The sequence below is a fragment of the Dehalococcoidales bacterium genome, assembly GCA_028717385.1.
Taxonomy (GTDB): Bacteria; Chloroflexota; Dehalococcoidia; order Dehalococcoidales; family CSSed11-197; genus CSSed11-197.
In genome coordinates, this window is sequence record JAQUNW010000005.1 from 1 (window position 1) to 57,092 (window position 57,092).

General features: G+C 45.4%; 54 protein-coding genes, 2 tRNA genes, 1 other RNA gene, 1 pseudogene and 1 other annotated feature. Of the genes and pseudogenes, 20 read left to right on the plus strand and 38 right to left on the minus strand.

Going from position 1 to position 57,092, the window contains the following annotated elements; all coding sequences use genetic code 11:
- Positions 1 to 1,005 precede the first annotated feature (1,005 nt).
- A complete protein-coding gene (locus PHX29_02365; GenBank protein ID MDD5604748.1) occupies positions 1,006 to 1,947 on the minus strand; it encodes an alpha/beta hydrolase family protein in 942 nt (313 codons plus the stop codon).
- Between the two features lie 383 nt (positions 1,948 to 2,330).
- On the opposite strand from PHX29_02365, the gene PHX29_02370 reads away from it, so the two are divergent.
- Positions 2,331 to 2,549 carry a TM2 domain-containing protein gene (locus tag PHX29_02370; protein ID MDD5604749.1) on the plus strand — a complete coding sequence of 73 codons (219 nt, stop codon included), beginning with the start codon at positions 2,331 to 2,333 and terminating at the stop codon, positions 2,547 to 2,549.
- A gap of 52 nt (positions 2,550 to 2,601) precedes the next feature.
- Here the strand turns inward: PHX29_02370 and PHX29_02375 are convergent, their stop codons facing one another.
- The 13 genes from PHX29_02375 to PHX29_02435 all read right to left on the minus strand — a co-directional run bounded on the left by PHX29_02375 (position 2,602) and on the right by PHX29_02435 (position 15,557).
- Positions 2,602 to 4,515, minus strand: a complete 1,914-nt coding sequence (locus tag PHX29_02375) for a radical SAM protein (protein MDD5604750.1) — start codon at positions 4,513 to 4,515, stop codon at positions 2,602 to 2,604.
- Between the two features lie 73 nt (positions 4,516 to 4,588).
- On the minus strand, positions 4,589 to 5,788 hold the full coding sequence (locus tag PHX29_02380) for a hypothetical protein (GenBank protein ID MDD5604751.1): 1,200 nt from the start codon (positions 5,786 to 5,788) through the stop codon (positions 4,589 to 4,591).
- 41 nt (positions 5,789 to 5,829) lie between these two features.
- The gene (locus PHX29_02385; GenBank protein MDD5604752.1) at positions 5,830 to 6,693 is read right to left on the minus strand and encodes an NAD(P)H-hydrate dehydratase; all 864 of its coding nucleotides are present in this window, start codon (positions 6,691 to 6,693) and stop codon (positions 5,830 to 5,832) included.
- Between the two features lie 155 nt (positions 6,694 to 6,848).
- Positions 6,849 to 7,232, minus strand: coding sequence for a DUF3343 domain-containing protein (locus tag PHX29_02390; GenBank protein ID MDD5604753.1), 384 nt, complete (start codon positions 7,230 to 7,232; stop codon positions 6,849 to 6,851).
- 29 nt (positions 7,233 to 7,261) lie between these two features.
- Positions 7,262 to 8,428, minus strand: coding sequence for a 4Fe-4S binding protein (locus PHX29_02395; GenBank protein MDD5604754.1), 1,167 nt, complete (start codon positions 8,426 to 8,428; stop codon positions 7,262 to 7,264).
- Positions 8,425 to 9,651 (minus strand): 2-hydroxyacyl-CoA dehydratase family protein, encoded by a 1,227-nt coding sequence (locus tag PHX29_02400; protein ID MDD5604755.1) that lies wholly within the window; start codon positions 9,649 to 9,651, stop codon positions 8,425 to 8,427. The genes PHX29_02395 and PHX29_02400 overlap by 4 nt, the downstream gene beginning before the upstream one ends.
- Positions 9,618 to 10,055, minus strand: a complete 438-nt coding sequence (locus tag PHX29_02405) for a YeeE/YedE thiosulfate transporter family protein (GenBank protein MDD5604756.1) — start codon at positions 10,053 to 10,055, stop codon at positions 9,618 to 9,620. Before PHX29_02405 ends, PHX29_02400 begins: the two co-directional genes overlap by 34 nt.
- Positions 10,052 to 10,546, minus strand: coding sequence for a YeeE/YedE thiosulfate transporter family protein (locus PHX29_02410; protein MDD5604757.1), 495 nt, complete (start codon positions 10,544 to 10,546; stop codon positions 10,052 to 10,054). Before PHX29_02410 ends, PHX29_02405 begins: the two co-directional genes overlap by 4 nt.
- A gap of 1 nt (position 10,547) precedes the next feature.
- Entirely contained in the window at positions 10,548 to 11,111 is a 564-nt protein-coding gene (locus PHX29_02415) for a hypothetical protein (protein ID MDD5604758.1), read from the minus strand.
- A 100-nt stretch (positions 11,112 to 11,211) separates the two neighbouring features.
- The gene (locus PHX29_02420; protein ID MDD5604759.1) at positions 11,212 to 12,165 is read right to left on the minus strand and encodes an FAD binding domain-containing protein; all 954 of its coding nucleotides are present in this window, start codon (positions 12,163 to 12,165) and stop codon (positions 11,212 to 11,214) included.
- Between the two features lie 12 nt (positions 12,166 to 12,177).
- A complete protein-coding gene (locus PHX29_02425; GenBank protein ID MDD5604760.1) occupies positions 12,178 to 14,451 on the minus strand; it encodes a molybdopterin-dependent oxidoreductase in 2,274 nt (757 codons plus the stop codon).
- Between the two features lie 2 nt (positions 14,452 to 14,453).
- Complete coding sequence (locus PHX29_02430; GenBank protein ID MDD5604761.1) at positions 14,454 to 15,281, minus strand: (2Fe-2S)-binding protein; 828 nt, start codon at positions 15,279 to 15,281, stop codon at positions 14,454 to 14,456.
- 93 nt (positions 15,282 to 15,374) lie between these two features.
- Entirely contained in the window at positions 15,375 to 15,557 is a 183-nt protein-coding gene (locus PHX29_02435; protein MDD5604762.1) for a hypothetical protein, read from the minus strand.
- 307 nt (positions 15,558 to 15,864) lie between these two features.
- Between PHX29_02435 and PHX29_02440 the strand changes: the two genes are divergently transcribed.
- Positions 15,865 to 16,509: a response regulator transcription factor gene (locus PHX29_02440; protein MDD5604763.1), complete on the plus strand. Its 645-nt coding sequence runs from the start codon at positions 15,865 to 15,867 to the stop codon at positions 16,507 to 16,509.
- Positions 16,510 to 16,581: 72 nt separating this feature from the next.
- Here the strand turns inward: PHX29_02440 and PHX29_02445 are convergent, their stop codons facing one another.
- The 3 genes from PHX29_02445 to PHX29_02455 form a co-directional block, all read right to left on the minus strand.
- Positions 16,582 to 17,685 (minus strand): DHHW family protein, encoded by a 1,104-nt coding sequence (locus tag PHX29_02445; GenBank protein MDD5604764.1) that lies wholly within the window; start codon positions 17,683 to 17,685, stop codon positions 16,582 to 16,584.
- Between the two features lie 8 nt (positions 17,686 to 17,693).
- Positions 17,694 to 19,043, minus strand: a complete 1,350-nt coding sequence (locus PHX29_02450) for a hypothetical protein (GenBank protein ID MDD5604765.1) — start codon at positions 19,041 to 19,043, stop codon at positions 17,694 to 17,696.
- A 97-nt stretch (positions 19,044 to 19,140) separates the two neighbouring features.
- Positions 19,141 to 19,647, minus strand: a complete 507-nt coding sequence (locus PHX29_02455) for a hypothetical protein (protein ID MDD5604766.1) — start codon at positions 19,645 to 19,647, stop codon at positions 19,141 to 19,143.
- A gap of 375 nt (positions 19,648 to 20,022) precedes the next feature.
- On the opposite strand from PHX29_02455, the gene PHX29_02460 reads away from it, so the two are divergent.
- The gene (locus tag PHX29_02460; GenBank protein ID MDD5604767.1) at positions 20,023 to 20,403 is read left to right on the plus strand and encodes a hypothetical protein; all 381 of its coding nucleotides are present in this window, start codon (positions 20,023 to 20,025) and stop codon (positions 20,401 to 20,403) included.
- Between the two features lie 110 nt (positions 20,404 to 20,513).
- The gene (locus PHX29_02465) at positions 20,514 to 21,386 is read left to right on the plus strand and encodes a DegV family protein (protein ID MDD5604768.1); all 873 of its coding nucleotides are present in this window, start codon (positions 20,514 to 20,516) and stop codon (positions 21,384 to 21,386) included.
- Positions 21,387 to 21,459: 73 nt separating this feature from the next.
- Here the strand turns inward: PHX29_02465 and PHX29_02470 are convergent, their stop codons facing one another.
- Genes PHX29_02470 through PHX29_02490 form a run of 5 tightly spaced genes read right to left on the minus strand, consistent with a single transcriptional unit; the run spans position 21,460 to position 24,981 of the window.
- A complete protein-coding gene (locus PHX29_02470) occupies positions 21,460 to 22,452 on the minus strand; it encodes an Mrp/NBP35 family ATP-binding protein (protein MDD5604769.1) in 993 nt (330 codons plus the stop codon).
- A 23-nt stretch (positions 22,453 to 22,475) separates the two neighbouring features.
- Positions 22,476 to 22,841, minus strand: a complete 366-nt coding sequence (locus PHX29_02475) for a NifB/NifX family molybdenum-iron cluster-binding protein (GenBank protein ID MDD5604770.1) — start codon at positions 22,839 to 22,841, stop codon at positions 22,476 to 22,478.
- A gap of 3 nt (positions 22,842 to 22,844) precedes the next feature.
- A complete protein-coding gene (locus PHX29_02480) occupies positions 22,845 to 23,714 on the minus strand; it encodes an ATP-binding protein (protein MDD5604771.1) in 870 nt (289 codons plus the stop codon).
- On the minus strand, positions 23,692 to 24,552 hold the full coding sequence (locus tag PHX29_02485; GenBank protein ID MDD5604772.1) for an ATP-binding protein: 861 nt from the start codon (positions 24,550 to 24,552) through the stop codon (positions 23,692 to 23,694). Before PHX29_02485 ends, PHX29_02480 begins: the two co-directional genes overlap by 23 nt.
- Positions 24,553 to 24,597: 45 nt before the next feature.
- A complete protein-coding gene (locus tag PHX29_02490) occupies positions 24,598 to 24,981 on the minus strand; it encodes a NifB/NifX family molybdenum-iron cluster-binding protein (GenBank protein MDD5604773.1) in 384 nt (127 codons plus the stop codon).
- A 159-nt stretch (positions 24,982 to 25,140) separates the two neighbouring features.
- On the opposite strand from PHX29_02490, the gene PHX29_02495 reads away from it, so the two are divergent.
- The 5 genes from PHX29_02495 to PHX29_02515 all read left to right on the plus strand — a co-directional run bounded on the left by PHX29_02495 (position 25,141) and on the right by PHX29_02515 (position 27,203).
- A complete protein-coding gene (locus PHX29_02495; GenBank protein ID MDD5604774.1) occupies positions 25,141 to 25,536 on the plus strand; it encodes a transcriptional repressor in 396 nt (131 codons plus the stop codon).
- Between the two features lie 191 nt (positions 25,537 to 25,727).
- A complete protein-coding gene (gene prxU / locus PHX29_02500) occupies positions 25,728 to 26,336 on the plus strand; it encodes a thioredoxin-dependent peroxiredoxin (protein ID MDD5604775.1) in 609 nt (202 codons plus the stop codon).
- Positions 26,337 to 26,465: 129 nt separating this feature from the next.
- The gene (locus PHX29_02505) at positions 26,466 to 26,903 is read left to right on the plus strand and encodes a hypothetical protein (GenBank protein MDD5604776.1); all 438 of its coding nucleotides are present in this window, start codon (positions 26,466 to 26,468) and stop codon (positions 26,901 to 26,903) included.
- 109 nt (positions 26,904 to 27,012) lie between these two features.
- Positions 27,013 to 27,088, plus strand: a tRNA-Gly gene (locus PHX29_02510).
- Between the two features lie 40 nt (positions 27,089 to 27,128).
- Positions 27,129 to 27,203, plus strand: a tRNA-Ile gene (locus tag PHX29_02515).
- Between the two features lie 81 nt (positions 27,204 to 27,284).
- On the opposite strand, the gene PHX29_02520 is transcribed toward PHX29_02515, so the two are convergent.
- From PHX29_02520 to PHX29_02530, 3 genes are all read right to left on the minus strand, one after another.
- Positions 27,285 to 28,058 carry an ATP-binding cassette domain-containing protein gene (locus tag PHX29_02520; protein MDD5604777.1) on the minus strand — a complete coding sequence of 258 codons (774 nt, stop codon included), beginning with the start codon at positions 28,056 to 28,058 and terminating at the stop codon, positions 27,285 to 27,287.
- Positions 28,051 to 28,935: an ABC transporter permease gene (locus PHX29_02525; protein ID MDD5604778.1), complete on the minus strand. Its 885-nt coding sequence runs from the start codon at positions 28,933 to 28,935 to the stop codon at positions 28,051 to 28,053. Before PHX29_02525 ends, PHX29_02520 begins: the two co-directional genes overlap by 8 nt.
- 142 nt (positions 28,936 to 29,077) lie before the next feature.
- Positions 29,078 to 30,052 (minus strand): ABC transporter substrate-binding protein, encoded by a 975-nt coding sequence (locus tag PHX29_02530; GenBank protein MDD5604779.1) that lies wholly within the window; start codon positions 30,050 to 30,052, stop codon positions 29,078 to 29,080.
- Between the two features lie 155 nt (positions 30,053 to 30,207).
- Positions 30,208 to 30,463, minus strand: a binding site (T-box leader).
- A gap of 146 nt (positions 30,464 to 30,609) precedes the next feature.
- Between PHX29_02530 and PHX29_02535 the strand changes: the two genes are divergently transcribed.
- Positions 30,610 to 31,230: a LysE family transporter gene (locus PHX29_02535; GenBank protein ID MDD5604780.1), complete on the plus strand. Its 621-nt coding sequence runs from the start codon at positions 30,610 to 30,612 to the stop codon at positions 31,228 to 31,230.
- On the opposite strand, the gene secF is transcribed toward PHX29_02535, so the two are convergent.
- From secF to trmD, 6 genes are all read right to left on the minus strand, one after another.
- The gene (secF, locus tag PHX29_02540) at positions 31,220 to 32,137 is read right to left on the minus strand and encodes a protein translocase subunit SecF (protein ID MDD5604781.1); all 918 of its coding nucleotides are present in this window, start codon (positions 32,135 to 32,137) and stop codon (positions 31,220 to 31,222) included. The two genes, PHX29_02535 and secF, sit on opposite strands and share 11 nt — an antisense overlap.
- Positions 32,137 to 33,468 carry a protein translocase subunit SecD gene (gene secD / locus PHX29_02545; GenBank protein MDD5604782.1) on the minus strand — a complete coding sequence of 444 codons (1,332 nt, stop codon included), beginning with the start codon at positions 33,466 to 33,468 and terminating at the stop codon, positions 32,137 to 32,139. Before secD ends, secF begins: the two co-directional genes overlap by 1 nt.
- 19 nt (positions 33,469 to 33,487) lie before the next feature.
- The gene (locus PHX29_02550) at positions 33,488 to 35,050 is read right to left on the minus strand and encodes an HD domain-containing protein (GenBank protein ID MDD5604783.1); all 1,563 of its coding nucleotides are present in this window, start codon (positions 35,048 to 35,050) and stop codon (positions 33,488 to 33,490) included.
- A 256-nt stretch (positions 35,051 to 35,306) separates the two neighbouring features.
- Positions 35,307 to 37,730 (minus strand): primosomal protein N', encoded by a 2,424-nt coding sequence (gene priA, locus PHX29_02555; GenBank protein ID MDD5604784.1) that lies wholly within the window; start codon positions 37,728 to 37,730, stop codon positions 35,307 to 35,309.
- Between the two features lie 24 nt (positions 37,731 to 37,754).
- Entirely contained in the window at positions 37,755 to 38,117 is a 363-nt protein-coding gene (rplS, locus tag PHX29_02560) for a 50S ribosomal protein L19 (protein MDD5604785.1), read from the minus strand.
- 306 nt (positions 38,118 to 38,423) lie between these two features.
- Positions 38,424 to 39,182, minus strand: coding sequence for a tRNA (guanosine(37)-N1)-methyltransferase TrmD (trmD, locus tag PHX29_02565; protein MDD5604786.1), 759 nt, complete (start codon positions 39,180 to 39,182; stop codon positions 38,424 to 38,426).
- Between the two features lie 176 nt (positions 39,183 to 39,358).
- On the opposite strand from trmD, the gene mraZ reads away from it, so the two are divergent.
- The 10 genes and pseudogenes from mraZ (at position 39,359) to pheT (ending at position 49,938) form a co-directional block, all read left to right on the plus strand.
- Positions 39,359 to 39,787, plus strand: a complete 429-nt coding sequence (gene mraZ / locus PHX29_02570; protein ID MDD5604787.1) for a division/cell wall cluster transcriptional repressor MraZ — start codon at positions 39,359 to 39,361, stop codon at positions 39,785 to 39,787.
- A pseudogene (rsmH, locus tag PHX29_02575) lies at positions 39,780 to 40,712 on the plus strand (16S rRNA (cytosine(1402)-N(4))-methyltransferase RsmH). Before mraZ ends, rsmH begins: the two are co-directional and overlap by 8 nt.
- A 226-nt stretch (positions 40,713 to 40,938) precedes the next feature.
- Positions 40,939 to 42,162 (plus strand): cell division protein FtsA, encoded by a 1,224-nt coding sequence (gene ftsA, locus PHX29_02580; GenBank protein MDD5604788.1) that lies wholly within the window; start codon positions 40,939 to 40,941, stop codon positions 42,160 to 42,162.
- Between the two features lie 39 nt (positions 42,163 to 42,201).
- Positions 42,202 to 43,347 (plus strand): cell division protein FtsZ, encoded by a 1,146-nt coding sequence (ftsZ, locus tag PHX29_02585; GenBank protein ID MDD5604789.1) that lies wholly within the window; start codon positions 42,202 to 42,204, stop codon positions 43,345 to 43,347.
- 350 nt (positions 43,348 to 43,697) lie between these two features.
- Positions 43,698 to 44,393: a C4-type zinc ribbon domain-containing protein gene (locus PHX29_02590; protein MDD5604790.1), complete on the plus strand. Its 696-nt coding sequence runs from the start codon at positions 43,698 to 43,700 to the stop codon at positions 44,391 to 44,393.
- Positions 44,383 to 44,805: a ribonuclease HI family protein gene (locus tag PHX29_02595; GenBank protein ID MDD5604791.1), complete on the plus strand. Its 423-nt coding sequence runs from the start codon at positions 44,383 to 44,385 to the stop codon at positions 44,803 to 44,805. Before PHX29_02590 ends, PHX29_02595 begins: the two co-directional genes overlap by 11 nt.
- Before the next feature lie 62 nt (positions 44,806 to 44,867).
- Positions 44,868 to 45,224, plus strand: an RNA gene (rnpB, locus tag PHX29_02600) — RNase P RNA component class A.
- 48 nt (positions 45,225 to 45,272) lie between these two features.
- Positions 45,273 to 46,412: a S41 family peptidase gene (locus tag PHX29_02605; GenBank protein ID MDD5604792.1), complete on the plus strand. Its 1,140-nt coding sequence runs from the start codon at positions 45,273 to 45,275 to the stop codon at positions 46,410 to 46,412.
- A 125-nt stretch (positions 46,413 to 46,537) separates the two neighbouring features.
- Positions 46,538 to 47,533: a phenylalanine--tRNA ligase subunit alpha gene (gene pheS / locus PHX29_02610; protein ID MDD5604793.1), complete on the plus strand. Its 996-nt coding sequence runs from the start codon at positions 46,538 to 46,540 to the stop codon at positions 47,531 to 47,533.
- A gap of 2 nt (positions 47,534 to 47,535) precedes the next feature.
- The gene (gene pheT, locus PHX29_02615) at positions 47,536 to 49,938 is read left to right on the plus strand and encodes a phenylalanine--tRNA ligase subunit beta (GenBank protein ID MDD5604794.1); all 2,403 of its coding nucleotides are present in this window, start codon (positions 47,536 to 47,538) and stop codon (positions 49,936 to 49,938) included.
- A 159-nt stretch (positions 49,939 to 50,097) separates the two neighbouring features.
- On the opposite strand, the gene PHX29_02620 is transcribed toward pheT, so the two are convergent.
- The 7 genes from PHX29_02620 to PHX29_02650 form a co-directional block, all read right to left on the minus strand.
- Positions 50,098 to 51,810 carry a proline--tRNA ligase gene (locus tag PHX29_02620; GenBank protein ID MDD5604795.1) on the minus strand — a complete coding sequence of 571 codons (1,713 nt, stop codon included), beginning with the start codon at positions 51,808 to 51,810 and terminating at the stop codon, positions 50,098 to 50,100.
- 99 nt (positions 51,811 to 51,909) lie between these two features.
- Positions 51,910 to 52,965, minus strand: coding sequence for a flavodoxin-dependent (E)-4-hydroxy-3-methylbut-2-enyl-diphosphate synthase (gene ispG, locus PHX29_02625; GenBank protein MDD5604796.1), 1,056 nt, complete (start codon positions 52,963 to 52,965; stop codon positions 51,910 to 51,912).
- Positions 52,962 to 54,026, minus strand: a complete 1,065-nt coding sequence (rseP, locus tag PHX29_02630; GenBank protein ID MDD5604797.1) for an RIP metalloprotease RseP — start codon at positions 54,024 to 54,026, stop codon at positions 52,962 to 52,964. Before rseP ends, ispG begins: the two co-directional genes overlap by 4 nt.
- Position 54,027: 1 nt before the next feature.
- Positions 54,028 to 55,152, minus strand: coding sequence for a 1-deoxy-D-xylulose-5-phosphate reductoisomerase (gene dxr / locus PHX29_02635; protein MDD5604798.1), 1,125 nt, complete (start codon positions 55,150 to 55,152; stop codon positions 54,028 to 54,030).
- Positions 55,140 to 55,955, minus strand: a complete 816-nt coding sequence (locus PHX29_02640) for a phosphatidate cytidylyltransferase (GenBank protein MDD5604799.1) — start codon at positions 55,953 to 55,955, stop codon at positions 55,140 to 55,142. Before PHX29_02640 ends, dxr begins: the two co-directional genes overlap by 13 nt.
- Positions 55,942 to 56,634 (minus strand): polyprenyl diphosphate synthase, encoded by a 693-nt coding sequence (uppS, locus tag PHX29_02645; GenBank protein MDD5604800.1) that lies wholly within the window; start codon positions 56,632 to 56,634, stop codon positions 55,942 to 55,944. The genes PHX29_02640 and uppS overlap by 14 nt, the downstream gene beginning before the upstream one ends.
- Before the next feature lie 266 nt (positions 56,635 to 56,900).
- On the minus strand, positions 56,901 to 57,092 hold a 192-nt coding region (locus PHX29_02650; protein ID MDD5604801.1), incomplete at its 5' end, for a ribosome recycling factor.

Sequence of the window (57,092 nt, forward strand, 5' to 3'; positions counted from 1 at the left end):
TTCACACGCAGGGGGTCACTGGTTCAAATCCAGTATCGCCCACCACTTTTCAAAGCTAAAATAACCCTTGTGATTCATTTTTGGATATACAAGTTGCCAGTTACCATGCTTAGGTTGTCTAAAGCACAGGGGTATTAAAAAGGTAATAACCAGAATCGTTTAATCCCAGATTCCCCCCGGGGGGGGTCAAAAGAAGGTTTATTTGACACTTCTTATAGGGATGCCATAATAGATTTCCCCTATAATCTGTGCAATTTCTTAACCTTTTTCGCCCGTACCTTGTGCCCCAGCTTTACTAGCTCGTACCACAGGACAGAAGCAACGGCAAATCCCAATACAATGAAGAACTGTGTAACCGAAAGGGCTTCTAGCTTTAAAAAGCCGGAGAATGGCGTATAAAGGATAGTTCCAAGCATGACCAGCGTGCCTGTGTTAACTGCCCACATTATCCGATCTTTAGCGAGAGAAAACATTGATTGGATAGCAAAATTCCGATTAGAACTGTTTACCTATACGAGGAAAAGGTTGGCCAATATGATAACAGGAAGTCCCATCGCACGGGCAACAGGAGCGTTATCTGGATTACCTGCCAGCGTTGCGTAATACAAACCGAATGATCCAGCAAATATAACTAAACCCTGCACTATACTTTTACCAAGCAGCTTGCTGTAAGCATTTGTTCCTTCGGATCTCGCGGGCGACGTTCCATGATGTCGTCTTCTGCGGGCTGGCTCCCAAGCTAAAACAAATTAATATCGTCATGTTGCCTTGGCTCCATGTAATAATACAATATATCACAACAGATATATCACTTCGTTAAGAAGGTTATTAACTAAGCCAGTCCTGATGGAAGAAGAAAAATGGTCAGAAAGGATATTTTAGGGATCGAAGGGACAACAAGGATATCACCATTAAACCAGAATTAAATGTTCATAATAATTTACAAGGGACTGTTTAAGAATATTAATGCGGTTTTATGCCGTTGTCTGAAGCATCAGTACTTTCTCAAAGCTCGAAACTCTCAACCGCAAACCGGCGGACTGTTTTTACAATAGCAGGGGCCCAGAGCCATAGTGAAGTATGCCCCAAAGGGATCCATTTGATGGGCGGTTTACCGCAAGCTTCCCAGAAATCAATTGCTGCTTGCCTTGGGATATATTTATCATACTTGGCATTTATCATCTGAACGCGTCGGTTTTTTATGTTGCTTGCATAGGTCATCGGGTCCAAAAGGTAACCGGGGAACGGTGCTTTTACATTCTGGAACCCATTTCGTGAAACCTCATCAAGGTAAAGATTGTATGCGTGTTGTTTTTCGTGGTATTTCTCCTCACTCAGCTTTGACGATTTTTGGTAGCGTCGGTTCTGGCTTAGCCATTCAATTTTGGGTGAGTTCCCTCCGGATACAATAAAGACCCCTGCCTTTATACGCTGATCTGCTCCCATAGCGATGGAAGAAACAAGGCCGCCAAAGCTGATTCCCAGTACGCCTGTATTTTCAGTATTATATTCGCCATTATCGTCCGCCCAATCGATTATTTGTCTTATATCGATTACTGATAAGCGGTAACTTTGGAACCATTCTTTGTCAGAAAACACAGGAAATTTTTGTTTCATCGGCAGGGGCATTCGCTTGGAATGTATGGTGAGGTATGGTATGCAGCAGGCTATGCCTTCTTTTACTAATTGGCGAGCAATCAGCTTGCAGGGGATGATACTCAAGTCACCCATTCCATGTACTAATATCATTAAGGGAAACTGGTGTTGTGCTTGGGGCAGATATAGCTCGCTTTTGACTACGCCGTTTTCAGCATACCCTGTATCGATAGCGCTTCGAAATTGTAATTTATAATGATGGAAATCCGGATACTTTTTGGTTAATGATATTTCCACATTATTATTGCCTTTATGGTATTCGTAGGGGTTTGCTAACACTGATTCATTCACAATACCTGATCCTGTTTTGTTATTTGTTTGAGTGTGTTTTGTGTTGTCCATATAAACCTTGTTTTGTAACCGTGACTGCAACAGAATACGCGGATTAAATATTATTCCTATTATAACAATTTCCTAGTGAATGTTATCCTTTATTCGTACAGTAACGTTGTCGAGCAGCGTTTGTTAGCTTGCAGTTGTAGCGAGGATTTGCGCTTGGTTTGAGCGTTTGCGATCCAAACTCTGATCTTTTTTCATTGACGTTAATGCAAAGCAAATGATATGTTAATTCAAAGACGATTCTCAGAAAATAACAATAAAAAAGTTTCCTCAAATGGATGCCCATTATCTGGCATTGCCTACCTTTAAATAATTATTTTATGAGGGAGAAAATAATGGAAGAAATATCAAGCAAATCAAGATTGGCAGTAGCCTTGTTCGCCTGGTTCCTGGGAGTTTTTGGCGTTCATCGCTTTTATCTGGGGAAAATAGGAACCGGGATTCTGATGTTGGTAACCTGTGGAGGGCTGGGTATCTGGGCATTTATTGATTTTATATTAGCTGTAGCTGGAGTCATGAAGGACAAAGAGGGCAAGCTGATTAAAAACTGGTAGAAAGCCCAATTTGGGTTCTTTGTTACTGGCGTGTTAAAAAGCCAGTGCTTTGTTAACCTTGGCCTGCTACCTCGATTACCCCCATTTGTAGCAGTTTGTTGAAATAAAATTCTGCTTGGCTGCCAGCTGGTATCCATGAAGCGAAGTCATGATAATAAAAAATGCCAGCCGTGCGCATGGTATCGATTATCCCTGCCCATTCAGCAGGTATGTTGAAGCGCATGCGTGTAACGGCATTGTAGCATTGTATGCCGCCTTCAATCTGAATAAGGTCCAGTCTTTTGATGGCTAGCTGAAATGCAGTATTGCTTGTATCCAGTTCTACATCACAAGGATGAATCGTTTCTCCTGGCAGTCGAGTATTAACCTCAGCGGCAAAAGCCTGATAAGCTCTGTGTACCGCTTCTCTTTGCTCAGCAGTCATTGCCGGATCGTGTACTCCCAGGTGGTTCAAGCTGAATTGAGCTTGGCCAGCAATTGGGGAAACAGTGGTTGCCTCCAGTCCATAGGCACTGGGGTCGCTCCCTACTTTTGAAGAACGTGTAGCTTCGAAAGGGAAACAGGAAACGAAGTTAAAACTGTCTTCGAGCTGGCTTACTACTTCGAGCGATTCCATTGCTTCTTGAAAATTGGTTGATGGTAAATCAGGTATCAGGTTGATTTTAAGATTCAATCCTGCCTCTTTCGCGTTAAGCATAAAATCTATATTTTGTTGGCGATTGGCGCATTTATTCATGAGTTTCAGAACCCGGTCATTCATACTTTCGATTCCGACAGCAAGGAATTCGCAACCTGCCTCTACCATTGTTTCCATGATATCAACAGTAAAATGCCGATCGGCTATAGCAAAACTGTGCCACTTTACCTGGAGACCACGCTCTAATATAAGTTGACTCATGCGGTTGGCGAAAGCCGGTGGGATAGCTTCGGTGATAACCGAAAAACGATTTACTCCATGCTGTTTGATCTGGTACTCCATTTCATTTACAAATGAACTGGGGTTGCGGGAGCGGTATTTGGAACTGCCCCGGTATATTCCGGTGTAATCACAGTAATGGCATTTCCCCCAATAACAACCACGAGCCTGGACAATGCCAATTTCAGGTTCGTGTAAACTGTTGAGAATACCTGGTTCATATTCTGCATATGGCAGTTTATTTAAATCCAGGCCTTCGGCTGGCAAGTTTAAAACCACATTATCTCCTGATTTTGATGCCACTCCGGAAACCTTGTCCGGTTGCCATGTTCCCGACTGCTTTTGAAAGGTCAGTTCAGCCAGGGGATATTCACCATCTGATATCACCAGGGCATCGATAGAAGGATGAGATGTGAGAATATGGGTGATATTGTCCTTATCCATAAAAGATATGGTCGGGCCGCCTAAAATTATCGAAACATCGGGCTTGTGCCGTTTAAGATAACGGCTGAGGATCAGCGCCGGCCCCAGCTGGGGTCCAGTTGGAACCGAAATTCCTGCAACAATCAGATCATCTGGCAGGGTATTCAAGAATATATTCCTTTCCAAAAATGCCTGATAGAACTGTGTAAAAGCAGAGCTAAAAAACTCCGGATTGGTCAGCTCTGCCAATGGTTTATCGATACGGTATGGTTTAGCTGCCATATTCAGGAGGTAACTCAATTGTGAAGCATCCTCTCTGAAAACGTGCTTGCCTTGCTGATCGGTAAAAAAATCGCGATAGCGTGAAATCAAGCGTGCGGCTACTGCTGGAACTGATTCCGGGGGTAATTCAAGATCATCGCCAAAGTTGCCTGAAATCATGTTATTCAAACGTTCTGGATCCAGCAGGTATACAGCAAAATCCTCGTTTAAATCTCCTTGCACGGAGGCAATCCCCAGGGATGACAGGTATCCGGATAACACTGCAGTTGAAGGGTAGTAAGAACCAAAATTGGTTTCAACCAGCGGCGGGAAAAGCAAGGCTACTGCAGGTTTAACGAATGGCATGCATTTTCCTGATCTATCCCTATCCGGCTTTATTTTGGTAAGGCTCTGGTGATCTTTGGAAAGGCTAGCCATGTTATTCTGTTTTTGCTTCCGGGGCTGGCACCAAAATGTCGATAATTGGCGTGAGTGCAGCTTTATCAAATCCCACTTCAACTATGCGTATATTACGAACTTCTTCCGGCTGGGCAAATGACGCAGGTTGATTTTCTGGTTCATTCTCTACCAATGGTGCGGTTTCGGCAGAGGCTTTCTGAGAAGAGAGAGCTTCTGCCACTTGTGTTGGTATGGGGTATTTGGTAACAATAAAACTTCCCATTATTGGTTTAAAGGAGTCGTAATTCCTTTGTACAATATCCATCTCACCTTTTTCATACCATTCGGGATCGTCCATGCACTCTATGATGATATCGGGGCGTAAAAAGCGGCTGAAGTCGGATATCAAACCAATGGTTTTTGGTTGATTGTCGATATACAATACCATGCTTGGCCACTCTAACCGGGGCCGGGATTCCAATCCCTTAGATCTGATGGTGATCCATTCTCTCCTGGTGGTGGCATTTTTAGCCGACCAAGCGCAGTCAGTAAGGTCCGCCCCAAAAGCAATATAGCGGTTGTGGGTGCTTTCCCTGACGATAATGTCAGACATCATAAAAGATGGATCATATCCTTCGTGCCCGAGCAGTAGCGTCTCCAATTTCTGCGGTTCAAGCACATTTTCATCGAAGAAGCCCTTTTTCTCATCCGGCTGAAGTTCGTGGCACATAAACCTCATTTCGTCATACGGTATAGCCAGCGCTTGATCTGGTTTTAACAGGCTGGCTATAGCCATGATTAGCCACTTTTCATAACCCATCTTTATAATTGGAAGCGCATAAGAAGCGACCAAGCGGGCTGCTTCATCTTCAAAATCATCCAGAGTCAGTTCTTTTTTGAGTAGCATGAACAGTGGATCGCGCAGGGGGCGAATAAGCCCGTTAAGCGGATCTGTTATCATCCAGTCTAATTTGGAAGGCATCTTGATCTCTGATATCTCCAGAGCTGGCATTAGTTGGGCAGCCTCGGTTTTGTATTTATCACTCACTTCAAGGGCTTGGATCAGGATTTGAGGTGTTTTCTCCCTGATAAAAGCTTTTCTTACCTGGTTGAAGACGGTGTAAAAACCTTCATTCAGTTCTTTAGGGATAAGTGTGATCCCTTTACGGATAGTAATTTCGGGATTTTGAGCGATGAAATTTTCGAGCGCTTGAAAGGCTGATCGCCATTCACCTTGCATGGTTTCCTCCTGATGATTAGTTTCATTGATTTCCGTGTGTATTAAAGCACCTTTTTTAAAGCATCGGCAATAGCTGGTATCAGCTGGGCAATTTTTGTCGCCGGGGTTGGCCGTACAATTTCGCCCATGTGACGGTTAGCCTGAGCTGCCTTTAAGCAGGCTTCAGCCGGATCCATTCCGGACGATATCAATGCTGATACAATACCCGTAATTGTATCTCCGGTGCCGCCAATGGGTTCAAGGGCAGGGATCAGCGGATCTTTAACTACTCCGTAGACTTCCCCTTTAACCATTATATGATCAATAGCGGCTTTCACCAATAGATAATCAGGGGCATTGCCACTGGCATACGCTTCTTTACCCAGCCGGGCAATTTCAGTATTGTCTACATTAAAGATAAAGTGCTGTACATAAGCTGGATGAGCAGCCTCAGCATCGGCTATAAAGCTCAACTCGCCAGGATCCGGAGTGAACAAGTTGAATTTTGGTGCGAGTCCTATCGCTTTAGCATTGAGCAAGGCGCCAGCATCGGCAATGAAGAATGGCTTGGGAGTTGTTTCTTCTACTGCTTGTACCAGTTTTAAAAACGGCTCTCGTGTAGGTAAAAGATAATGAAGAGTGAGTACAGTAGATCCAATAGATGAGATTTCCTGGGTTAAATATTCAAGTATCTTGATAGTTCCATCCCCCATGCCGGTATCACCATAGGTAACCAGATGAGGCGGTTCGATACCTAGTGTCTGGCAGGTGGTAGCGGCTGCTGACGCCATGGCGGCAGTTCCCAAGGTGACGTACTTGCCTTCGAGGGCATAGTCGCCGATATCTAATCGGCCTTTCTGATACCTGCATGCACCCTGTGTCAAGGGAATACCATCAATCGGTATAGTTCCTGCGATAACTAACATCAGATCTTGCTCCTTTCTTCCCTAAAGAGTTCGGCTGCCTTCTGATAGGCATGCTCCATGGTATAGGCGCAGATAGTCTTTCCCAGCTCCTTGGGGGAAGGCCCTTCCCCAATCACGGTGTCAATCAAGCTCAGACCGAGCAAGGGTACATCTGGTCAGCCGCCACCGGAGATGTTAACAATAACACCAGTACCTTTCCGGTAGGTCACTTTCATATTCCCGCACCTTACCATTGTATAACCTGCATAGTCGGTCACCTTGATCAGCTGGGTAAGGTACACCGGGACCAACTGGGTGCCCTTTGGCAGGAACAATATATCCATAAAGAGGATGTTATTATTCTCAAGGATACGCTCTACTGCATCCACATCGTCAGCATTGATTTCCAGAGCCATATCGCAACCAGTGCGATATTCCGGAGGCGGCGCAACTTCATTTGATGAGTAGCCGGCATGCTCTAAAAAATGCTTACCACGCATGGCATAGTAAATGTAGTCGAATACTACCAGAGCTTTTTCCTTTTCAACTTCTTTGGTCACTTTTTCCTCCTTGGGGGAGATACTGTTGCCTAACCCGGCCAGTAGAAATCACCTGCACGGGAAAAAATTGATACCAATAGCACTGTATACCAAACATATAGCGAAAGGGCGGTTGTAATTGCCAGAGCGATAAATGGTCCTCGTACCTTGAACTTTGTGTCTGTCCAATAAAAATCGATTGCCTCTTCTGAACATGCTTCAACGCAACGACCACATTTAATGCATGAGCCTCCCTGGGGGTGTCCCTTGTCTACATCTTCCGGATTAAGAGCGAACATGCGGCAAGAGTTAACACAATCCAGGCATTTAACACAGCGTTCCTGGTTAATTTTTAAGCGAAATGGGCTGATGCGGTCGAGGAGGTTGATAATCGTACCGGCAGGGCAAATGTAGCAAAACCATCGTCTTTTAGTTAAGATTGGTAATATAATTGCCATTATTCCAAGAATACCAATCACCAACCAGAAAGCTTTCAGCTTGAGCCATAAAACCGGGTAAAAAAGGTTTACCAGGGAAAAACCCAGAAATATTGAGAGCAACACCAGCGCCAAAACCAGGCTGTAACGTAATATATTTATCCATGGCTTTAAAGGTCCATAATAAAATTTATTATTAATGCCAATCTTCTGCCTGAGAAAATCCAACCGCACAAATTCCCGTCTGCCTGATGCAGCTGCTTCTGGCAGGCCGCCAAGCGGGCAAATCCATCCGCAATAAGCTCTGCCAAACAAGAGGAGAATGATTGCGTAGGGCACCATGAATAGGGCGAAAGTGGCCAAGTTTCCTGGTATTTGAGTTTGCCAGGCATTAACCGAAGGCAAGAATTCAGCGCCTCCCCAGAAGATGGCTGGCAAAACCAATGGGTGGGGGAATTGCAAGGTTCCGATACCGCCGGTACCCGGAAAATAGTACCCTGGATTAAAATGATCCACCCATTGCATGAACTGGGTTGGGCCCCAGAGCATGATCAGCCCCGCTAAACTCAGGGCAATAACCGTAGCAAGTGCAATGAAAAAAGACCGCCTGAGGCGTTCAATCTTGCCTGACTTCAGGATATAGAATATCATCAAGCCGCTGATTAATCCCAGCGCTACACCCAATATTGGGTAAGGTTTGGAGTACCACCAGCCGTTGAAGGCTGCGGTAACAAGCCCCATCAACAAAGCCAGCCGGAACGGGCTTAACTTCATTGTCATCCTATTCGTCCACCGATGATGTCGATAAAGTTATTTAATCTTTCTTGAATATCACTCGTGTTTGTGTAAACGAGAGAAGAGTCGATGAATACTGGAGGTATTGCCAACTCATGATAAAGAGCATCACCAAGAGCTTCGTAAGACTTCATCAACGGTTTGTATTCCTGTGGCCCATAAAAAACGAGACCATGTACATTGTATCTCCTTGCAGTAGTGATCATGCGGTATTTCTGGGCGGTATAATCTTCCATATACAGACAGGGAGCATTATACAAATAGCGCTCAACCAGGTAATCGAAAGGCGCTGGGAAACCAAAAACTGGCACTCTTTTTCTCAGGAGCATTGATCCCGAACAGCTATAATCGGTTACAATAACTGCATTTGAGCCTTTTACCAGTTCAAGCAGTTCGTTGCTAATAAACCCGGCAAGCATAAGACGCGGTTTGGCATCAACAGGCAATCCCATTAGATTAATCTGGGCAAGCTTGTCCTGATGCTCCAGAAGGTTTCTTTTAAAAACTGGCCTTTCCAGGGAATACCCGGCTTGCTGCAGCTTGAACACATCTTGCCATTCTACCGGTGATCTCCCGCGTATTGGGTATTCATATAATCCCCGGAGGAGTTCCTTTATCTTGTCACTTTGGGTGATAGCCTTGGAGAGGTTAATAATATTAATCGGTTGTCTGTTAAATTGACCAAGGTTTTTTGCGAGCATCTTCAGGTTGTGGCGGAATTTAGCTGTGGCTTTATAATCGCTTCGGTAGCGGTTAACACGTGGCAGTTCCAGAGTAAATATTGATTGATCAAAACACTCTTTAAAACAATGCGTGGCTGTGTAGCTATCGTTTTCTGGACAAGTAATAATAAGGCTGTCAAGCACGTTCAAATCGAGTCCTTCAGCAAGGTTAGTCTTATGTTGGACGCTGCAGGCCTGCCAGCATTTGCCAGGTTTTTCTCCAATAGAACTGCCGGTTGGAATCAATGGCAAACGTAATGGGAACATGCCTGAAGCCAGAATAAGCTCTTCAGGTACCAGCGGGCAGAAATACCCGGTGACTTTTAATCCTAACTGTCTGGCATGCTGTATATTGTTCAGGATGTTATCGAAATCTTTTGATTTGAAGCCTTGCCGCCTGTGTATTTTATTTGCATTCATGATTACTGCAGGATTGTCGTCGTTCTTTGCCACTACCCCGTAGTCCTCAATAGCAGGTCCAGCCATTTGATGGTAACGATATTAAAGTAAACTATCCCAAGGTAGAAACCCGCTAAATAAAGCAGGGCGGATTGTCTGCCTTCGGCCGCCATGACGTGTTGTCTGAAAGGGCAACCTTCAGCAAAAACTGAGAAAAAGCCCATTCCCAATGAGCCGATTATACCGGCGATCAGGATTCCGGGGGAAGTAAAATCAAAACCAAGGGGGAAATTGGTAATCTCTCCCCCTATAAAATAGAAGAAAGTATATCCAACTGCGCCGCCGGCAATTAAACCGATTAATCCCTTTAAGCGGTAAGAGTCTTTTAGCATAATGAAATCTCGGATTCCGCTAATCGTACAGAATTTTGAACGTTGCCCAAGATAACCAATAACTATACCAAGTACCAGAGTTGCAATAGAAGCGATCATTGAGGGACTCCTTTCTTGGCTTTAAAGCGAATATAGATAATTGCCAGCACTACCCCGATCGCAATAGAGGCAAGAGCTATCAGTGCGGTTCCTGAACCGTAGGATACAAGTAAGGCAGTTCTGATTGGGCAGGACCCCCATAACAAGCCCAAATTAGCAACCAGAAAGCCAAAAATAATGGCAAGAAACCTTTTTCTCACCGGGCCCGGCTGGAATGCGAATTCTTTCTTGCGTCTGGCTGCTATAAAGGAGCCAATAAAAACGCCTGCCACAGTGAGCACTGGATATACGATAAAAGCATCTCTTATTGGCCAGTTGGTGCCAATCACTCGGTTAGTAAGCCAAGCAAAAAGGTCGTTGGGATGGCCGATAAAACTGATACCATATGCCTCGGGTGGTTGTACCTTGAAATAGGCCTGTACCAGGGCAGCCCCGAGTCCCATGATAACGCCGATTATAAATACTCTGTAAGAGCTTATTTTCAACTTCATATTAAACTAACCTCAGCCAGGTAGGGAAAGGAACTTTTGCCTTTTCCCCATGGAATGGGCAAGGATAACTGGTGGCTAGTTTGGCATCGAGTTGATGAGAACGCCCACCAAAGAACTCCAGGGTTACCCCTTCGAAGTTTACCCGTTTTTCAAATGTGAGGGTTGTCTTTGCTGGTACTTCTACAAACCATGGATAAGATAATAGAGTCTTGCCAGTTACCTCTACCCAAACTTCCTCGTCATCAACTTCGATTTGCATCATATATGATTCGTCAGGGTCATGAAAGGTGACTAATACTACTCCCCAGGATTCTGTATCCGTCCAATTCTCCAGGGTTAGTTTGACATCATAGGTGTACCTTTCAAAATCCCAACCGCAATCCATGCCAAGTTCATAATGAGAGACCATGTCGGATTCGAGAGATACTACTTCTATCCCGAGCACTCCTGTAATCCGTCCAGCGCCGTCACATGCAGGGCAGGGGACCTCGACGAAGGTAACTGCGGTTAACAGAACTAACCCGATGATGAAGTAGGTGTAAGCGTTGAATAATTTGTTTTTCACGATACGCTACACTCCTTTCGGGGCAGAGGCGAGGATCAAATGATACTCGCCTCTGCCATTCCATCTAACCTGATTATATATTGTTGTTAGTGTTTCGTCTCTAGACTAGTGCAAGTAACGCTTTTTTCACCATTCCTTTGGTGATCTGGATCTTGTATTTGTTATGTGGTAGAGCGGTTGCGCCTTTGACTGCTTCATCGCCGGCCGCAATGGCATTGGCTTCATTGATAGCCTTGCCTTTGATGAAATTTTCGGCATTGGTAGCACGCCAAGGTATAGGTGAAACACCGCCTAACACGATTTTAGCATCGCTAACATTTCCACCAGAAATAGTAGCAATGACAGCTACGCTGACCTCTGGGAAGTCGATAGCTTTCCGCCATGCCCACTTCTTGTAGACTTGTTTGGTGCCTGCAGCTGGTGCGGGTACCTGTATTTCGGTAATAACTTCGTTGGTAGCCAGGGTATTAGCAAGTCCACCGTAAAGGTCAGCGATGGGAAATGAGCGTTGGTTGGTAACTATAGTTGCCCCTAAAGCTACCAATACCGGAGCGCAATCAGAAGGGCAGACTGCAAAACAGCCGCCTGCTCCCCACAAAGCGCTATGTTTTTTGTTGTTACCAGGAACCATATAGCACAGCAAGCCGCCTTTCCTGAGGCAATAAAACTCATTGTGCTCAGCTCTGTAGTACCAGCACCGTACTGCCTGACAAAGATTACCGGCAATGGTGCCCATATTTCTGAGCTGAGGAGTGCCTACTTTGTGTGCCGCTTCAGCCAACGCCGGATACTTTGAACTGACAATCGTCGACTCATATATTGCGGTGAGTCTGGTGAGGGCACCGATCTTGAGCGTTCCACTTTCTTCTTGTATGTACTCCAATCCCGGAATGGTCTTGATGTTTACCAGTTTGGTAGGAGGATTGGAATAGATCATGCCTTTCAGTGTGCATAAAATATCGGTTCCGCCGGCAATGATGGCTGAACCAGTGCCTAATGCCGAGACCGCTTCCTGGACTGACGTTGCATTGACATGCTGATTTATCTTATTCATTTCGTATTCTCCTTAAGCCTTTCCCAAGTGTTTCAGAATGCGGTCGGGACTCATCGGTCGAGTGAATTTAGAGAAATCGCCACCGATGGCATTGTGTATAGCCATCAACAAGGCTGCGAAGCCTGACCCATTGGCTGCCGGTTCACCCAGACCGCTCATACCGAAAGGACCGGTAGCATTGACGCTTTCGGTTAACCAGCCACCATGAACATCATCATTGATATCCATGGCAGTGTGAGCTTTCATATCTATATGGGTTTGGTCGAGCAGGGCACCTCTTTGAGGATCATGGTGAACATCCCAGAGAAGGCCTTTTCCACAGGCTGTCCATAGGCTCGAGCCGATCTGACCTCCGGCAGTAACCGGATCAATAACTCGGCCGCAATCAGTAGTATGGGCGTGCGCCAATATTTCTACATCCCCGGTATCGGGGTCAACCGCGACTTCAAAAGCACTGGCTACGCCCTGGCGATGGAAAGCAGGAGTACCGATCGGTTTGCCCTGGAATGGCCTTCTCAGTACTTCTGCGAAACTTTTTCCCACACCGATGATAGGTTTAGATATTCTGGCCATGACTTCAGCATGGGTGAGAGATTTGGACTGGTCGGTCTTAACAAAGATCTTGCCATCCCTGGCATGAAGGTCATCGACAGCAACGCCCAGTTGGTTGGCAGCATGAGCAAACAGCTGCTCGCGGATATCCAGAGCTGCCATCAGAGAGGCGGAGCCGTTACTGGAAGCACCCTGGCTACCAGCTTGCATGCCGCCATCTGGAGCCTGATCATTAGTACCGTAGGACGAACAGTAGACCGCTTCGAACGGAAGCCCAAGAGCTTCAGCAATGATATTAGCCTGAGTTACTGAGTTGGTACCGTTCTGGTTGTTACTCTGGCCGGTGACGAAGTTACAGGTGCCATCGGTGTTCATATAGATGACCACTCCACGTCCAGCGCCCGAATGGCCATGCCGATCGTTGAAGCAGGCAATGCCTACACCGTGGAGCCGTCCGTCTGGTAGAGTTCTGGTACCGGGAGCATGATATTTTTGTTCATAGTTTATCTTTTCGTTTACAGCTTCAAGGCACATGCGGGTAGAAGCGCAAGTCATTGGCCGGCCGTTATCTTGATTGAGCATATCGTCGGTGATGGTGACCTTGCGCAGGTATTCCAGAGGGGTCATACCAATAGCATCAGCCATAGCGTTAAGTGCTACGCATAGAGTGAAAGCTGCTTCGGGGTGCATCAGGCAGCGATGTCCGGCTCCAAAGCCGGTATTAGTGGCTACGCCGTAAGTTTCCTGGGTAACGTTAGGTAGGATATAGCTGCAGTCAATATTTTCCCAACCATTACCGGCAGCAGCGTTGAAGCCGCCGTGGCAGTACCATTTTTGCTGCATAGCGGTCATCGTCCCATCCCTTTTACCGCCGAGCTTAGTGATACCCTTCGGGGAATAGTGGTTGCGGCGTCGGATGGAGTGTAATCTTCTGGTACGCGAAATGGCTACTGGAACACCTGCTTTCTTGGAAAGCAGGGCACACAGAGAAGGTTCGCAGGTTTGCCCGCCACCGCCAAGGCCGCCGACACCGCTGGTTTGGCGGATATGGCAACGGCTCTGGTTAACTCCTAACTGAGAGGCGTATGTGCGGTTCTGGGCATGAGGATTCTGACCCTGGTCGTATCCGTATACATGCTCGCCTTCCCACCAGGCAACACCGGTAACCGGCTCAATAGTATTTTGAGTGTGAGGTCTGAGGAAGGGGGTTTCAACTTCAATGGTTACCTCGGCTTCTTCAAATCCTGCCTCTATATCACCACGAGAGTTACGTGCCGGGTTAGCCTGGACGTTGCTGTCAGGGAAAGTACCTGCCAGGGTAGAGCCGGGCTGCCAGGCTTCATCGGGATCGAGAACGAAAGGTAATTCCTCGTATTCAACTTCAATCAACTCAACTGCACGCTCGGCGATAAAGGGATCGGTAGCAGCGACTGCTGCAATTTCCCAGCCCCACACCAGCACTTCATCCGTCTTGTACTGGGGATTTTCCTGCATTGTGATTACAGCTTTAACACCTTCTAGTTCTTCAGCCTTGGAGGTATTGATGCTTTTAACTTTGCAGTGGGCATGGGGGCAGCCAAGGATGGCCGCAAAGAGTTTCTTGCCCGGGAAATAATCGTAAGGGAACATATACCTACCGGTTACAATTGAAGGTCCTTCATAAGCACGGTGAGGCTTGCCGACTACGGCTAAATCCGTACCAAATTCAAAATCTATGGGTAATGATATCGCCATTGCTAGCTACCTCCAGCGACAATAGTGTCAATAATGCGAGTATAATCGATGCAGAAGCATAAGTTCCCGGATAGGGCTTCCCTTGCTTGTGCACGAGTGGGTTTGGGGGTCTTTTTGTAAAGAGCAACTGTTGTCATGATATTGCCGGGGGTGCAGTAGCCGCACTGGAAGGTAGATCTTTCCAGGAACAGCTTCTGTACTGGGTGCATTTCCGCACCGTTGGCAAGACCTTCGATGGTTAATACTTCATGACCTTCAGCTTCACAGGCCAGTACCATACAGGCATATACCGGGGTACCGTCCATATGAACAGTACAGCTTCCGCATTCTCCGCGATCACAGCCTATCTTAGTGCCGGTAAGCCCCAGTTTTTCCCTAAGGACGAATCCCAGCGACCAGTTAGGATCAACCACTATGGGGTAATCCTTGCCGTTGACTTTGAGGGTTACCATACCTTCAATTGGTGCGATAGCCTCAAGGTGCTGGGCTTCGAGGTGGGCTTTAAGATCTGCCAGGGAAGAAAATTCCTGGTTATCGTAGGGGCAGAGATACTTGGTAACCGGATCGCCTGCTTCGTGAGCTGAGTCAACATGAGATTGCAGCGCAGCAAACGTGTCAAACTCTATGCTGTCGTAGGGACAGACGAATTTGGCGACTGTGGTAGTTACTTTTACTGTATTGGTTGCCGTCTCGGTAGTGGTATCACCTTTGCAGGCTGCAAGCAGGGCAGACGAACCGATGGCGGTACCGCCAACGACAATGCCGGTGTTCTTGATAAACTGTCTTCTGGATATCGAGCTATCTTTGGTTAACTCGTCTTTTTCGGGCATTAGATATTAATCCTCCTTTATTTGATTGTATGCCCATGAAATATGTTAAATGTTATGGTTGGCTCCACCTCCTTTTTTATCAGAATTCAGTCACTACGGGCGTATATTGTATTTTTCCCAACAGTCCACCAGCTGGCAAATAAAACCGTCATAGCACTGTCCCGGTGCCCGACTTTTATCAAGCCGTTCCTTTGTGGTGGTTTTAAGCCCGATCGTTGTTCTTTCTCCTATATGTTTGTTGGATGCCTTGTTTTTTTCAGTAACAATGTTCATCATCTGCTACCTCGATTATTGGAATGATGCATATGCCTCCGTTTACCAACTCAAACAATAAGCATCACCTCCCGAATAAAATATAAAAAGATTATGCAACCTATCGATTCAGTTGTTAATTTATGATTATGGCTGTATATTTATGACATAATAAGACTATCGTATTATTATTAATAAGAACAATAAGGCATTATACTTATTTATTTTCTAATACGGATTAATACTTTTTGCTCTTTACCTATTGAAATTGGATTCTATAAGTAGTACCATGGTGGTATATTTCGTGTTCTCGTATGTATCGGATGGAAATATGCGAGTATTGATAATAGACGGACACGATATCTTTCAGCAGGGGCTGGAAAAAATCCTGCAATGTGAGCCAGGCATTGAGGTGGTATCACACTGTGGTGCGTTGTGGGAAAAGGCAGTTATTGAAAACAAACCGGATATTGTAATCATTGATATCTGCCTGGAACAAATTAACCCCTTTGAACTTATAAGACAGGTTCTGCAAAGTGAACCCAATATCAAGTTCGTTGTTCTTACCTATTCCGAGTTGAGGAAAGATCTTATTTCATCGTTCGAAGCAGGGGTTAGCGCATATATCTCCAAGCATATCGATATAAAAAACCTTATACAGGTAATTAATCGCGTTTCCCGGGGGGAAGTAATCATTTACCATCCATCGAAAAAAGATTTCATCATCAAGATGCTTACTCGAGAAGAGCCTTTAAAAGGTGCACCCAGGGCAACAGCTTTAACCAGACAGGAACAAGTGGTTATGTCTCTGGTTGAAGAAGGTCGAACTAACCAGGAAATTGCTGATACTCTGGTGATTTCCCCGCATACTGTCAAAGTTCACATGAGAAACATCATGGAAAAGCTACAAGCGCCCACCAGGCAGAGAGCAGCCTATCTCGCTCGTGAACAAGGCTTGATAGATAGTTCCAATTAATTTTTACTACTGCTAGATTGCATTCAAACTGTTAACTGTGCGCTTAATTTCAGTGGAATAATTCTTAATAATTTACCTTAGCATCGCGCTGTTGTTTAATACCTGGGTACCATATAGGAATAAAACATCAGAACCGGGTTTAAACTCAATGAATTCCCCAACCAGATCTGTGGTGATATAACGCAGGTCGACCATGGTTATCTTTGAATAGCTCTCCAGCAGGAGGGGGGCGAGCGAACTGGCAAATGAATCGCGGAAAATTACCAGCTCCGCGGTGTTCTTAGCGTTTGGATTATCGATGGTGATTAATGCTTTTGCACCTGAGAGAAACAAATCATAGGGATCGATACCGTTGAACTCTTCCGGAACGTATACATTACTATAGGTGCTTGTTTCATAATCAAAAACAATGGCATGTTCAATTGTTGGGCTGGTCAGGTAAACCAGCGTATCCGCAGTTATATTAAGAGCAGCATGACCGTAATATGAACCATAAAAAGGGGAGAGCTCCAGCCGGGTATAATCTACTTCTGATGCAAGAACGCTACCCCCCATCGCTCTCAAGAGTTTATCTGCAACGTCGATAATCTTATTCTGACTCCAGTGGATATCGGTTTTGTAGTAGTCCTCAAGAGACAGTTCGGTAAAAACATCGATGTATTCAATATTAGAAACATTTTGTATCAATAGCTCGATCATTCTTTGGTAATCAATCGAAGGGTAATCATTTTGTGGGCTAGTAAAATAGTTTTTATCTGGAATCACCGAATAAAAGACGTTCATGCCCTTCAGGTATTTTTGATAAACCTGGTTGAATTTTGCTGCTGCGTTGATGATGGACTTCTCCTTTAAAGGATATTCAATCTTGATGATGTGGCCATCCTTGATATACATATTGTTATTGTCATTTTGATTCAGAAGAAATAACTTTACATAAGCTTTAAAGCTCCTGAATGTATCGCGAAGAATAAATTGGTCTAAAAAGTATTCTTCGAATTCTTCAAAAAAATCCCCGCTCCATAGTTTCTCCGGCGAAAATTGGGGTAGCTGGGTGAGCTTGCGACGTTCGGGATAGGAAAATTCATGGCTTGGAGTAGCGAGATTCGCCAGCATCAAGCCAGCGGAAAAAACTACAAAGCAGACTATTACCACTATATTTGCGTATTTTGTTTTCATGTTAAATTTTAAAATCTGAAATAAATAAATGGATTAAATGAACCATCCACCAGATAACCAGTGACTAACAACATTAAAAAAATTTGTACGGCCGGTCTGAGGATGCTGGTTGCTGTAACTAATGATTTATATTGACCTGTTTTTTCGGTGATATATTTCCATAGGGGAGTTGATCCAAATATCGCAATTGCAAATACCATCCAATAGCTGCTCAGGTAATAATTGGTTTCCAGACTGGTCAAAGGTATTCCAGTTAAGCCAAACATCGCTTTCAGTGAGGCTGTGCTTTCAGCAATACCATTAGTATTAAATATGACGAAACCTATTACTACCACCAGTAGCAGATAGCAATGACTGAACGCCCTGGGTAGCTTGGCGAAAAAATGTTTAAAAGTGTATTTCTCGAGTATTAAAAACAAAGCAAAATAAAGACCCCAGGTAATAAAATTCCATTCCGCCCCATGCCAGAATCCGGTTAGGAACCAGACTATGGCGACATTTCTGATCCATTTAATCAGGCTAACCCGGTTGCCGCCAAGTGGGATATAAACATAATCCCTAAACCACGAGCCAAGTGAAATGTGCCATCTGCGCCAAAATTCGGTAACCGATTTAGAGATGTAGGGGAAATTAAAGTTTTCAGGGAAGCGGAAACCCAAGATTCTCCCCAAGCCGATTGCCATGTCGCTATAGCCTGAAAAATCGAAGTATATCTGCAGTGCAAAGCCAATTGCCCATATCCAGTACAAAAGGACAGTTTTTTCATCTGTGTTAGAAAATATGAGTCCCAGTTCTCCCAACGAATTGGCAATTATTACCTTTTTTGCTAAGCCGGTAATGAAACGATTGATACCATAAGTGATATCTGCAATGGTATGCTTTCTATTAACCAGAGCTGCTTCAACGGTGGTGTATCTGACTATAGGTCCGGCGATTAATTGAGGAAACAGGGCGACGTAAGTAGCAAAGTTGATGAGGCTGGTTTGTACTTTTACTGTACCTTTGTATAAGTCGATGGTATAAGAAAGTATCTGGAAGGTATAAAAACTTATACCAATAGGCAGGGCTAAATTCAGAGGATCAAGTGTTGAGTCGAAAACAGCGTTAATATTATTAATGAAGAAAGCGTAATATTTAAAAAAACCAAGCGTGCTGATACTGACAACAACTGAAGATGTTAAAGCCAGCTTGCGGGCTTGGCTGTGTTGTGCTTTCGAAATCCATATCCCGTGCAGGTACGCCGAAATAATTGATAGAGCCATCAAAAGAGAATAAATAGGCTCTCCCCAGAAATAAAAGGCAAAACTTGCCAGTAGCAAGACGAGGTTTTTGTATTTTGCCGGAGCAAGAAAATACACGGTTAATACTACTGGCAAGAAATAATAAAGGAAACTTATAGATGAGAACAGCATGCTTTTCCTTTATAGAATGTTATGATTGCCATAAGCATGCCTGTTATGCTAATGCAAGAAATGCATTATACAAAGTCTGAGTCTCCTGATCACTCATTAACAGAAAGACAACATCGCCAATGTTGTCTACTATAACATTGGAGGGATCAACCCCGGTGCATATCCATTTCATGGGGTCGACATTTTCTTTAATATCAGTTTTTATCTGTTCGATGTCTGCGCCATCTTTGACACGAACTAGACAAAGTGAATAAGCCCCTGGTGACATTATTGGTTCAGATGCAATTCCTTCTTTGAATTGGATGTCATCTTTACCGAGATAATAGGCTACTCTATCCTCGGTTATTTCAGCTGTATATAAACCTTCCTCAATAAAATTGCGGAAAGATTCATCAACATCTGCATTTTGGTAAATGCTTTCCAGTATGCTTTCCAGGCTTCCTTCGAGGTTGTTATTGGGCGGGGTTGTGGTGTTTCCATTTTCTGTTTGGCATGCGAGCATGCTGAAGCTCAATGCTAAAACCATTAAGGGCAGGATTATTTTTTTCAAATTATTCTCCTTGTATTTTTTTGTTTCCATAGCTGCAAATGAGTGATTGTCTTTTTACTGCATGATATTAGAATTTTCCTCCTGGTTGTAATTAGCTTCATTTTATATAACGCAATTTCATAGAAATGGTTAGAAAAGCCTAATTGAGTATGATAACTTCAAATATTAATAATGCTATATTGACAGCAATCTGCAAACGGAAGACAGTGGTTCTGGAGCTTCGAATTAAAGCCTGAGCTTAAATTTGCATTACCAGGTCAGTCAATGAAAAAGAGTTTGGCATTGATTATTGCAATATTATTGCTGCTTGCAGGGTGCAGGGAACCATCTATCACAACCTCCACCTAAAAACTAGTTACTACACCAGGCAATCATGTGCCTACCGAGCTAACTACTCCGAGTGGCAATATCACATCCTCAACCGCCCCAAGCTCATTTACGACTGAACCTTCGACTCACACATCTCCAGTGTTCTTCACCTACACCGGGAATGGCAGGACGGGAACCCCGCTTTTTGAAAGCGATTGGTCTTATTGGAAGATCGCTTTCAGTACAAATTGGAATGGACAATTTACAGTGGAGCTAAAAACTGGTAAAACCGGTCATATAGTGGTTGACCAGGTAGTGAGGGCTGATGAAGAGTACCGGTCCTGTGTTATTGGTTATACCGGCTCGCCATTTTTTGTTGTCCTTGCTGCCCCGGAAGTTGGTCAATGGACAATCTGGGTAGAACCAGACCCATATTATTATTATTGAATATAAAAGATTGGGGTGCAGAGCAGATATTTTATTTCAAGTGTAATTAATAAGTGGTATAATTGCGGTTTAATTACATAGACAGAAAAATAATTGGAGAGTATTAATTAATGCAGATTGTAACCGATAGCGGCGTCGATACTACCATGTCGCCTCAGGAGATGGGCGAATATAATATCCATGTTGTTCCTTTGAGGGTAACGTTGGGGGGCAAGACATACAGAGAAGGGTTGGATATAAGCAAGGAAGACTTTTACCAGCTTCTTGTTGCGGGTAAAGAGCTACCTAGGACAACCCAACCCGCTCCCGGAGAATTTGCCGAGCTTTACCGCAATCTGGCCAAAAAGGATCCAGACATATTATCCATACATATGTCCAGCGGTTTAAGTGGAACTTATCAATCTGCCGTATTGGCTTCACAGATGGTGCCGGAGGCCAGAATCACCCATGTTGATACAAAGACCCTCTCTGCTCCCTCTGGCTGGCAGGTAGAAGCAGCAGCCAGAGCCATCAAAGATGGCTGGGCACTGGATAAGATACTTGAATTGGTAAAACGTATAAGCCAGGCGACGGAGACTGTATTCACCCTCGAAGAGTTAAAATACCTTATTCACGGTGGGCGCATTAGCCACATGAAGGGATTGGTAGCTTCAGTGCTTAACATCAAGCCTGTTATTGGGGTGGAGAAAGAGAAGGGTACTTACGTCCAAATGGCTTTTCTGCGCACTTTTAAGAAGGCGATAAAAGGAGTCGTGGATATAATCGAAAAGAAACATGCGGCTGGTTCCAGTTTGAGAGTCCAGGTGGTACACGCCCAGAATCCGGAAGGGGCTCAGGCTTTACAGGAGCAGATTGCTGAAAAGTTTAACTGCACATTCTTGCCCAAAATAGCTATGTCTCTGGTTCTTGGTGCCCATACAGGACCTAGTATGATTGGTGTTGCCTATGCAGATGCAAATGTGTTTTTGGGGATTCCGGCTTAGCTTAAGTTTGGGAATAAAATAAAAAGGCGGGAAGCTAATCCCCCGCCTTTTTTGTACTAATCTGATATTTAAACTACTTCAGTACTTCCATAAGCTGCTCGCTTAATTTGGTTACAACTTCTCCGTCATAATCCTCAATACTACCGGCGTCGCATAGCTTGGCCATCTCAGGATCGATTGGAATCTGCGCCAAAAGGGGTGCATTGGCTGCTTTTGCCATTTGTTCACCGCGGCTTTTTCCGAAGATTTCTATCTTCTTGTCGATTTCTGGTACATAGAGGTAGCTCATATTTTCAACTACGCCCAGCACTTTCTTTTCCATCTTATTAGCCATAGAAAGCGCCTTTCTGACTATCATATCTACCAGATCCTGCGGTGTATATACTACGATTACACCTGTAATCGGGAAGGATTGCATTACGGTTAAAGGGGCGTCCGCAGTTCCGGGTGGCAGGTCAATAATGAGGTAGTCCAGCTTGCCCCATAAAACGTCATTGCCAAACTGTTTGATGGCGCTGGCAATCAGGGGGCCTCTCCATATCACTGCTTCTCCTTCATCGGGAAGGATCAGGTTGATGGACATCATTCCGATGCCGGTTTTACTCATAACTGGCATGATGCCACTTTCATTGCCGGTAGGGGAGAGGTTTACGCCAAACATTTTGGGCATGCTTGGTCCGGTTATATCGGCATCCAGTATACCAACCTCATATCCTGCTCTTTTTAGAGCTATTGCTACCAAGCCGGATACTAGCGATTTTCCAACTCCACCTTTGCCGCTCATGACAGCAATGATATTAGTGATCTGGTTAAGTTCCTGGGCTTTGACATCAGTATACTCAACCGTTACTGTGCCGGCTCCATCTATATCCCCAAGGGTTTTTATAACAGTGTTTTTGGTTATTTCTTCCATCATGGGGGCAAGGCCAGTATTGGCAAGGTAAACCTTTATACCTTCATCCGAGATTATAATATCGCGCAGTAAATTGAGCTGCTCGATGGTACGCCTGGTACCCATAATGGTGATTTCTTCCAGGGCTTTGGTGACTGTTTCCTTATCAACCATTTATAATTCTCCTCCGGTGTTTATTAGTGCTGGCAAGTGTGGCCTCCCCCGGAATGGTCGCAGGTATCCCCTCCTGTTTCCAGGGAGCCGTTTATATAATCCAGTACGGCTTTTTCAGGATTATCTTCGATTACTCCGGTTACGACGGTAATGTTTTGCGAAAGAAAGAGTTCTCTTGCGTGTGCACCCATTCCCCCGGCGAGAATAACATTAGCTCCTTTTTCTCCCAGCCATTTGGGTAACAGACCGGGCTGGTGAGGAGGCGGCACAGCCAGTTCTTTAGACAGTATATTTTTCTGTGATTCATCCACATCAAAAAGAGCAAACTGCTCACAATGACCGAAATGTGCCGATACTGCTCCACCGCTAATAGGTACTGCGTATTTCATGTTTTATTCCCCCTGTATATTATTTTCTATATTGATATAATGCCACAATTTAGTAATTTCTTGTGTTATCTTCCCATTAGTATATTCCAAAACAGGTTTTCCATGAACCATCGCCTCGGTTACCAATGTGTCAAAGGGGATTTTGGCTGCGACGGGAATAGCGAGAGATCTGCAGTAAGCCTCGATTGATGAAGTATTACTTTCGTTTAAATCATACTTATTTATGCATACCACGGCTGGTACGCCAAAATGCTGGCATACCTGGATGATTCTTTTTAAATCATGCACACCGCTGAGTGTAGGTTCGGTTACCAGTAGGGCAATGTTTGCGCCCGCGAGTGAAGATATTACCGGGCAACCTGTTCCTGGTGGTCCATCTATGATAATATAGTCTGCCTTTACCTCCTTAGCTATGTTTTTTGCCTGTCGTTTTACCTCAGCTACCAGCTTGCCAGAATTTTCCTGCCCTATACCCAGGCGTGCATGTACCAGCGCCCCATACCTTGAGTAAGAAACAAACCAGTACCCTGAAAAACTTGGCTGCATTGTTATTGCTTCAACCGGACAGATATGGAAGCAAAAACCACACCCTTCACAGTTCAAAGGATCGATTATGAAATCAGTAATAGCATTGAAGCGGCATAGCTGAGAACAAAGGTTACATCTGGCACATTTATCCTTATTAATAAAAGCGACCTGCCCACCAGCGAATTCATGCTTTTCCTGGATATGGGGATCAAGCAGCAGGTCCAAATCAGCAGCGTCGACGTCACAATCTGCAAGTACCTTATTTTCTGCCAGCACAGCCAACGAGCCGACGATGCTGGTTTTGCCAGTGCCCCCTTTACCGCTAAGTACGACTATTTCTTTCACTGGCAATCTCCTGAATTCTGCTAAATGCCTGTTTAAATTTTTCCTGATATTCCGGTAAGCCTTCGACCAGCATGATTCCTTCGGAATAAAAACGGGCAATGTTTAAACTTAAAGGTATGGTTAGCAGTATGGGGATATTTTCTTGGTGACAATATTCTTCTACGTTAGAATAACCAATGCCTGAGCGGTTTAACACTAAGCCACAGGGAACGCTGAGCTGGGTTACGGTTTCAACTGCAAGTTTCAGGTCGTTTAAGCCAAATGGAGTTGGCTCAGTCACAAGCAGGCAGAAATCACTATCCTTGATAGCGGCAATCACAGGGCATGAGGTTCCCGGAGCTGCGTCTATAATGGCAATCTTTTTCTGGTCAATATGCTCCTTTACTTTCCTTACCACCGGTGTAGGCATGGTCTGGCCTATATCAAGTTTGCCCTGCACAAAACTGATATTACCGGCGGCGCCTGTTTCTATAATACCTATTTGATTGGGTGTTTCGCTGATAGCTTGTCTTGGGCAAAGATAAGAACAGGCTCCACACCCATGGCAGAGTTCGGGAAAAGTAAGTACAGTATCTTTTATGGTTACAACGGCTTTAAAGGCGCAAATTTCTGCGCATTTTCCGCAGTGATTGCATCGTTCCTCATTTATCAAAGGAGTCATGATAGAAACATAGTGTATATTGTTAATAGTGGGCTTGAGGAAGATATGACTATTGGGCTCTTCTACATCTGCATCGAGCAATTGTACTTCGTAGTCATTTTTTATTGAAGCGGCAAGGCTGGTTGCTACCATTGTTTTGCCGGTTCCACCTTTACCGCTGGCAATAGAGATAATCATGTATATTAAGATACCTCTCAGTTAATCTATACTGGAAGAGCGCCCTCAGTCGTTTTCCCTGCCTCCACCTTTACCGAAATAGCCGCTTACGTTGGGATTGCGAGAAAGAGAAAAATTTCTGTTTTTATAATCCTCAATTGCCTTTCTTGCAGTCCCGGATGCCCCGGTAATAATACCTATACCGGCAGCAGTAAGAATTTTGTGTGCATTTGGGCCGCAGTTTCCGGTTATTACTACCTCAACTCCTTTTTGGGCAATCATTTGAGCGGTTGAGGTACCGGCTCCTTCACCTGCTGACTCGCCTGTATTATTAACCACCTCGAACTCCATAGTGTCGGGATTGGCGATAAGAAATATTTCGCATCGGCCAAAGCGCGGATTAACTTCAGAATCAAGTGATGGATTGCTGGCAGAAATTGCAATTTTCATATTTACACCTTAAATATAATGAGCATATGCTCATATTAATAATATTCCTGCTAGTCTGGATGTGTCAAGAACTGGTGATATATGATAAAGTATTCTATTGGAACACTTGACTTGCAAATGTCAAAGGTGTTTAATAATACTCTAGGAACTGTTACTGTTATGATTACAAGAAACACAAGGCAAAAACAAGTTATTCTTAACATCCTCTCCAACACAACCAGCCATCCAACTGCAGACTGGATCTATGAGGAAGCCAGAAAAGTATTACCCAACGTAAGTAAGGGTACTGTATATCGCAACCTTAAGATTCTTAGTCAGTCGGGGCGAATTACCGAACTGAAAATCGATAAAGCTGCCCGCCGTTATGACGGTAATGGAAACAACCATTATCACCTCAAATGCGAAAATTGTAGCAATGTATTCGACTTGGAGATTCCGGTCAGAAAAGAGCTCGACCAATGGGCTTCAGAAAATACCGGTACAGCAGTTAACGGGCACAATATTGAGTTTTTTGGGCTTTGCCGAGGGTGTCTGGCAAAAATAAGCCATCCTTAATTTACGTTTTTTACTGACTTTAGATATGCAGGCTCTGGTCTGGCGCGTTCATCTGCCGGACTGATTAAATATAGCCGGGAGGAATCTATATGGCAGAACCCACCGATGGATGTGTTTCTTCGGCAAAGGGTCCTATTTCAGAACCTGCTGCTGAGAATGTAAAAAGAGCGAAGGAGGAAACTACCAGGATTATGACAGCACAAGTTGGCAAACCGGCACCGGATTTTGAGGCCGGTGCATATGTGGACGGCGGTTTCAAGAACATCAAACTATCAGATTATAAAGGTAAATGGACAGTACTGTGTTTCTATCCAGGTGATTTTACATTTGTCTGACCTACTGAGCTTGCAGCAGTTGCTGCCAGGCAGGATGATCTGAAAGCCCTTGGTGTACAGGTGCTTTCTGTTAGCACAGATTCACGCTTCACCCACAAGATATGGCAAGCTGAAGAACTATCCAAAATGGTAGATGGTGGTTTCCCGTACCCGATGTTGTCTGACCAGGGTGGTCGTATCGGTACGATTTATGGTGTTTATGATGTAGATGCCGGAGTTAATATTCGAGGCCGGTTTATAATTGATCCGGATGGCATCATCCAAGCTATGGAAGTGCTGACTCCCACAGTGGGGCGCAATGTAGCTGAACTTATTCGCCAGGTAAAAGCTTATCAGCACACACGTAAAACCGGGGAAGTAATGCCATCTGAATGGCAGCCGGGTAAGCCTACTCTCAAACCATCGCCAGCGTTAGTTGGTAAGGTGTGGGAAGTGTGGAGGCCAGAAACTCCCGTACATGAATAATTAGCGTAACAAAATAATCAACATACAAGCCGGGCTGCGTCTTTATTGCTCTATTAGTGCGAAGGTCGCCCGGCTTGCTAATACACATATCAAGGCTATATTTTCTGCTAAAAGGAAAAGGAGGCTAAAATGCAATTACCTGAATATGTTAGCAAGGAAGAAGTAAAACGGATTTGTAAAGAGATGGGTCTCAGAGATTGGACTAAAATTACCAAGCCAGCGGTAGATGACGAGGAAGCTGGGATAATTTTAAAAATCGTTAATGTAAATAATATGGATATCCCGCTTGAAGAGTTTCGCAGAGGGTTGGAGATTGAGCTGGAACACGGAACAATGTATGAAGATGCTAATGTAACCAATAATCACCCAGTGCTTACCGGTAAAATTGTACTCGCGCATCTAAAAGAAATGATGGATTATTACGAAAGGCTGGAAGTGGCGGAAATTGAGGGCGACCTGTTGAAAGCAATTATGGCTAAAAACATGGAGAAGGTAGAATCGAAATACAAAAAACTTGCTGCGGCCAAGGAAGAGCTTGCCAGGGTCATTTCTGATCAGATGGCTTAACTAGCTGGACTTGTGCCGGAGCCTCTTGATTTGATAAACTTGTTCGGTGATTAATTTGTGTGCTTCATTCACACAACCTCCCTCATTATTATTGAGTGGAGAAGGTATTGCGGGAGTAACTCAGTTGGTAGAGTGCCTGCCTTCCAAGCAGGTTGCCGCGGGTTCGAGTCCCGTCTCCCGCTCCAGTTTGACTTACCTAAACTGGTAGGTGAAAATGTAAACCTCGGGCTCGTAGCTCAGCGGCAGAGCGGACGGCTCATAACCGTTTGGTCGTAGGTTCGAATCCTACCGGGCCCACCATCGATCTTGTTACACAACTCAAGTGTAACATCCCCTTCGTTTAGATTGATCTACCAGCTTGCCCGGTGCGCTGCGGCTAAACTAGTTACCGCATTCGATACTTATCATGTTAAACAGTCCCAAAAGGTCTGTAACTGTAGTTGCTTCCTTGGCACTGCCGGTTTTATCCAGAACTATTTTTCCCTGGTGCATCATAATCAGCCGGTTCCCGTACATGGTTGCATAGCGTAGATTGTGAGTTACCATGATAGTGGTTATATTTTTTTCTTGTACAATTTTGTCAGTCAGGTCCATGATTGTTTCAGAGGTTCTTGGATCTAACGCTGCAGTATGTTCGTCTAATATTAAAAAATCAATAGCCGTCATGGTAGACATGAGAAGCGCTAACGCCTGGCGCTGGCCACCTGAAAGCGAACTAACCGGGGTATCCATCTTATCCTCTAGCCCAAGTCCCAGCTGGTGCAGCATTTCGCGGTAATGGGCAATTCTTTTTTTGTTTGTGCCAGGTGTCAGGGAAAAAGGCTTTCCCTTGTTATCAGCCATTGACATATTTTCCAGTATTGTCATTCCTGAGCAGGTGCCCATTGCCGGATTCTGGTATACCCGTCCGATACGGCGATGCCGCTTGAAATCTGGAATATTGGTAATATCTTCTCCGTTTATAAGAATACTACCGCAATCTACGTCTATCGAGCCGCAGATAATATTCAGCATCGATGTTTTTCCGCTTCCATTAGACCCAACTACAGAGACAAATTCACCGTCGTTTATAGACAGGTTAAAATCCTGGAAAATGCATGTTTCGTTGATTGTGCCTGGATTATAAATTTTAGAGACGTGTTTAAGATCAAGCAACGCTTTTCCTCCTTGCGCGCCGTTCGTGTCCCAGCACCAGTATTATCAGGAATAATACTGCAGTTACGAGTTTCATGTCTGTTGCTGAGAGGCCATATGTAATTGCAAGTGCTACGCATGCTTTATACAGGACGCTTCCAATGATTACAGAGCTGGTTGGCTTGATGCGATAGAAACGCTTGAACAGGTTTAGCCCGATGATAACTGAAGCCAGTCCTATAACTATAGTACCGGTACCCATCTGGATTTCGAAAAAGCGCTGATGCTGCGCCATAACGCTTCCGCTTAAGGCAACCAGAGCATTGGCAATAATCAGCCCGACGATTTTAACACTGCCTTTATCCTTAGCCAATGAAGTAACTACAATTGAATTATCTCCAACCGCCCTGAGGAGGTATCCGGACTTGGTTTTAAGGTACCAATCAAGCAATAGCTTGCTAGCTATAGCTACTATACAGATGATTATCAAGGTTTTATATGGCGAAAGGAAGCTAGGGAATATTTGGTTAGTAAAACCATTGTTGAAAATAGTAGTTGTGTTAAAAATTGGTACATTTGCTCTGCCAGCAATATGTAGATTAATTGAGTATAGAGCGGTCATGGTAATAATACCCGATAGCAGGTCTCGCACCTTTAACTTTACATGAATAAGCCCGGTCGCCAGCCCAGCCAGACCGCCGGCTATTACCGCCACAAGCATGGCAAACAAGGGATTAATATCAGCCGAAATCAGCGCTACTGTTACAGCGGCTCCAAGTGGATAAGTTCCATCAACGCCGAGATCCGGAAAATCCAGGATCTTGTATGTAATGTAAACGCCCATTGCTATGATGGCAAAGATTAAACCTTGTTCCAGTATGCTTATCAGCATATCCATTCCAGTACCCCTAAATATACACTTCGGGGGAATGCGGGATCTATACTGTTTTTTGCTCGCATTCCCTCGAAGATTTCTATAGCTAACATGAATATTTTATTCTTTATATCCGATAGCCGCATCTGCGGAAAGGTTCGCCTTGTTAATTTTCTGCTACATCAATAGCTCGGCTCGACAGTTCGCCTGGAAGGCTAATACCCATTTCTGCCATTACGTTGGAGTTTATGTACAGAAAACTTTCCTCGATAATTTCGAAAGGTATCTCAGACGCAGCGGCTTCTCCTTTTAGTACTTTGGCGGCCATTTTACCAGTTTGTTTTCCAAGATCGTAGTATTCTAGTCCCTCTGCTGCAACACATCCAATTTTTACCTGCTCGATTTCGCTTCCAAACACGGGGATATTTTTTACCTTGGCTGCTTCCAGGATGATGGGGAGAGAACCTACCACAGTATTATCGGTAAGGTTGGATATACAGTCTACTTTGGACAAAAGACCATCGATTGCCAGGGGGATATCTGCTGCAACGCTGATGCCGGTTTTCACAATTTCAAATCCGTAACCAGCGGCAAGCTCTTCGTAAACTGCGATGGCAGATTCTGAATTTACTTCGCTGGTGGTATAGAGTATTCCTATTTTGCTGGCTTCCGGCATGGTAGCGCGAATAAGTTTAAGCTGTGCATCTACCGGCAGCATATCACTGGTTCCGGTGATGTTGCCTTCATTGATCTGGGCCATAACGGGATCGGTTACTGCAGTAAAAATAACAGGTATGTTTTTCCCCTCGGCAGCATTAAAGGCTGCTTGAGCCATCGGAGTGGCGATTGCGCAGATCAAATCGACCTTTTTAGAAACAAATGATTGGGCTATCAGGTTCGATGTTCCGCCATCAAAATTAGCATCCTGATAATCTACTGTAAGGTTCTCTCCCTCTATGATGCCCTCTTCTGCCAGCCCTGCCAAAAAGCCTTCACGGCAGTTGTCCAGAGATCCATGGGGGCCAAATTGTCCAATTCCAATTGTATAACTGTCATTTGTACCGGCATTACACCCGGATACAATCATTGTTGAGATAAAAACCAAGGATATTATGGCAAGAATCCTTTTCACTTTTTTCATCACTCCTATTGGATTTTTTTTATTTTTTAATAAGTAAACCTGTTTTTAGTTCGTAAAAATATCTTTATGGCCCCACCGGGCCAGCACCTGGTATTTGGTTTATTCATGTCCCTCTCCTCCTTGTGATTTCAGGCAAACAAAAAGCCTCCTGTCCGTGAAGGGACAGGAGGCTAACCCGCGGTGCCACCCTTCTTAGCTTCCGGCTTGGAAGCTATCTCTGCGGATACAGGGGAAAACCCCGATATCCTGAGGTTTGATAACGCTCCTCTCTGCGTCCAGGCCTACTTGCTTTTTAGCTTTCGGTTGGCAGCTCCCAGATCCATTCAACCCGAGCGTAGAAACCGGTTCCCACCAATCCCGGCTCTCTGGATTCCCGTTTTCGGGCATACTAGCTCTGTTCTCAGCCTTTGTTTATTAAGTTTGATAAGAATAATATACCCTATTGAGCCTGCCTGTCAAAGGTTGAGGCGGATAAGGTTGCAGAATTAGGACTTCGGTTTTTAAGAATGTATAATAATGGCACACCGAATGATTTTAACCAGGTATCAACAAACATTATGCCTGAACTTTTAGCTTTATACGGGACCGTTGTATTTACTTCTATTTCCGGAGTAATGATGCCGGGACCTATGTTTGCTGCTACGCTAGCCAAGAGTTATAAGACTCCCTTTGCCGGCGCATGGATTTCGCTAGGTCATGCAGTGGTAGAAATACCAGTGATTCTGTTGATATATTTTGGTTTTGCCCGTTTTTTTCAGCATCAGATTGTCCATATAGCACTGAGTCTTACTGGGGGCGCCATGATTATATTTCTGGCGGTCAGTATGTATCGGGCACGCCACGATGTTGTAACAGAAAGGAGGGACGTGCCTTATAGTGCTTTTGTTGCCGGGATTGTAATGAGCGCGCTTAACCCCTTTTTCCTGCTATGGTGGGCAACAGTTGGAAGCATGCTGATAATGAAGGTGGTGCCGTATGGAGCAGGGGCGCTGACAGGCTTCATTGTCGCTCACTGGCTGTGTGATTTGGTATGGCTTTCTCTCATATCTGGCCTGGTATACAAAACCCACAACTGGTGGAGTGGAAAAGTGCAGTTGTGGGTTTTTGTCTTAAACAGCCTGTTTTTAGCAGGTTTTGGCGGTTGGTTTATTTATTCCGGCTTTGCTTCTATGCTTTAGCCTCCCCTTTATTTAGCCAGGGAACAAAGCGTTTCCATTCCTTTTTCTCCCATACAACGAGCAAGGTTGCTGCGATGAATATCGAGCTAAAAGTACCAGCAATAATACCGATAAGCATTGTAATAGCAAAGTTGGCAATGGTTGAACCAATAAATAGCAAAAGTGCTACAACTACCACCAATGTGGTGATGCCGGTATTCAATGAGCGGGTTATGGTTTCCACCAGGCTATGGTTAACGATAGCAGCGAAGTCACTATTGGGATGATTCAAGCGGTTTTCCCGAATCCGGTCAAAAATTACAACCGTATCGTTTACACTATAACCAAGGACAGCCAGAACACCGGTGACAAACATCAGGTTAACTTCCAGTTTAAAGAAAATAGAAAGTAGGGCAAATATGCCGATAACTACTATTAAATCATGTACCAACGCTAAAATTGCGCAGGTGCCATAGCGGAAGGGTTTGGGCATTCTTCGAAAAGCCCAGGTGATGTACAGCATTATACTGATAGCAGCAATCGCCACAGCTATGGCTGCATTTCTGGCAGTCTGCCGGGCAATAATCGGATCAACGTTTTCAAATGCAAGCTCTTCCAGGCTACCGAGCTTTTCTTCCAGAGCAGCTTCCATGGACGCTTTTTCTTCGGCTTTAAGTGTGAGGGTACGTATTAAAAAATCACCCTCACCAGTGACTTGCACAACGGCATTTTCATAGCCCAATTCGGATAGCGCTTGCCTTAGCTCATTCAGTTCTATGCCTTCTTCAAAGCTGAGGGTCAGGATTGATCCGCTGGAAAAATCAATTCCCATTTTTAAACCACTGGTAGCCAGTGTTACGATGCAGACGAGTAGTACAACGGCTGAAAGGGCAAACAGCTTAAAGCGTTTTCCAACAAGATCTATCATTATTTTTCGCCTCCCAGATATGGGCTGAACAGCCGTTTATTAACAGAAATTCTGGAACCTAAAAATAGACGCATGATAGTGCGGGTTACCACTATTGCGGTAAACATACTAACCGCGACACCCAGGAACAACGTTACCGCAAAGCCTTGAACGGAAGCACCAGCTGCGACGGTTGAACCCACCCAGAACAGGATTGCGCATACAATAAAAGTGGTGATATTCGAGTCCCGGATGGCCGACCAAGCACGATTAAAACCGGCTTCGGTGGCCGAACCCAAAGTTCTCCCTTTTTGTAATTCTTCTTTCATGCGTTCAAATATAAGCACATTGGCATCTACCGCCATACCGATAGAGAGAATAAAACCACCAATACCAGCCAGTGTAAGCGTAACCGGTATAAGTTTGAATAACGCCAGGGTGATGGCTGCATAAAACAGCAATGCAAATGAAGCTACCAATCCCGGTATACGGTAATAGATAATCATAAAAAACAAAACAAGTGCCAGACCGATTATACCAGCCTTCAGACTCAGGGTGACAAAATCTGAACCCAGGGTCGGGGAGACGGTCTGCTCGTAAATGACTTCCAGCGGAACCGGCAGCCTCCCAGCATTCAATTGCTGGGAGAGAGTAGTTGCTTCATTAAGGCTGAGACCTGTAATCTGCCCGCGATTGGAAATAACCGATTCAACGGTCGGGGCTATAGGCTGTCCGTCATCCCCCAGTAAAGGTTGGTCGCCTTCAAAAATACCCAGTCTTTGCCCTATCAAACGGCCAGTTACCTGCTCGGAGAGTTTTGCCCCCTCCTCGTTAAATTCAAATACCAGTATAATTCTTCCAAAATCGTCAGTGGCTGCATAGGTATTTGCTTTGAAATAACTGGAATTAAGGGTTTTTTGTTCTCCGTTGATTTCACCTGTAGCCGGGACCCATTCTTTCTCGCCGTCGTCGTCAATATCTTTATATTCACGAAATTCAAGCAGGGCAGTTCGGCCAATGCGGTCCTTTTCAACATCACTGATTGAGAGCCCGGGCAGACTGACTATAATCCGGTCTTCCCCCTGTTTTTCAATTTGGGGCTCAGAGACTCCAAGCGGGTTGATACGGTTGGTGATGACTTTAACGACTCCTTCAAGGATCTCATCTTTATTGCCATCGGTAATGCCGGAGAGATCGGCTTCGTATACCAGGCGAAGGCCGCCCTGCAGGTCTAGCCCCAGCTCAATCCCTCTGGAAAACAATACCCCGTCTCCCAGCGGAAATACGATTAACATAGAAACAACAAAGATAATCAGTATCACCAGAGATGCAATAATGTTTTTTCGGGTCATGTGCACTTAACCTTCTTATTTATGGTTTTATAATACCCTTACCCTGGCGATAATCACGATTATCAACCATAGGCAGGTCTTTACTACCTATTATTTCCCCGACAAGTTTTAATGCCTCGCCGCGCGTTGTGATATCCCCTACCGCCTGGGCTTCGGCAACTGCTTCCAGAATTGCCCTGATAATAGGCCCTGGCGCTAAATTAAAATTATCCAATAAATCGTGCCCGTTAATCAAGCTTGGCGCTTTAGTGCTTTCCTCCATTGCTTCTTTCTTGCCTATCACCATATCTGCAATCCGGCAGTGTTCAGCCCAAAAGCCAGCTTCCAGAGTTGGTCCTCGCGCGGCTAGATGATCTGCCAGGCTGAGAAATAGCGTGTCGATAGCTATATCACCGGTATCACGCAAGTAGCGGTAGATTGCCCTGCTGGTTGGCAATTGCCCCTTCTGATTCATTTGCACTGGCCTGAGGTGATGCAAGGTCATACCAGCTGCCATTCTGGTTTCCTTGATAGAAAAGCGTAAACGCGTAAGAATACTTTGGGTAATGGGTTCTCCGTGTGCCGGGTGTCCATAAAAACGTATACGTCCATCCTCAGTAATTGTGCGGGTATCTGGCTTGGCGATATCATGAAGCAGAGCGGCAATTTTTAATATTTGACGACGGTTGCTGTCAACCGCTACCGGGTATTCGAAATAATTTTGGATGTGGTTGTTCCAAGGTGCTATTTTCCGAGCGTCGCTAGCTGCATAAGGCCAGTTGCCCTTTCTTAACAGATAATCAACCGCATCTATGCATTTGACTGAATGGCCAAATACATCCCAATGGTGTTCCTTTGGTTGCTGGGTAGTCTTACACGGAATAAGCTCAGGGATGATCCCTTCGAGAATGCCCAATTTATCCAGTTGAATTATTACGTCTCCAGTATTGTCAATCTTGAATAACCTGAGCAATTCTTCGCGTACGCGCTCTCCGGCAATACCGCGAATACAATCGCTATTTTCCTTTAGTAAAGATAGAGTGTCACCGTCGATTTTAAAGCCCAGCTCCTGTGAAAGCCGGACGCATCGCAGGAGCCTGATGCCATCGTTTTTAAACACCTGTGGGGATACGGCGGAGATCGTTCTGCGGGAAATAGCATCAATGCCCTGATAGGGGTCAATTAACTCTGGTACAGTAGCACCTGGAACAAGATCGTTTGCTTTTTCAATTGGTAACGCCATGGCATTTATGGTGAAATCCCGCCGGGCTAAGTCATATAGAATGTCATCACGAATAGTATTTATGTCCAAATGTTTGACTGTTGATGCCGGTTGATAATCTTCAGGGAGAACTATTCTGGCTATATGGTTTTTCGAATCGAGAACTACGAAATGGCCATTAATAAATTCGGCTAGAGCCGGAGCGGTAATCAGAGCGTCACTTGAGATAGCCAGGTCAATATCTTCTGGAGTGCGACCCAGAATGCAGTCGCGCAGGTATCCGCCAACAAGAAAAGCGCTACCCGCGCTTTGAGAAAAAAAGGCTTCAACCCTGGTTAATAATCGGCTGTTTTTTTGGTTCAAGCCCCACCACGCATTCATAATTTATGATATTTCGTACGTTGAAACTATACCTTAAAGCAGTAGCAGGTTCAAGTAAATGTGCCCATTCAGGTTGGTATTGATACTTGTTTTGTTATTCTGTGTCTTCCTCGATGAGCACGTAAGTGCGAAGAAGGATCTTCCCCGTAATAGTGGCCGTTGTAACATAGGAGTGTTTCCCTATGTACGAGCTCTAATCTTAAAAGATTCTTTGCTCCATTTCGGGTATTACAGAGGATGCGGTAAACATCTGGTCTTAATCAAGCCCCAGAGGGTCAATATCCACTTTCCAGCGCGGGGGTATTTTTGTAGCTTCCAGAAGCACAGCCGGATCAGGACCTTTAATGATAATGCTCCAGCGGTAACGCCCTCTCAGGCGATGATAAAAAGCAGGAACTGGCCCAATCAGAGTGAGTCCGGCTATTCCGATCCGGCCACAATTTTCAGACAATTCCATCTTCAATCGTAGCGCCTCGCGCCTGCAAAAGTCATCGTTTGTATGCGAGAATATCAGTCTTGCCAGGCGGGAAAAAGGAGGCTGTTTCAAACTGCGGCGATAAGCTATTTCGGTATTAAAAAATCCTTCATAGTCATGGTTTGCAGCTGCTTGAATAGCGTAATGATCAGGAAAGTAGCTTTGGATAATAACCTTGCCTGTGGTGTCACCGCGGCCAGCACGGCCTGCCACCTGGCATAGCAGCGAAAAGGCATGTTCACCAGCGCGAAAATCCGGTAGATTAATACCAATATCGGCGTTGATTACCCCCACTAAGCTAACTCCCGGAAAATCCATTCCTTTGGCAATCATTTGGGTACCAATGAGTATATCGGCTTTGCCATCAATAAATCTTTTTAGAAAAGTACCATGTGAGCCTTTATTTCGGGTTGTATCAGAGTCCCAGCGTAAAATCCGCGCCTTGGGGAACAGGGAGGTGATTTCGATTTCTACACCCTGTGTACCCAGACCAAGGTACTTAATGCGTTTACTCAAACATTGGGGACAAATCCCTGGTATTGGTTGGCGCAAGTTGCAATGATGACATACCAATTTTTCTTCCTGTGGGTGGTAGCTCAAAGTAATTCGGCACCGCCGGCATACAGCTACATAACCGCAACTGCGGCACTGTACAAAAGTAGCTCCCCCTCTCCGGTTTAAAAAAAGGATAACCTGATCCTTTCGGTCTAGGGCAGTGCGGATTTCTGTTTGGAGAGCGCGGCTGAAGATAGACCGATTACCAGTTTTAAGTTCTTCTCTTAAATCCACTACCTCCACTTCAGGAAGTGATGAGGCTCGTCCCTGCGTAATTCTTTCAGATAATTTTAGTATCCGGTATTCACCAGTCGAAGCTTTATAGTATGTTTCGACGTCCGGGGTTGCGCTGCCAAGAACCAGGGTAGCATTGTTAATCCGGCACAACTCCTGAGCGGCTGTTCTTGTGTGGTAGCGAGGGGAAGTGTCCTGTTTATAGCTCCATTCATGCTCTTCGTCCATTACTACCAGTCCGAGGTCAGGCTGAGGGGCGAATAGGGCGCTTCTGGCGCCTATTACTACGTTATATTTCCCTTCTTTGATTTCTCTCCACTGGTCGAATCTTTCGCCCAGGCTCAGGGTGGAATGCAAAACCGCGACCTGATTAGGAAACCGCGCGGTAAAACGGTTGATGATTTGAGGTGTAAGGCTTATTTCTGGCACCAGCACAATCGCCTTCTTGCCTAATCTAATAGCCTGGTCAAGTGCTTGTAGGTATACTTCAGTTTTTCCACTCCCGGTAACTCCATGGAGGAGGAAATTATGCGAAGAGTTGCATTTCAGACTGCTGGTGATTTCATCAAGGGCGCGTTGCTGCATATTATTCGGTTTTAATGGGGGCCCGGGAGGTTGAGTTGAAACCGGAATTGGTCTGCGGATGATCTCCCTTTTGTTAACGGCAACCAGGCCTTTGTCCTCAAGAGCTTTTCTGGAAGAAATAGAACTGCTGGTTGCCTGGCTGACCTCTCTCCAGGAAACTGATGTTTTCACTTTTTCAAGATAATACAATATCATTGCCTGTTTTGGAGAACGGGCAGCCAGTTTTGCGGCTTCCTTACCAGCAGTTTCGTGGTCTACAGCAAGCTCAATAAAAACTTCCATCTTAGGGCTGATTCTGGCTGGGCTAAGGTGAAAGTTGCGGAAAATCAAGTTGCGTCTGGCGAGGCTTGATACAGCTCTCTGCGCTCTTTGTTTACCTAGTATTTTTTCAGCATTCTTTAATTCTAATAAACCGCAAGCAGTGATTTTTTCAAATAGTTCTCGTTCGTCGCTGCTGAGTGATTCGGAGCAAATAATGTCAACATCGGGATTAGCCACAAGAGTACAGAAATTTGAACGTCCAAATCCTGGGGGGAGCATTAATGCCAATGATTGAAAGAGGGGGCATCGGTAATAGGCTGATAACCATTTTCCTAATTGGAGTGAAGATAGTGGAAGTATGACTGGAGGGTCAACAATCCCCGCTATATCACGGGTTTGTTCATATTCTGGGGAATCGCCAGTGCTGATAACAATTCCCTGAAGTAACTGTCGTCCAAATGGTACCCATACTGCTTGCCCCGGTTGTACTTCCATTCCTTCCGGTATATGGTAACTAAAAGTAGGCTTAATACCGGAAGGTGAATTGACACTGACTTCGGCATACGGCAAAGGTAACCTCCCTTGCGTTGGCAGCTAGTCTTTGTTTTCGGTCTGAACCGGGCGCCGTTCTTTCAGACGGGCAGCCTTGGTGCTCAGTCCTCTCATATAGAATAGCCTGGCGCGGCGGACTTTACCGTGTCTTAATATCTCGACTTTTTCTACACGAGGGGAACGGAAGGGGAAAGTGCGTTCCACGCCAATTCCGTAGGCGACACGACGAACGGTGAAATTGCCGCCATCAAGCGCTTTTTTAACTTTAATTACAATACCCTGGAAAATCTGGGTGCGCTCTTTTTCTCCCTCGACAATTTTAGCGTGGACTTTAACACTGTCGCCGGGTGTAAGTTCCGGAATATCCGGGTTAGCTTCAGTGGTAACAAGTTCTTTGAATTCCATTGTTTTGACCTATCTCCTAATTCAGCTAATAAACCTAACTATTAAAGCATTATTAGGCTTATCTTGGCAAGTCCGAGGTGCGGGAGGCGGAGCACCTTACCTTATATATTATATATCAACTATTATTGTTATCCCCATTTACTGTGTCTCCCTCGAGGAGGGCGTATGCCCTACGAAGAATCTTCCCCGTAATACCCCCCATTGTAACATGGTAGTGTTTCCGTATGAACGAGCGCAATTCGTGTGAGACCCTTCGCTACGCGCAAAGGGTGACAGAAGTGTGCCCCAGGAGGTCCGATGCCGTTGTTATATATCCGCCTTTTCGGAGTTATCTGACCTGAACCCGGAAAGCATTTTTTCTTCCTCAGGCGTAAGTGAAGCAGAATCTAAAAGATCCGGGCGGCGCTCAAGAGTACGTTTTAAAGCTTGTCTACGGCGCCATTTTTCGATTTCCCCGTGGTTGCCGGAAAGAAGTATATCCGGAACACAATGATTCCGGTATTCAGCTGGGCGGGTATATTGGGGGTATTCGAGCAAGCCCCGGCTGAAAGAATCATCCGCAGCAGATTGTTCATCGATGACCCCCGGAATCAGCCTGATAATAGTATCTACCATCACAATTGCAGCAGGTTCTCCGCCGCTTAGGACATAATCGCCAATGCTTATTTCGTCGGTTGCCAGGTGTTGGCATATCCTTTCATCAAACCCTTCATAATGACCACAAATCAAAATAAGGCTGTCGCAGGTGGATAATTCCCGGGCAATTTTTTGGTTAAAAATGCGACCTTGTGGAGAAAGTAAAATTACCGGTTTTTTGGGGTTTTTTACATAAGGTTTGCCAACCAGATCTTCAACCGCTTCAAAAATCGGCTCCGGTTTTAGCACCATTCCAGCCCCTCCACCGTAAGGATAATCATCAACTACCTGATGCCGGTCGCGGGCGTAGTTACGGAAATTGTTTACATAAATACTAACCAACTGCTTATCTACAGCTCGCTTTATGATGCTGTTCGCGAATGGTCCTTGGAACATTTCCGGAAATATTGTCAATATATCAATCCGCATAATCATCCCCTGAAGTTGCTTGCCAGATGATTTTATCACAGGTTTACTATACATAACAAAAGAATCTGAAATTTCGGTAAATTTTTATAAAAAAATCTTGACAAGAGATATGTCTAGTAGTGTAGAATGGGATGTAGTGGGATGAAGTGGGAGAAAAGAGGCGTTAAGGGGTTCCAGTGTTTTTTGGAGAATTTGAATATCGGCTGGATGAAAAGGGTCGGTTTCCCATACCGCCCCGCTTTCGTCCGTTATTAAAAGATGGCCTTGTGTTCACCAGGGGTATTGAACACTGCATCACCGCATATCCTCTGGCAGAGTGGAAGAAACTTGCCCAGGAAGTTACCGGGGGCAGCGCTATCTCCCGCCAGAAACAAAGACGCCTCAATCGGGCTCTGTTTGCCGGTGCTTTTTTGGTACAGCTTGATGGGCAGGGGAGAATCACCCTTCCGCCAAAACTAAAAGAGCTTGCTGGCATTTCTGAAGAAGTGATTATTGCTGGTGCTAATAATTATCTTGAATTATGGAATCCTCAAGAATGGCAGGAAGAACAAACCATTGCCCAAGAGCAAGCCTGGCAGATAATTGAGAGCATGGAAAATGAATAATTCTGCATCTGGGTTGCATTTACCAGTGATGCTTGAAGAGGTTGTTCACGGATTGAAGGTGGAAACTGGAGGCAGGTACGTGGATTGTACCACAGGTGCTGCCGGACACGCGATGGCGATTTTGAATGCTAGTTCGCCCGGTGGGCAATTGTTGGGTTTTGAGGCGGATCCCCAGGCTGTAACTATAGCCAGGGAGCGCCTTTCTGATTTTGGATCATCAGCTTTAATTATTAACCGGAATTTTTCCAGCCTGGAAGAAGAGTGCCTGGAGCGGGAGTTTTTTCCGCTCAACGGAATACTTTTCGACCTGGGTCTTTCCTCAATGCAATTAGCTGAGACTGGTAGAGGATTCAGCTTTCAATACGATGCTCCGCTGGATATGCGTTTCAGCCCAGATCAGGACCTGAGTGTAGAAGAGATAGTTAATTCCTACAAGGAGGCAGAGATCGCTTCTATTATATATAAGTATGGTGAGGAGCCTGCCAGCCGGCGTATTGCAGCAGCCATTGTTAATCATCGGCCTATACATACAACAATGCAACTTGCTGAGGTTGTTGCCAGGGCGGTCGGCGGTAAGAAAGGGCGTATTCACCCGGCCACCCGCACCTTCCAAGCTTTTAGAATTGCAGTTAACCGAGAATTGGAAAACTTGGAAACAGCTCTTCACCAAGCTTTAAATTTATTGGGTCATGAGGGGCGGCTGGTGGTTATCAGCTACCATTCTCTCGAAGATCGTATTGTAAAGAAATTCTTCAGAGAAGAGTCCCGCAATTGCATTTGTCTCCCTGGTGCGCCGGTTTGCACCTGTTCTCACCGTGCGAGCATAAGGCAGGTCAATCGGAAAGTTATTACTCCATCAATGGAAGAAATTCGGCAAAACCCGAGGAGCCGCAGCGCCCGTATGCGAATTGCAGAACGGATCTTAGCCCGCCAGGAAGCAAGTCTGAATTCTGCAGGTCTGTTTTTTGTCAGCTTGACCGGCTGCCTGGCTGGAGTCGCTGGCTGTATGAGTCTCAACTAACCGGCAAGCATAATTATTATTTGGAATTATATATAACGAATAGAACAGGAGGAAGGGGAGGTACGGAAGATGTGAGCAATTACGCAAAATATTGATAGAAAGAAGTATGACAAAGAATAAGGAGGAACAAATGGGGAAAAAGTCAATTATAACCTCGATTGACGTTGGTACGACCAAGATCTGTACAACAATTGCAGAATACAACGATAATGGTGGTATCCGCGTCGTAGGCGTGGGGATGGCTCCGTCGCACGGGCTTCACAAAGGCCTTGTTGTAAACATTAATGAAGCGCGTGAAGCTATCCGGGATTCTGTCACGAAGGCAGAACAGGCTTGTGATTACCGGGTTGAATCGGCCTACGTAGGTGTCACTGGGCGCCACGTAAGTTCAATGAACAACAAGGGAGTGGTGGCCATTACCCGCAATGACCGCCTGGTTCGTTCTGATGACCTGAAGAGGGTTCTCACTTCAGCTCAGAGTATCAAGGTTCCTAATGATCGACGCTTGCTGCATGTGATACCGCGCGGTTACAGCGTTGACGGTCAGACTGGAGTAAAAAATCCAGTAGGCATGCATGGCTTTCGCCTGGATGTTGAAACCCATGTTATCACTGCCGCTGCGACCTCTATTCAAAATATGGTTAAGTGTATCCGTGGCGTAGGCCTGGATATTGATGATCTTGTACTGGAGCCGCTGGCATCCAGCGAAGCAGTGCTTACCGATGATGAAAAGCAGGTTGGTGTTATACTCGCCGATATTGGTGGGGGCACAACCGATATATGTATTTTCAAGGATGGAAGCATTTGGCACAGTTCAATTCTGCCGGTTGCTGGTTACCAACTGACCCGTGATATCGCCATTGGTTTGGGTCTGCCTTTTGATGTAGCCGAGGAAATGAAGAAACGCTATGGGAGCGTTATGCCGGTTTATGAAAGCCGGATGGAATCAGCCAATCCTATTTCGGCTGATGGGCATGGTGTTTCCTACCAGGATCTGTGCGATATCATTCGTGCTCGTATGGAAGAAATTATGCGCCTGATTTTACTGGAACTTCCCAGCGCAGATTATGAATCCCTGGTACCGGCTGGTGTAGTTTTTACCGGTGGATCCAGTAACCTCTCCGGCATCGAATCACTTGGCCGTGATATTATGCGGCTTCCGGTTAGAGTCGGCGTACCTTCTCATGTGTATGGAATAACCGATTCACTTCGTGATCCGGCATTTGCCACTAGTGTTGGCCTCTTGCTTTGGGGTGCAAAAAATTATGGACCGTCCGGGCCAAAAAAACGGGGCGGGTGGTTTGGTTCAACATTCCGTAAGCTGGCTTCTAGTCTGAGCCGGTTGTTTGGTTAATAAAAATAATAATCCTGTGAAAATATAAGGAGGAAATAAATGGCGAAAACAAGTTTTGTTCCCAACCCGGCCAAGATTAAAGTCATTGGTCTTGGTGGTGGTGGTTGTAATGCGGTTACCCGTATGGTACGGGAAGAAATTCAGGGCGTAGAATTTATTGCGATGAATACTGATGCCCAGGCTTTGGCCATAACCGAGGCTCCTACCAGGATTCAACTTGGTGAGAAGATTACAAGGGGTCTGGGTGTAGGCGGAGATCATAATCTTGGTTCAAAAGCAGCTGAAGAAAGCCGTGATGAGATCAAAGAATTGATCGGCGGAGCTGATATGGTCTTTATTACCGCTGGTATGGGCGGTGGAACTGGTACTGGTTCAGCTTCGGTTGTAGCCCAGATTGCCAAGGAAAGCGGTGCCTTGACAATAGCTGTGGTAACCAAGCCCTTTAGTTTTGAAGGTGCCCGTCGCAGTGAGGTTGCAAAAGATGGTATCAATCGTTTGCTTGGCAAAGTGGATACCCTGATCATTATTCCCAATGATCGTTTGCTCGATCTGTGTGATGCCAAAACGGGCATGGACTCAGCTTTCAAGATGGCAGACGATGTGCTACGCCATGGTGTACAGGCCATTTCCGAGGTGATAACGGTTCCTGGTGTAATCAATCTTGACTTTGCTGATGTTAAAGCAATAATGAAAGACGCTGGCCCCGCATGGATGAGTATCGGGCATGGTAGCGGTAAAAACCGCGCTGTCGATGCTGCCAAAGAAGCCCTTGCCAGCCCACTGCTTGATGTATCAATTTCCGGTTCGAACGGTATCCTGTTTAACGTTGTTGGTTCTGATGACCTTACTCTCTTTGAGGTTAATGAAGCAGCAGAGGTTATCAAACAGGCAGTTGATCCCAATGCAAATATTATTTTCGGCGTGGGTACCAATTCTTCCCTTGAACAGGAAGTACGCATTACTCTTATCGCCACCGGTTTTGTTTCCAAGACTGGATTTGATGAGACCAAAGATAGCCAAGACGAACTTGCCGGTCTGTTGAAAAATATCAAGACTGAAGATGAGCTTGATGTACCATCATTCCTCCGCAGGCCGTTATTCAGCCGCCAGAGGCAGGTATTTACACCTACCGATAAGATTGTCAAGCCAGAGAGAAAAGCGCCCACCAATCTCAGATTTGAATAACTCCTGTTTACCCGAAACAACTAGGGGGGGGCGGAGCCTGAAGGTGCCGCCCCCCTTCTTTAACACGCCATATAACCAGGAAGACTATTCGGATAAGACCTGCATATGTAACAGCGGGCACTATTAAGGGGAAGATCCTTTAGCAGTAAACTGCCTCAAGGCAGACACAGTTAATGGCCCGCACTTCTTCCGGATTATTGGGTGATATGATTCATTCATTAATTAATGAGCGCAGCGAACACTTTAATGGGGATTGCGCTTACCAGTAATCAAATTACCCGGTGCCACTTGCTACATGAGCAGGGGTAATTAATTGCCTTGTGCTCGTAATACAGGCTACAATAGGATTTATGAGCATGATTATTAAGCTTTTAGGTTTGCAGGAGCTTGAAATCGAAATAACAGGCTTGGAGAAAGCCTTAACAGATGCTCGGGGAAAATTGGGGGAAAGCCCGGCACTTCAAAAAGCAAAGGCAGATGCTGCTGCCGCTGAAACCAGCTACCGTCAGTTAAGCGACCGTCAAAAGGAACTTGAATGGCAGTCGGAAGATATTGATACAAAGTTGAAAAACGTCAATGAGAAACTGTACAGCGGCAGGGTTTCTAATCCAAAAGAACTAACCAGTTTACAACTTGAAGCCGGATTGCTGAGCGAGAAGGCAGCTGGGTTAGATGAAAAAGCCCTTGATGTTATGGAAAAAATGGAAGCTGCTGATCAAGAATTTTCCCAGGCAGCGGCAAGACTAACACAAGCGGAAAGTGCATGGCATGTTGAACAGCAAGGGCTTAAGCAAGAAATAGACAATATGCAACAAAAAATTGCAATCCTTGAGGAAAAACGCGCAAAAAGCGCAGATGAAATATCCCCCGAAGCTCTCCAGTTATATCAACGGGTTAAAATGCAAAAAGGGGTGGCTGTTGCTAGAGTAGCCCATGGCACTTGTGAAGGTTGCCGTATTAGCCTATCAACAGCCCAGTTGCAACGTGCACGAAGCGGATCATTGGAAAGATGTGCTAATTGCGGGCGAATACTATATGGTGAATAAAGCTATGCCTTATAAAAAAGTTGTTATTAATACCGATGGTGCCTCACGGGGAAATCCTGGGAAAGCCGCAATTGGTGCGGTGATAGCCGACGAACAAGGCGGTACCATACATACAATTTCTCGATGTATAGGAATCACAACCAATAATCAGGCAGAATATAAAGCATTGATAGAAGGGCTGGAGGCTGCTTTGAAACTCGATGCTTCCGAAGTGGCTATTCGGATTGATTCAGAGTTAATAGTTAACCAGGTTAAAGGGCGATATCGGGTTAAAAATCCCGCACTCAAACCGCTCTATCAACGGGTTACTGAGTTATTGGCTGGTTTTAATGGCTTTACGATTGAGCATATTAGCAGGACTTTTAACCAGGGGGCGGATCGTTTGGCTAATCTGGCTCTTGACGCGCATTAAACACTCTCTCTTTCAATTAAAATACTATCCTTCTCGTATGATATAATATGAGTTGCTGGAGTTAGGAAAACCGGATGGTCGCCATTTAGATAATGTAAATGGAGGAAAGTCCGGGCTCCGCCGGGCAAGGATGCTGGGTAACTCCCAGGAGGGGTAACCCTACGGAAAGCGCAACAGAAACATACCGCTCAATCCAGAATTGAGCAAGGGTGAAATGGTGAGGTAAGAGCTCACCAGCAGCCGGGAGACCGGCTGGCTGGGCAAGCCCCATCCGGAGCAAGGCCAAATAGGGGGACCTGAGGGCGCCCGGCCCGTCCCCGGGTTGGCCGCATGACCTAGGTGGTAACACCTTGGCTAGATAGATGGCCGTCGGCCTCCTTGAGAGGTTACAGAACCCGGCTTATAGGTTTACCTGGCTCCAGCAGTTAGAATCTTGAAACTTTCCCCGCTAAAAAGGAGTTTCTTTTATGTCCAAACCTTTGAAATGGCTCGTTGGCATCAGCGCAGGACTGGTTGTATCCGTGTTAATTTTTACTGGGGGAGTGATGCTGGGCAGCCATTCGTCGGAAACAGAAGATGATAATTTTGCTGCTATAGAAGATGCCTGGCGCATAATAACCGAAGAATACGTAGAAAAAGATAACATTGATACCGCTGCTCTAAGTCAGGCGGCTATCGAAGCTATGATGGATTTTATTGATGATCCCTATTCTACTTATCTCAATCGTGAATCATATCTCGAAACCATGAACCAGCTGGAAGGAAAGTATGAGGGCATTGGTACAGAAGTATCGATTGCTGATAAAGGGGTGGTAGTAATTGGTGTATATACCGACTCACCGGCTGAGAAGGCTGGGATAAAGCCTGGAAATATTATCACCGCCGTGAATGGGGAAGATATTGCGGGGATGGGTTTGATGGATATCGTGCTAAAGGTCAGGGGCCCAAAAGGCACTTCGATAACCTTAACTGTTCTTGACTACGAGGCAGGTACCCATCGTGATGTAGCCATAATACGAGATGAAGTTCATGAGAAAAGTGTACATTTCGACATGGTGGGAGAATATGCGCATGTTGTTATCAGCCAATTCGGTGAAAAAACCGATGATGAGCTCGGTAAAGCTTTAAAAGACCTGGAGGCTCTTGGTGCCCGAGGGATTGTATTGGATCTTCGCTATAATCCGGGAGGTTTGCTGGATTCCGTGGTGGATTCAGCCAGCCGTTTTCTGAGAGAAGGGGTAGTATTTACCGTAAAATATAGTGATGGCAGGGAAGAAGTCTATGAGGTTCGGAAAAAAGACGTAGTGACTGACTTGCCAATGGTAGTACTGGTTAATCAATTTAGTGCTTCCGGTTCAGAGGTTGTAGCTGGCGCACTCCAGGATCATAACCGCGCTTTGATAGCAGGCACAACAACTTTTGGCAAGGGCAGTGTCAATGTCCTGACCCCTATAGGAGCTGATCAGGGTATGTATATTACCATTGCCCGATGGCTGACACCTGACGGTCATATGATTGAAGGGAATGGAATTGAGCCTGATGAGCAACTTACTCTCTATGGGGAAGATATGCTCAACTGGGCGGTTGAGTATCTGCGAAATAGGTAGACTATCGCAGAAGTTGACCGCCAAAAGGGTGGTAGCCTATAATCCATAATTATCCTTAATGGCTTTTTGGGTTTTTTAACTTGAATCAACAATTAGATCCATTAAAATCAGAAGCTCGTACCGCTATGGATGCAGTCACCAATTGTGAACAGCTGGATGCATGGCGGATAAAATATCTCGGTAAGAAGAGCGCGATACTAGCCATATTAAAGAGCCTTGGCGCATTACCGGTAGAAGAGCGTAAAGTTGCCGGCTCAGAAGCCAACAAGCTTAAAAACGAACTCGAGGCACTGCTGAAAGAAAAAGAGGCAAGCTTTGCTGGTGGTTCTGCAAGACAGGAAAGAGACCCGGGTGAAGTTGACATTACTCTACCGGGAAAACCGGTTAATCTGGGTACAATTCATCCCATTACCCGCGTTCTTTATGAACTGGGCGAGATATTTTCGTCAATGGGTTTTGAAATCGTTGAAGGTCCGGAAGTTGAATGGGATTATTATAATTTCGAAGCCTTAAACATTCCGAAAGAACATCCCGCGCGGGACTCCATGCAGACTTTCTGGGTAGATTCTCCTCCTTCACAAGATGGCCGGGAAATGCTGTTGAGGACGCATACTTCTCCTATGCAGATCAGAGTAATGGAGAAACAGAAACCTCCACTTCGTATTGTGGTGCCAGGAAGAGTGTTCCGCTATGAAGCTACCGACGCTACTCATCTGCACATGTTTCATCAGATAGAAGGGCTTGCCATTGATAAGGGCATTACCATGGCAGACCTTAAAGGTTCTTTGTATGAGTTTTCCAGACGCTTCTTTGGGCCTGAGCGTAGGGTTCGGTTCCGTTGCGACTTTTTCCCATTTGTAGAACCTGGAGTGGAGATGGCGGTAGAGTGTGCGGTATGCCACGGTTCTGGTTGCCGTCTTTGCTCTCAGAGCGGCTGGATAGAGATTCTGGGCGCTGGTATGGTTCACCCCAGGGTGCTTGAAGCAGGTGGCATAGACCCTGATGAATATTCGGGATTTGCCTTTGGAATGGGTATCGAGAGAATACCTCTGCTCAGGTACGGTATCGATGACATTCGATTGTTTTATTCAAACGATTTACGCTTTTTAAGGCAGTTTTAGATATGAAAGTTCCGGTTAGCTGGCTAAGAGATTATATTAGAGAACCATTCGATGCTGATGATATCGCTCATCGGCTTACCATGGCAGGTACTGAAGTTGCGGGGATCGAGCGAATTGGCTCATCTTGGGAAGGTGTAAATGTTGGCTTGGTTATTGACGTACGCCCTCACCCTAATGCTGACCGTTTGCGGCTAGTTACTGTTGATACTGGCAGCGGTCGTAATGAAGTAGTCTGCGGAGCCCCCAATGTGAGTACTGGCCAAAAAATCGCTTATGCCAGAATAGGCGCCTGTTTGGTAGACGGGCATACCGGTCAGCCGGCGACGCTTAAACCGGCAAAGATCAGGGGAGTAGTTTCCGAAGGGATGGTATGCTCAGAAAAAGAGTTGGGTTTATCAGATGATCATGAAGGTATTATCGTTCTGCCCGATGACGCACCTCTGGGCGTGCCGCTTTCAGAATACATGGGAGAAACAATTCTTGATCTTGAGGTGACACCCAATCGCCCTGATATGCTTTCTGTTATCGGAGTCGCTTGCGAAACTGCTGCACTTTTGGGAGTGTCTCCGGTTATCCCTGAACCTGAATTTCACGGCGAGGGGGAATCTATCGACCATCTCGTCGATGTTTTGGTTGAAGCACCTGATCTATGTTTAAGGTATGCTGCCAGTCTTATTAGGGGTATAACCATTAAGGAAAGCCCCGATTGGCTTAAAACCAGGCTGATTAATGCAGGTATGCGCCCGATAAACAACGTTGTTGATGCCACTAATTACGTTATGCTTGAGTATGGCCAACCACTTCATGCTTTTGATTTTAATAATGTAGCCGGACATCGGATAGTAGTTCGTCGGGCTAATGAAGGTGCTTTATTTACTACTCTCGATGGGATTGAGCGAAAACTTTCCTCAGATATGTTGATGATTTGCGATGGCAAAGGGCCAGTAGCTATTGCCGGTGTTATGGGTGGATCAAACAGTGAAGTTACCCCGGATACCGCCGAAGTTTTACTTGAGTCGGCCAGTTTCCTGCCAGCCTCTGTTCACTTCACCAGCAGCAGACTTGGTTTGACAAGTGCTGCCAGCCAGCGTTTTGAACGTGGCCTCAGCCCGCACCTTGCCCTAAAGGCTCTTAAACGTGCGACATCGCTGATAGCTGAGCTTGCCGGCGGTGTTCCAGTTCAGGGAGTAATCGATAAAACACCCGGATTAAAAGCAGCTACTTTGATACCTGTGAAGCTTTCGAGGATTAATGGATTATTAGGCGCAGATTATTCACGGGAAGAAATTATCGATACGCTGAAATTGCTTGGATGCGAGGTGTCCACTGGCTCAAGCCAGAATGACATAAATGTCAAGCCGCCTTACTGGCGCAGTGATATAAACATCGAACCGGATGTTGTAGAAGAAGTAGCCCGTATAAGAGGGTACGATACTATCCCGTTAAACATGCTAGATAAAGCAATTCCTAACCAAACGCCGAATCCGATATTGGGTCTGAAGCGCCATTTGCGCCATACGCTGACAGGGCTGGGATTTAACGAGATACAGAGCTGGGCAATGACCAGCACTGTAATGTTAAAAAAAGTACTCAACCAGGCTGAGCTAAAGACGTGGCCGCTGCATCTCAAAAAACCAATGACAGTTGAACAGGAATGTCTGCGTACAAGCTTAAGGCCGTATCTGGTAGCATCTCTGGCCTCAAACCGGCGGTTTGATGATGGGGCAATACGTCTATTTGAACTGGGGGCAGTGTATCTACCTAGACAAAACGATCTTCCTGAAGAACCTCAGATGCTTGCTGGAATTATTGCTTCACCCTGGATTAAAGAACACTGGGGGATTAAGCCGGAAAAACCTGATTTTTTCACACTAAAGGGAATTGTTGAAGGTCTGCTCGCAAGCGTAGGTGTAGAAGCAGAATATTTACCCTCGGCTGATAGCGGATTTAAACCTGGTGTTCAAGCTGCGATTATGATGGGTGGTGTTCAGCTGGGTGTGCTTGGCGAGCTCCACCCCCAAGTGTGCAGGGAAATGGATATTAATGAAAGTGCATTTCTGTTTGAATTAGATATCAACCGGCTTTTACCATACACTCTGGTTGAAAGGAGCTATTGTCCAGTACCACGCTACCCGGCGGTGCTACGAGATATTGCCCTGGTGGTGGAAGATAGCGTTACTCATTCAATGGTTATGGAAATACTCGGGAGCTATCCGCTGATAGCAGATGTTGTACTGTTTGATATCTATACCGGAAAGCCTGTCCCGGAGGGGTCAAAGTCCATGGCTTATCGACTCACCTTCCTCAGCGATAAGAAGACCTTGACCGATCAAGCGGTGGATAAGGTACTTGAACAGGTTCTTTCACGCCTGGAGAAGCAGTTAGGCGCTACACTTCGCCGATAACCTGGCTGTTCGAGCTACCCTTATTTCAGTGTCATTTCCGTCTACCGCGTCGTCCTTGAGTCGGGTGGTAGCCCGACGAAGGATCTTCCCCGGATAGTACTCTTGGTGACATAAAGCGTTGTCAGGGTGATACTTGTCAGTATTTATTTCAAGAAGCAGCTAGGCGCTGTACTTTGCCGGAATAACAATCTTCTTAACCCTATCAACAATATCAGCAAGTCCAACCAGGTCTGCCTTTTTCTCCGAGCGCCATTTCAGTTCAACGCTTTCCTTTTCCAGTGTCCTGGGGCTTATGGTAATACGAAGTGGAATCCCTAAAAGATCTGCATCGTTAAATTTAACCCCCGGAGATTCCATTCTGTCGTCATAAAGAACTTCGATACCGCAATTAATCAGCTCCTGATATAATTGGACAGCTGTTTGCGACACCTTTTCATCTTCCAGAAAAAGCGGGCAAAGGTATACTTCATACGGTGCGATTGAAAGCGGCCAAATAATACCTTTTTCATCGTGGCTGGCTTCAATTACACTGGCAAGAAGTCGGCCGACTCCAATACCGTAACTTCCCATAACGATGGGCTTGGAGTTGCCCTCCGCATCGGTATAAAAAGCACCCATTTTCTCAGCCAGGAAAGTACCCAGCTTAAAGATATGCCCGACTTCTATGCCTCTGGTGGTTTTTAATGGTGCACCGCATTTAATGCAGCAATCACCAGCCGATGCCAGTGAAATGTCTGCAATGATATCAGCAGAGAAATCGCGAGGGAAGTTCACATTTTTAATGTGATAGTCTGGTTTGTTGGCACCGGCAACAAAATTGGTACCATTATTTAAAGACTCATCGGCTATGATCTTGATACCTGCCAGACCAACGGGAGATGCCGACCCGGCAACAAGATGGGCTTTTCCCACCTCTTCCGGGAGAGCCAGGCGTAACTCGTTTACCTTGAGAATGTTGTTTAACTTGATTTCGTTCACTTCAATATCACCACGGAGAGCAACAAACACAATCTCTCCATCAGCATAATAAAAGACAGCTTTAATTGTCTGCGTACGATCAACATCCAGGAACCTGGCTACGTCTTCGATGGTTTTCTGGCCAGGTGTATAGACTTCTTCTATGGATCTGGGTTCTGATGAAGAACCTGGCTTTTTGATGCTTTTAGCTTTTTCAACGTTAGCTGCATAACCGCACTTTTCGCAGTAGATGATTACGTCTTCCCCGCAATCGGTTACTGCCATAAACTCACTCGAGTCCTTGCCTCCTATAGCGCCGCTGTCCGCCTCAATCATGATTACCGGTAGTCCGGTTCTTCGGTAAATATTCTGATAACTTTTACGCATTTTTTGATAGCTTTCATTCAAGCCTGTTTCATCAAGATCAAAGCTGTAGAGGTCTTTCATAGTGAATTCTCTCACTCGTATCAAGCCGCCTCGAGGTCTTGGTTCATCCCGGAATTTGGTTTGTATTTGGTAGAGCATTACCGGAAGATCGCGGTAGCTTTTAATAAAAAAACTTACTAGATCAGTGACAACCTCTTCATGGGTAGGACCTAGAACGAGCTCTCGATCCTTGCGGTCATTGACCGGAAATATAATCTTACCAAATGCCTGGCCGCGCCCGCTTTTTTCCCAAAGTTCCCTGGGCTGGATTACTGGCATCGTGATCTCCTGACCACCGGCTTTGTCCATCTCATCGCGAATGATATTTTCTATTTTTTTTAGTGCGCGATGTGCCAGGGGCAGGTATGAATAAACGCCGGCTGAAAGCTGGCGAATCATACCTGCTCTCAACATAAGCTGATGACTTATGGTATCTGCATCGGCGGGTATTTCTTTTTGAGTTTTACTGATAAGTTTGGAAAAGCGCACTCTTTGTGATCTCCTCGTTAGTATTAAGTTAATTAATGTTAAAAAGTATAACAGTTTTAATTGTTTATAGCATGATTTAGTAACTCGAGAGATGCAGGTTTATTCACGGCTCAGATACTCAATCTCTTTTATTAGCTCTGGGATGATGCTGTCTTCGCTAATCGAGCGTATTTTTTGGCCATGCTTAAAGAGCAAGGCTTTGCCTTTACCGCCGGCTATACCGATATCAGCATCTCTGGCTTCTCCAGGACCGTTTACAGCGCAGCCCATTACCGCTACTTTAATATCCTTCTGATACGAAGATAGTCGTTTATTAACTTCTTCTGTGATTCTTACTACGTCTATTTCAGTACGTCCGCAGGTTGGGCAGCTGATAAGAACCGGACCACGGCTCCGTAGATTGAGGGATTTTAATATTTCGTAAGCAGCTTTGACTTCTTCCACGGGAGATCCGGTTAGTGAAACCCGGATGGTGTCCCCAATGCCCTGATAAAGCAATGGTGCAATTCCAGCGGTGCTGCGAATAAGGCCAGCTGGCGGTACTCCAGCTTCGGTAATTCCTACATGAAGAGGGTAGGGTACCATAGTAGCGATTCTCTGATAGCTTTCAATAGTTGTGGGAACATCAAAAGCTTTAAGACTTATTTTAATGAGATCAAAATCAAGCTCCTGGAGGAGATTGATTTCACGCAGGGCTGCAGATACCATTCTTTCTGCTACCGGGAGATCCGGGTCGATATCACTGGGGAGAGAGCCTGCATTGACGCCAATACGTATGGGTATTTGTTTGGCTTTGGCAGCCTTTACAACAGTAGTGATCTTTTCAGGATCACCGATATTGCCTGGATTTATACGCAAACCGTCAACCCCACTATCAATAGCATCCAGTGCAAGCCGATAGTCAAAATGGATATCAGCAATTAATGGGATTGATATATCATTCCTGATGCAGCGAATTGCTGCGGCTGCTTGTTTATCGGGCACAGCTACTCGTACCAATTCACACCCGGCTTCTTCAAGCTCTTTTATTTGGAGTATTGTAGCTTTCGTGTTGCGCGTGTCAGTTTTAGTCATAGATTGCACCACAATAGGCGCATTCCCGCCAATCGCTACACCCCCAATTTGAATAATTTTACTGTTTCGCCGGGTTATCAAGGTATGACGCTTCCTCCATCGATAATACGGATGATATCCTGGAAAGTTACCAGGATCATTAATCCCATTAATAAGGCGAAGCCTATCATGTGCACCATGCCCTCTTTTTGAGGAGAGATTTTTTTACCGCCCCTGATCCACTCCAAAAGTACGAAAACAATCCTCCCGCCGTCTAATGCTGGTAATGGAAGCAGGTTTATAATTCCGAGGTTGATGGATAAAAACGCGGCGAATTCCAGCAAAGGGCTTATGCCGGCACGGGCAACTTCACCAGTAAGTTGAGCGATGCCCAGAGGGCCGGTTACACCCCCTGCTGGTGCAGCGCCGGTCACCAGGGCAAGCAGTGAGTTTTTAAAGAGTACCAGGGTTTCAAACGTTTCGGTTATCCCCTGCGGAATGGCTTTCCAAAAAGGAAGATTTTCTTTAACTACCTCATAATTCTCTGCTTTAAGGAGGAAACCCACTGCCCCTTGATCCTGTGGGGGTTTCCAACGGGGAACCAGGCTAGTTTCGTATTCTGAGCTGCCTCGTTGGTATACAAAGGTTATCTTCTTACCCAGATTAAGCTGTATATAACGGTTAACATCGATGATGCTTTTTACCTGGTGGCCATTTACTTCTGTAATCATATCACCTGGTTGAAAACCGGCCATCTCCGCTGGGGACCCAGGGGCAATTTCAACAACTCCCACATCGCTATATGCTGTGTTATGCGGAACCATTAGAGCAATAGATATCAGAAATAAGGGAAGTACAAAGTTCATTAAGGATCCGGCGGAAAGCACCAATAGGCGTTTCCATGGTTTCTGACTAGCCAGGCTTCGTTCAATACTAGGATCTTCTTCTCCTGCCATTTTGGTAAAACCGCCCAAAGGTATTGCATTAAGAGAATAGACAGTTTCTCCATGTTTTTTCGAAAACAGGCGTGGAGGGAAACCAATGCCAAATTCATCGACTTTAATCCCAAAAGCTTTAGCGCTTCCGAAATGCCCCAGTTCATGGGCGATTATTACCAGCGCCAGTACAAAAAGAAAAGCTATGATTGTAATAATAATATCCATATCATTCCATGCCAATTACGTTTGCCCTTTTATAGGCACGATCAGCTTCTTCCTCTATAGTATTGATATCCGGGTTATATATTGGACGATGTTCATTAAGTACTTGTTCGATAATAGATGCAATACGCAAGAAGGGGATTGACTTGCTTAAAAACATTGCAACAGCAGCTTCCCCGGCGCCGCACAGGACGGCTGGGTAGGTTCCGCCATGTACCCCGGCACTCCTTGCCAGTTCAAGACAAGGGAAAAGATCGGTGTTCGGTTTTGTGAACGGGAGGGATTCAATAGATTTCCAATCAAGGCGAGGCAGTTTCGGATTAGTCCACCGTTCGGGATAGGTTAATGCATACTGGATCGGGAAACGCATATCGGGATAGCTCAATTGGGCCTTGATGGAACCATCCTTGAATTCGACCATAGAATGTACCACGCTGGGCGGGTGGACGAGTACCTTGATTTTATTATAACTAACACCAAAAAGGTGATGAGCTTCTATAATCTCAAGCCCTTTGTTTAATAAGGTAGCTGAATCGATTGTGACTTTTGGGCCCATCAGCCAAGAAGGGTGCCTGAGAGCCTGTTCAGGCGTAACTCTTGCCAATTGTTCCTTTGTGTATTTGGCAAATGGTCCTCCTGAAGCAGTGAGTATTAACCTGGCTATCGCTTTTCTTTCCCCCTTCAGGCATTGCCAGATAGCGCTGTGCTCGCTATCCACTGGCAAGATTCTCCCCTTGCTTTTACGGATTGCAGAAGTAATTATATCCCCTGCCATTACCAAAGATTCTTTGTTGGCAAGTGCTATCTTTTTTCCTGCTTTAGCAGCCCAGAGGGTTGGCTTGAGGCCGGTGATTCCAGCAGGTGCCATCAGTACCGTATCAATCTCCGGTAGAGTTAACATCTCTTCCAGAGATAGGTAGTTTGAGCCATTTATATCATGCTTGTGCCCCTGGAAGTAGACATACTTTGGGTGAAATTCACGCACTTGCTCTTCTAGCAGTACAGTGTTTTTCCCGGCAGCCAGTGCTATTATGCGGAAACGCTCCGGAAAGGAACGAACAATTTCCAGAGTCTGCCTGCCGATAGAACCGGTTGAACCGATTAAGGCAATTTGTTTTATACTAGCCATATTACGTAATAGTATACCATGACAACCGCAAAAACCACGCTGTCCATGCGGTCAAGACAACCGCCGTGGCCTGGAACAGTTTTTCCGGAGTCCTTGGCACTCATATTACGTTTGAAGATAGACTCAATCAGGTCTCCACACTGCCCAAAAATGCTAATTAAGGCTCCCATTAATATAGCCTCCAGCCAGCTGACGGGGAGGTTAAATAGAAAGACCACTAGTGGGCTGATTGCCATACTGCCTGCCAACCCGCCAATCGCTCCCTCCCATGTTTTGGAGGGGCTTATTGAAGGTGCGAGGCGTTTTTTACCAATCAGGCTTCCGACAAAAAATGCAGAAGTATCCGAGGCAAAGGTCGCAAACAGAGCCAGAAAGACCCAACCGGCTCCGTCTGGGAGTAATCTTAATGCTATCAAGTAGCTGAGAAGCAAGCCTGTGTATATTACTCCGGCGACGGTCCACGCCCAACTTAAAAAAGCCGATTCTTTTTGCGTTCTAAACAATAGCCATATCAGGCTTATGATAACACCAACAGTAAATATTGTGGATTGAGTAATATGACCGGAAAAATGAGGCCCGGCTATCAGAGCCGGGACCCAGACGAAACCGGCAGCCGTTAAGGGTTTTACCTTTTGATCGTGATTTTTTACCAGGTTAAAAAACTCAGAGAGGGCAAAGACCCCCCAAATTGCACAGCCTATTGTAAGCCATGGAATTGGGTGGTTAAACCATGTTGCGGTAATCACAACTGGAATTAGCAGGAAAGCAGTAATAAGCCTTTGTTGCAAGTTAGTCGCCGCCAAAGCGTCTCTCCCTGGATTTGAAAGCTGAAAGAGCTGCAGCCATTTCTTCCTGATTGAAATCTGGCCATAGTACAGGGGTGAAAAAGAGTTCGCTATAGGCAAGCTGCCACATAAGAAAATTGCTGAGGCGTAACTCTCCGCCAGTTCTTACCAGCAGGTCAACATCCGGCATTCCAGCGGTATAGAGATAATTACTGAATAAAGGTTCATCAATGTTTTCCGCGGGTACTTCATCGGCAACAAGCTTTTTTATGGCATCAACAATCTCGGTTCGTCCACCATAATCGAAAGCCAGGTTGACAGTGATACCAGTGTTGGTACGGGTTTTTTCTAGCGCTCGATCAATTGCCTTGGCTAGTTTTGGAGAAAGCCTGTTCATTCTACCGATATGCTTAATCCTGAAGCCCATTTTATCTAGCTTGTTACTTTCTCTGGTTACGTATTGTTCGAGCATCTGCATTAACTCTTTGACTTCGTCTGCTGGTCGACTCCAGTTTTCAGTAGAAAAGCTGTAAAGAGTAACGTACGAAATGCCCTTGGAGTCAAGATATCTAATGATATTCAGAGCGGTATTTGCTCCAGCGCGATGGCCTTCTACGCGGGAAAGGCCACGTCTTTCTGCCCAGCGCCGGTTACCATCCATTATAATGGCAACATGTTTGGGTATATATTGTTCCATTGGAGGCTATTTTACACTATTTTGAGGTGACAAGGGTAGCTGTATTCATTGTATTGCTCTGGAAACACTGCTAATGTGGGCAAGAAGACTATCCGGGGAAGATCTGTGTATGTTACAACGGGCACTATTAAGGGAAAGATTCTTCGTCGGGGTTTTACCCCTCCTCTAGAACGACACAAGATATGAAACGTGCTCATCAAGGATTACACAGCAGATGGCGGATGGCACAGCAGATGGGGATGAAACAGGTAATCTCAAGGATCCGGCTATACTTCCCTGAGCTCGGCTTCCTTTTTCTCCCTTTCCTGTTCAACCATGGCGGTAACACCATCAGTGAGTTGTTGAAGCTTGGATAACGTCATGCGACACTCGTCTTGGGAGATTTCCTTATCCTTTTCCATCTGTTTCAGTTTATCGGCAACATCACGCCGCACGTTTCTGATGGCGATTTTTGTATC

Excerpts from the sequence above, each read along its gene's own strand:
- PHX29_02405 (MDD5604756.1), bottom strand. The coding sequence starts at position 10,055 with ATGATCGCTTCTATTGCAACTCTGGTACTTGGTATAGTTATTGGTTAT.
- PHX29_02485 (MDD5604772.1), bottom strand. The coding sequence starts at position 24,552 with ATGATTATCTCTATTGCCAGCGGTAAAGGTGGAACCGGCAAAACAATG.
- dxr (MDD5604798.1), bottom strand. The coding sequence starts at position 55,152 with ATGGCTAGTATAAAACAAATTGCCTTAATCGGTTCAACCGGTTCTATC.
- secD (MDD5604782.1), bottom strand. The coding sequence starts at position 33,468 with ATGACCCGAAAAAACATTATTGCATCTCTGGTGATACTGATTATCTTT.
- PHX29_02445 (MDD5604764.1), bottom strand. The coding sequence starts at position 17,685 with ATGAAAACAAAATACGCAAATATAGTGGTAATAGTCTGCTTTGTAGTT.
- PHX29_02410 (MDD5604757.1), bottom strand. The coding sequence starts at position 10,546 with ATGAAGTTGAAAATAAGCTCTTACAGAGTATTTATAATCGGCGTTATC.
- PHX29_02465 (MDD5604768.1), top strand. The coding sequence starts at position 20,514 with ATGCAGATTGTAACCGATAGCGGCGTCGATACTACCATGTCGCCTCAG.
- PHX29_02440 (MDD5604763.1), top strand. The coding sequence starts at position 15,865 with ATGCGAGTATTGATAATAGACGGACACGATATCTTTCAGCAGGGGCTG.
- PHX29_02505 (MDD5604776.1), top strand. The coding sequence starts at position 26,466 with ATGCAATTACCTGAATATGTTAGCAAGGAAGAAGTAAAACGGATTTGT.
- PHX29_02530 (MDD5604779.1), bottom strand. The coding sequence starts at position 30,052 with ATGAAAAAAGTGAAAAGGATTCTTGCCATAATATCCTTGGTTTTTATC.
- PHX29_02470 (MDD5604769.1), bottom strand. The coding sequence starts at position 22,452 with ATGGTTGATAAGGAAACAGTCACCAAAGCCCTGGAAGAAATCACCATT.
- PHX29_02605 (MDD5604792.1), top strand. The coding sequence starts at position 45,273 with ATGTCCAAACCTTTGAAATGGCTCGTTGGCATCAGCGCAGGACTGGTT.
- PHX29_02495 (MDD5604774.1), top strand. The coding sequence starts at position 25,141 with ATGATTACAAGAAACACAAGGCAAAAACAAGTTATTCTTAACATCCTC.
- PHX29_02490 (MDD5604773.1), bottom strand. The coding sequence starts at position 24,981 with ATGAAAATTGCAATTTCTGCCAGCAATCCATCACTTGATTCTGAAGTT.
- PHX29_02385 (MDD5604752.1), bottom strand. The coding sequence starts at position 6,693 with ATGTTAGTTATCGCAGGAACTATACCGATTGATGGTATTCCCTTGACA.
- uppS (MDD5604800.1), bottom strand. The coding sequence starts at position 56,634 with ATGGAACAATATATACCCAAACATGTTGCCATTATAATGGATGGTAAC.
- rplS (MDD5604785.1), bottom strand. The coding sequence starts at position 38,117 with ATGGAATTCAAAGAACTTGTTACCACTGAAGCTAACCCGGATATTCCG.
- PHX29_02435 (MDD5604762.1), bottom strand. The coding sequence starts at position 15,557 with ATGATGAACATTGTTACTGAAAAAAACAAGGCATCCAACAAACATATA.
- PHX29_02370 (MDD5604749.1), top strand. The coding sequence starts at position 2,331 with ATGGAAGAAATATCAAGCAAATCAAGATTGGCAGTAGCCTTGTTCGCC.
- pheT (MDD5604794.1), top strand. The coding sequence starts at position 47,536 with ATGAAAGTTCCGGTTAGCTGGCTAAGAGATTATATTAGAGAACCATTC.
- PHX29_02525 (MDD5604778.1), bottom strand. The coding sequence starts at position 28,935 with ATGGATATGCTGATAAGCATACTGGAACAAGGTTTAATCTTTGCCATC.
- PHX29_02595 (MDD5604791.1), top strand. The coding sequence starts at position 44,383 with ATGGTGAATAAAGCTATGCCTTATAAAAAAGTTGTTATTAATACCGAT.
- PHX29_02425 (MDD5604760.1), bottom strand. The coding sequence starts at position 14,451 with ATGGCGATATCATTACCCATAGATTTTGAATTTGGTACGGATTTAGCC.
- ftsA (MDD5604788.1), top strand. The coding sequence starts at position 40,939 with ATGGGGAAAAAGTCAATTATAACCTCGATTGACGTTGGTACGACCAAG.
- rseP (MDD5604797.1), bottom strand. The coding sequence starts at position 54,026 with ATGGATATTATTATTACAATCATAGCTTTTCTTTTTGTACTGGCGCTG.
- ftsZ (MDD5604789.1), top strand. The coding sequence starts at position 42,202 with ATGGCGAAAACAAGTTTTGTTCCCAACCCGGCCAAGATTAAAGTCATT.
- PHX29_02420 (MDD5604759.1), bottom strand. The coding sequence starts at position 12,165 with ATGAATAAGATAAATCAGCATGTCAATGCAACGTCAGTCCAGGAAGCG.
- secF (MDD5604781.1), bottom strand. The coding sequence starts at position 32,137 with ATGATAGATCTTGTTGGAAAACGCTTTAAGCTGTTTGCCCTTTCAGCC.
- PHX29_02430 (MDD5604761.1), bottom strand. The coding sequence starts at position 15,281 with ATGCCCGAAAAAGACGAGTTAACCAAAGATAGCTCGATATCCAGAAGA.
- PHX29_02550 (MDD5604783.1), bottom strand. The coding sequence starts at position 35,050 with ATGAATGCGTGGTGGGGCTTGAACCAAAAAAACAGCCGATTATTAACC.
- PHX29_02535 (MDD5604780.1), top strand. The coding sequence starts at position 30,610 with ATGCCTGAACTTTTAGCTTTATACGGGACCGTTGTATTTACTTCTATT.
- trmD (MDD5604786.1), bottom strand. The coding sequence starts at position 39,182 with ATGCGGATTGATATATTGACAATATTTCCGGAAATGTTCCAAGGACCA.
- pheS (MDD5604793.1), top strand. The coding sequence starts at position 46,538 with ATGGATGCAGTCACCAATTGTGAACAGCTGGATGCATGGCGGATAAAA.
- PHX29_02590 (MDD5604790.1), top strand. The coding sequence starts at position 43,698 with ATGAGCATGATTATTAAGCTTTTAGGTTTGCAGGAGCTTGAAATCGAA.
- PHX29_02475 (MDD5604770.1), bottom strand. The coding sequence starts at position 22,841 with ATGAAATACGCAGTACCTATTAGCGGTGGAGCAGTATCGGCACATTTC.
- PHX29_02400 (MDD5604755.1), bottom strand. The coding sequence starts at position 9,651 with ATGGCTGGACCTGCTATTGAGGACTACGGGGTAGTGGCAAAGAACGAC.
- PHX29_02380 (MDD5604751.1), bottom strand. The coding sequence starts at position 5,788 with ATGCAAGGTGAATGGCGATCAGCCTTTCAAGCGCTCGAAAATTTCATC.
- PHX29_02395 (MDD5604754.1), bottom strand. The coding sequence starts at position 8,428 with ATGACAATGAAGTTAAGCCCGTTCCGGCTGGCTTTGTTGATGGGGCTT.
- PHX29_02375 (MDD5604750.1), bottom strand. The coding sequence starts at position 4,515 with ATGCCATTCGTTAAACCTGCAGTAGCCTTGCTTTTCCCGCCGCTGGTT.